The following is a 57,523-nucleotide window of genomic DNA, read 5'->3' as shown; positions in this document are numbered from 1 at the left end:
GTCATCGTGCTGGTGGAAACCCTGCAACCCACTTACTTTTCCAAGGTCAACGCCACGCCCTTCACCCTGCTGGGGCTGTCGCTGTCGATCTTCATGAGCTTTCGCAACAACGCCTGCTACGACCGCTGGTGGGAAGGCCGCAAGCAGTTGGGCCAACTGATCATCGAGGTACGCTCGCTGATCCGTGAAAGCCTGGTCATCGACGGCCACCCCGAACGCGAGGGCCTGCTGCGCGACCTGTGCGGCTTCGCCCACAGCCTGATTGCCCGCCTGCGCCATGAAGACGAAGCCCGCGCCCTGCAACCCTGGGCCCAGGCCGGCCTCGACCCGCAGCACCCGAACCTCACCGATGCGCAGTTGCAACGCATCGGCCAGCGCTGCTCGCAGTGGGCGCAGCAGGGACTGATCAGCGAATGGCGCTACACCCAGATGGAAACCCGGCTGGTCAGCCTGAGCCTGGTCCAGGCCGCCTGCGAGCGGATCCAGAACACCCCGCTGCCCTTCCCCTACACCTTGCTGCTGCACCGCACCATCTACCTGTTCTGCATCCTCCTGCCGTTCGCCATGGCCGAGCCCCTGGGCTGGCTGACGCCGATCTTCACCGCCATCGTCAGCTACACCTTCCTGGGCCTCGACGAGATCGGCAACGACCTGGAAGACCCCTTCGGCTACGACGACAACGATCTGCCCTGCAACGCTCTATTGCGCGGCCTGGAGCGCGAAGTCCTGGCAGCCCTGGGGCAGCGCGAACTGCCGCCGCCGCTGGAACCGGTGGAATACGTGCTCAGCTGATTGCGGGTTTGACTCGGGCCGACTCCTGACCGAAGCTTGCGCCTTGCAAAAGTCGCCAGCTTCCGGATTCCCCCATGTCACTGCCCCGTCGCTACCTGCTGATCAGCCTGTCGCTCGTCATTGCCCTGGCCCTGGCCTGGAACTTCCTGCGCAGCAGTCCGCCGGTGATCCCCGAGGCCATCAAGCACGGCTATGGCCCGGCCCTGGAAAAAGCCCGCAACGGCCAGCCCGGCGCGGCCCGGGTGCTGTACCAGCAATTGGCGCGCCCCGACCTCAGCGACTCGCAGCGCATCCGTCTGCTGGCGGTGCTGCCCAACTACCCCAGCCCGCAAGCCCTGAAACTGGCGGACGCCGATCTGCACCACCCCTCGCCGCCCGTGCGCAAGGCCGCGATCAACAGCGTGCTGGGCCTGGTGCCCAGTGGCCAGCGCAGCCTGTTGCTGGGGCCGCTGCTGGACGATCACGAGCAAAGCGTGCGCTTTGCCGCGGTGGACGCTCTGTTGGGCCTGTCCCCGGATGATCAGGGCCTGTACTTCGGCCCGCTGCAGCAGGTGATCGACGAATACACCCAGGTGCTCAAGACCCAGGGGGACAATGTCGAAGCCCAGTACCAGCTGGCGCGCCTGTACCTGCACAACGCCGATCTGGTCAAGGCCCAGCAGACCCTGGAACAGGCCCTGCGCCTGGCGCCGGACAACCTGCAGGCGGTGGTGCTGCAGATCGAGGTGCTGGACAAGCAGGGCCAGAGCGATGCCGCCCGCCAGTTGCTGGCCAAGCAATTGCAGGCCCAGCAGGACTCGGCCTACCTGCAACACGCCCTGGGCCTCTGGCTGCTGCACCATGGCCAGGGCGAATTCGCCCTGCTGGGCCTATCCCGGGCCGTGGAACTGGAGCCCAACAACGCCGCCTATCGCTACGACCTGGCCACCACCCTGCACGGCCAGCAGGAGCAGGAGGCGGCGCAGAAGCAGCTGGAAGAAATCGTCCAGCGCCAGCCTTACAACCGCAAGGCGCGGGTGCTGCTGATCAACTACTGGAAAGAAAGCGGCCAGTTGCAGAACGTCCAGGTGCTGCTGGCCCAGCTGGAGCAGCAGAACCCCGACGACCCGGCCCTGCAACAGGGCCTGTAGCCGCTGCCGAGCCTGCGAGGCTGCGAAAAGGCCCGCAGGGCCTTCTGGCGATCCCCAGCCGAACCTTTGCCGCCCTTGAGCCCCCTGCGTCTGCTGCGTCTGCTGCGTCTGCTGCGTCTGCTGCGTCGGAATGCCGCCCAAGCCGTTCGCAGCCTGCGGCAGCGGCTACACAACAAAAGGTTGAACCGTGCCGACGGCAGGCGGTCAAGTGATTTATCGGCGATATCAAGGCGTTCGACGCCATCGCCGATCACCTGGACCCATTGTGCGAGGGCATTGTTTGTCGACCTCATGTGCGTTGCTCAGCGAAAAAGCCGCCACCGGCATCGAAGGCCTGGATGACATCCTCAACGGCGGATTGTCACGCAGCCATGTGTTTCTCCTGGAAGGCCAACCCGGCACCGGCAAGACCACCGTGGCCTTGCATTTCCTGCGCGCCGGCGCCGCAGCCGGTGAGCGCTGCCTCTACATCACCCTCTCGGAAACCGAACGCGAATTGCGCCAGGGCGCGGCCTCCCATGGCTGGCAGCTCGACGAGCACATTCACATCTTCGAGCTGATCCCGCCGGAAAGCCTGCTCAATGCCGAGCACCAGCAAAGCCTGCTGTACGCCTCGGACCTGGAGCTGGGGGAAGCCACCCGGCAGATCTTCGAAGTGGTGGAACGGGTCAAGCCGACCCGGGTGGTGCTCGACAGCCTCTCGGAAATCCGCCTGCTGGCCCAGAGCTCGCTGCGCTACCGGCGGCAGATCCTGGCGATCAAGCACTACTTCGTCCGCTATGACGCCACCGTGCTGCTCCTGGACGACCTGACCACCGAAGCCCTGGACAAGACCGTGCACAGCGTGGCCCACGGGGTGGTCCGCCTGGAGGAACTGACCCCCAGCTACGGCGCTGAACGCCGGCGCATCCGGGTGGTGAAGTACCGCGGCCAGAAGTACCGCGGCGGCTTCCACGACTTCACCATCATGGGCGACGGCGTGCATGTGTTCCCGCGCCTGGTGGCCGCCGAGCACCGCGCCCGCTACCCGCGCCAGACCCTGTCCAGCGGCATCGACGAGATGGACGCGCTGCTGGGGGGCGGCATCGAAACCGGCTCCAGCACCCTGATCCTCGGTCCGGCCGGCACCGGCAAATCGCTGATCTCGCTGATCTTCGCCGCCGCCGCGGTGGCCCGGGGGGAAAAGGCCGCGCTGTTCATCTTCGACGAAGAGCTGGGGCTGCTGTTTGAGCGCATGCGCAACATGGGCATCGACCTGCAGGCCCTGCAGGCCGGAGGCGATCTGGTGATCGAACAGGTGGACGCCGCCGAACTGTCGCCGGGCGAGCTGTCCCACCGGGTCCGGCGCTGCGTCGATCAGCAACGGATCAAGACCGTGGTGATCGACAGCATCAACGGCTATCAGGCGGCGATGCCCGAGGAAAACGCCCTGGTGCTGCACATGCACGAGTTGCTGCTGTACCTCAACCGCCAGGGAGCGGCGACCTTCATGACCGTGGCCCAGCATGGCCTGGTGGGCGACATGCAGACCCCAGTGGACATCACCTACCTGGCCGATACCGTGGTCCTGCTGCGCTACTTCGAGGCCTTGGGCAAGGTGCGCCGGGCCATTTCCATCATCAAGAAACGCACCGGCCGCCACGAGTCGACCATCCGCGAATACCGCATCGGCGAGCGCGGCCTGACCATCGGCGCCCCTCTGGAAGCCTTCCAGGGCGTGTTGCGCGGCGTGCCCAGCTACCAGGGCGAGAGCGCACCGCTGCTGCAGGATGAGGACACATGAGCCGGCCTCCGGCATTTTCCGAGCGCGCCCTGGTGCTGACACCCTACGGCCGCGACGGCCAGCTGGCGCAGATGATGCTCAACGAAGCCGGTTTCAGCAGCCTGATCACCCCGCACCTGGCAGCCCTGTGCGACGAGCTGGATCAGGGTGCCGGGCTGGCGATCATCGCCGCCGAAGCCTTGCGCGGGGCCGATCTGCAGCCCTTGCTGCGTTATCTGGAGCAGCAACCGGCCTGGTCCGACCTGCCCATCGTGCTGCTGACCCAGCACGGTGGCCCGGAGCAGAACCCGGCCTCGCGCCTGGGCGCGCCCCTGGGCAATGTCAGCTTTCTCGAACGGCCCTTCCATCCGGCGACCCTGATCAGCCTGGTCAGCGCCGCCCTGCGCGGACGCCGTCGGCAATACGAAGCCCGGGACCGGCTGATCGACCTGAGCCAGAGCGAACTGCGCCTGCAGCGCACCCTGGAAACCCTGGAGCAGCAGGTGCAAGAACGCACCGCGCAACTGCGGCACAACGAAGAGGCCCTGCGTCAGTCGCAGAAAATGGAAGCCGTGGGCCAGCTCACCGGCGGCATCGCCCATGACTTCAACAACATGCTCACCGGCATCATCGGCAGCCTGGAGCTGCTGCGCCGGCGCCTGGCCCGGGGCCGCACCGAGGACCTGGACAGCCTGATCGACCTCGGGGTGACTTCGGCCAACCGCGCTGCCGGCCTGACCCATCGCCTGCTGGCCTTTTCCCGGCGCCAGTCGCTGGATTCCAAGCCGGTGGAAATGAACGCCCTGGTGACCTCCATGGGCGAACTGCTGCAACGCAGCCTGAGCGAAAGCATCCAGCTGGACATGCGCCTGGACCCGCAGCTGTGGGTGGCCGAAGCCGACCCCAATCAACTGGAAAGCGCCCTGCTCAACCTGGTGCTCAATGCCCGGGACGCCATGCCCAACGGCGGCCGGCTGCTGGTGGAAACCCTCAACCAGCGCCTGGAAGCGGACTTTACCCAGGCCCACGACAACCTGGCGCCCGGGGAATATGTGCTGCTGCGGGTCAGTGACAATGGCTGCGGCATGCCCGAGGCGATCATCAACCGGGTGTTCGACCCTTTCTTCACCACCAAGCCCATCGGCCAGGGCACCGGGCTCGGGCTGTCGATGATCTATGGCTTCAGCAAGCAGTCAGGCGGCCACGTCACCCTCAACAGCACCCTGGGCCGCGGCACCGAGGTCAGCCTGTACCTGCCGCGCTTTCGGGGCGGCCTGGCGCAGGACGAACCGCCACCGGCGCAACAATCGGCGAGCGCGCAACAGGGCGAGACGGTGCTCATCGTCGAGGATGATTCGGCGGTGCGCGTACTGGTCAGCGCGGTGCTTGGCGAACTGGGCTACGCCTATCTCGAAGCCGGCGATGCCCGCAGCGCCATGCCGATTCTCGATTCGGCGCAACGTATCGACCTGCTGATCAGCGACGTGGGCCTGCCGGGCATGAACGGCCGGCAACTGGCGGAGATCGGGCGGCAGATCCGCCCGCAATTGAAGGTGCTGTTCATCACCGGCTACGCCGAGCACGCCGCCGCCCGTGGCGGCTTCCTCGATCCCGGCATGCAACTGATCACCAAGCCATTCACCTTCGACCTGCTGACCGCCAAGGTGCGGGAAATGATCGGCGACTGAGGCCCGGTTCAGGCCAGCAGTTGCTGGATCTGTTCCTGCAGGCTGTTGAGGTCGAACGGCTTGGCCAGAATCGGCGCCTTGCGGGTGATGGGGCTGGCGCATTCAAGGATTTCGTTGGGGTAGCCGCTGATGAAAATCACCTTGAGGTCCGGGCGCAGCTTCACCGCCGGCTCGGCGATCATCACCCCGGTAATCCCGCCCGGCAGACGGTAATCGGTGATCATCACGTCCAGGTGCGGCTTGCTGGCGAGGATCTCGAACGCCTGCTCGCCATTCTCGGCCTGCAGAACCCGATAGCCCAGGCCCGACAGGTAGTCGGCCAGAAGCATCAGGATCACCGGTTCATCTTCGACGATCAGTACGACGTCTTGTGCATCTTCACTCATGGAAAACCTTTGCTGGGTCAATTGCTGCAAGGGGCTGTTGATGTTTGGTGACCGACTGCGTTGCCGGGCCGCGTTTCTCGGAGCGTATCTGGAACAACCAAACCGCGCTCCTCGCGCCCTGCCCTGTGCTCAGTGGGTCACCGTCGTGGCAGGTCACCAAACGTCAGCAGCCCCTTCGACCATTGGGTCACACAGAGGTTGCGTAAGCATTACGCTTTTAGTCACTGGCCGGTCGTCCGACCGTCTACAAGGGCAGGCTGACGCGAAACCGCGCGCCCTGGCCCAAGCGACTCTCGACCGTGATGGTGCCGCCGTGGGCGGTGACGATCTGTTCGGAAATAAACAGCCCAAGCCCGAGGCCCGCCGCCACATGGCTGGCGCTGACCCGCTCGAACTGCTGAAAAATGCGTTTCTGGTTGTCCTCGCTGATGCCGATGCCATGGTCCCGCACCTCGACCCGGGCCTCGCCGTCCTCGGCATAGACCCTGACTTCGATGGGGCTCTTGGCCCCGTATCGCAGGGCGTTGGTCAGCAGGTTGGAGATCACCTGCTCGATACGGAACTCGTCCCATTGGCCTTCCAGGGGCTGCTCGGCCTGCAGCGTCAGGGACGACTGCGCCGCTTCCACCTGGGGCGCGAAATTCTCCACCAGCCCGCGCACCAGTTGCGCCAGGTCGAACCGGGATGGCCGGATCGACAGCTTGCCGGTACGAATCCGTGAAATGTCCAGCATGTCCTCGATCAGGCGGATCAGGCTTTTGATCTGCCGCTCGTCGCGATCGACCATGGCGTGCATCTTGTCCAGGCTGAAGGCCGCGGCGTTCTCCCGGGCCAGGTGCATCTTGCGCAGCTGGGTTTCCAGGATCAGGCCATTGAGGGGCGTGCGCACCTCGTGGGCGACGATGGACATGAAGTCATCGCGCATGCGCACCGCCTGCTCCAGCTCGTTCTGGGTGGCCTGGAGCTTGTTGAGCAGAGCCTCCTGTTCGCGCCGGCTCTGCTCCAGGGCCTCGACCTGCTGCTTCATGGCCTTGCTCTGGCGGTACAGGTCGACGAAGACATTGACCTTGCTCTTGACCGCATGGATGTCCAGGGGCTTGTGCAGGAAGTCCACCGCCCCGCTCTCGTACCCCTTGAACGCATAGTTGAGTTCACGCCCGGCGGCGCTGACGAAAACGATGGGAATGTTCTTGGTCTTCTCGGTGCCGCGCATCAGTTCGGCCAGCTCGAAGCCGTTCATGCCGGGCATCTGCACATCGAGAATGGCCATGGCGAATTCGTGCTGGAGCAGCAATGACAAGGCTTCGTCGGCCGACAGCGCCTTGTACACCGTGCGGTCCTCGCGCTTGATCAGCGCTTCCAGGGCCAGCAGGTTCTCCGGCAGATCGTCGACGATCAGCAGCTTGGCTTGAATATTACTTAACATGCGATTCGTTCCAGCTCGGCGAGCAGATGGCTGATGCCGCGCAAAGGGAGGATGTGGTCCGGTTGCTGCAGGGCCAGGGCTGCTTCCGGCATGGTGGGGACACGGGCTTCGCCGGGGTCCTGGACGATGGTCAACCCGCCCTGGCGCTTGACCTCGACCAGGCCCTGGGCGCCGTCCTGATTGGCCCCGGTCAGCAGCACCGCCACGAGGTGCTCGCCGTAGGCGTCGGCGGCGGACTCGAACAGGTAATCGATGGCCGGCCGCGAGTGATGCAGGCGCTCCTCCTGGCTCAGGGACAGGGTGCGGTCCTGCTCCACCGACAGGTGATAACCGGGGGCGGCAAAGTACAGGGTGCCCGCAACGATCGCTTCCTTGTCGTCGGCCTCCTTCACCCTCAGCGCCAGGCGCCGGTCGAAGACGTCGGCCAATTGGCTGCGACGCTCGTCGGGCAGGTGCAGGACCACGATCACCGGCAGGCTGAAACTGGCGCTGAACTCATTGAACAGGCTCAACAAGGCCTCGACGCCCCCCGCGGAGGCGCCTACCACGACAGCCTCGATCCGAGGCCGGCGATGCGGCGCGACACTTTCCTGGCTCATGTCTTGCGGTAGATCCGTTCTTGTTTGACCAAGGGTTCGAAATGCTTGCCATAGGCGGAAAATTCCAGGGTTTCCTTGCTGCCCAGCACCAGGAAACCACGGTGGCAGAGCGACTCATGGAACAGCCCAAAGGCCCGATCCTGCAACTTTTTATTGAAGTAAATCAATACGTTACGACACGAAATTAATTGAGTTTCGGAGAAGACGCTGTCGGTCGCCAGGCTGTGATCGGCAAAGGTCACGTTCTCGCGCAGGGTCTTGTCGAAGATCGCGTAGTCGTAGGCGGCGGTGTAGTAGTCGGCAAAGGAGCGCTGGCCACCGGCCTGCTGGTAGTTGTGGGTGTAGGCCCGCACGTTCTCCAGGGAGAAGATGCCCTGCTTGGCCTTCTCCAGGGAGCTGGGGTTGATGTCGGTGGCGTAGATGATGGTGCGTTCCAGCAGCCCCTCTTCGCGCAGCAGGATGGCCATGGAGTAGACCTCCTCGCCGGTGCTGCAGCCAGCGATCCAGATCTTGATCGACGGGTAGGTCTTGAGCAGCGGCACCACCTCCTGGCGGATCGCCAGGAAGTGCGACGGATCGCGAAACATCTCGCTCACCGGAATGGTCAGGAACTGCAGCAGTTGCATGAACGCGGTCGGGTCGTGCAGCACCCGTTCCTGCAACGCGGAAATGGTCTTGCACTCGAACTGACGCAGGGCATGGTTGACCCGGCGCTTGATCGAAGCGCCGGAATAGTCGCGGAAGTCGTAGCTGTATTTCAGGTAGATAGCTTCGATCAGCAAACGCAGTTCGATCTCGGTATTACGCTCCACTAAATTCTTTCCATCTTCGGTAGCCACACGCGGATAAGGGAAAACAGCCGGTCAAGGTCGATGGGCTTGGCCAGGTAATCGTTGGAACCGGCCTGAAGGCAGCGCTCCTGGTCGTCCTTCATGGCCTTGGCGGTCACGGCGATGATCGGCAGCTTGCGCCAGCGCGGGTCCTTGCGGATCTGCACCGTGGCTTCAAAACCGTCCATCTCCGGCATCATCACGTCCATCAGCACCAGGTCGATATCCTCCACCTCGTTGAGGCGGGCAATGGCTTCATGGCCGTTGCGCCCGATCACCACCACCGCGCCCTTGTGTTCCAGGGCGCTGGTCAGGGCGAAGATGTTGCGCACGTCATCGTCCACCAGAAGAATCTTGCGCCCCTCGAACACCTTGTCGCGGCTGCGGGCGGTCTTGAGCATCTTTTGCCGCTCATGGGACAACTGGGATTCGACTTTGTGCAGAAAAAGCGTCACTTCATCCAGCAGGCGCTCCGGCGAGCGGGCGCCCTTGATGATGATCGAGCGCGAATACTTGCGCAGCTCGGCCTCTTCGTCCCGGGTCAGGTTGCGCCCGGTATAGACGATCACCGGCGGGAAGGAGCAGATGTCCTCGGTGGACATGCGCTTGAGCAGGTCGTTGCCGAGCATGTCCGGCAACTTGAGGTCGATGACCATGCAGTCGTAGACGTTCTCGCGCAGCAGGTCCAGGGCATCCTGGGCCAGGCCCACGGCGGTGATCTCGATGTCGTCGTCACCGATCAGGCGGGCAATGCTGTCGCGCTGCAGATCGTCGTCCTCCACCAGCAGCACGCGCTTGACCTTCTGGGTCAGCTTGGCTTCGAGGCGGGCGAACACGTCCTTGAGCTCCTCGCGGGTGGTGGGTTTCACCGCGTAGCCCACGGCGCCCATGTGCATGGCCGCTTCCACCCGGTCTTCCACCGAAATCACGTGCACCGGGATGTGCCGGGTCTGGGGGTGCTCCTTGAGCCGCTGCAGCACCGTGAGCCCGGAATGGTCGGGCAGGCGCATGTCCAGCAGGATCGCATCGGGGACGAACTGCTCCGCCAGGCTGAAGCCTTCGTCGGCGCCGTGGGCCACCAGGCAGTGATACCCCAGCTCGTGAGCCAGATCGAAGAGGATGTGCGCGAATTCGAGCTCGTCCTCCACCACCAGGATGCAGCGGCCGCTGAACGGTGCCTTGTCCCGATCATCGGCGAACCGCGGGATCTCGGCCGCCGGTGCCTCTACCGGCGTCGGCGCCATGCTCGCCGGCTGCACCGGTGCTGCCGGCAACAGCGCCGGCGGGGCCACGATCAACGGCTGCGCCGCCTCGTTGTAGTGCTCCGGCAGCACCAGGGTGAAGATGCTGCCACGCCCCGGCTCGCTGCTGACGCTGATGGAGCCGCCCAGCAAGGTGGCCAGATCCCGGGAGATCGACAGCCCCAGGCCGGTGCCGCCATAGCGCCGGCTGGTGGTGCCGTCGGCCTGGCGGAAGGCTTCGAAGATGCTCTCCTGCTGGTCCCGGGCAATGCCGATGCCGGAATCCTGCACGGCAAAGGCGATGCCCGTGCCGGGCTGTGCGTAAACGCTCAGGCTGACCTGGCCCTGCTCGGTGAACTTGATCGCATTGGACAGCAGGTTCTTGAGAATCTGCTCGACCCGCTGGCGGTCGGTGAACAACATCTGCGGCACCCCGGGCTGCAGTTGCACCCGGAATTCCAGGCCCTTGTCCACGGTCAACGGCTGGAACAGGTTGCGCAAACCGTCCACCAGGCGCGGCACGCTGGCGTTTTCCGGACGCACTTCCAGCTTGCCGGCCTCGACCTTGGAAATGTCGAGGATGTCGTTGATCAGGTTCAGCAGGTCATTGCCGGCGGAGTAGATCGATTCGGCGAACTTGACCTGCTCGGCACTGAGGTTCTCCTGGGGGTTTTCCGCCAGCAGCTTGGCCAGGATCAACGAGCTGTTGAGGGGCGTGCGCAACTCGTGGGACATGTTGGCGAGGAATTCGGACTTGTACCGGCTGGAACGCTGCAACTCCTCGGCGCGCTCTTCGAGCTGGGTCTGCGCCTCGTTCAACTCGTTGTTCTTGCGGTCCATGGCGTCGCGCTGCTCAGCGAGGATCTGCGCCTGTTCGGCCAGGCGTTCGTTGGTCTGCTCCAGCTCCACCTGCTGGGTTTCCAGGTGCACCTGGGATTCCTTGAGAATCCGCGACTGCTCCTCCAGCTCTTCGTTGGCGGTCTTCAACTCTTCCTGCTGCACCTGCAGCTCTTCGTTGAGCTGCTGGGTTTCGGCCAGCACTTCCTGCAGGCGCTGGCGATAGCGCGCGGCCTCGATGGAGGTGCCGATATTGCCGGCAATCAGCTCCAGCAACTCGACATCGCGTTCGCTCAAGGCCCGCAGGAAGCCCAGCTCGATCACGCCGTTGACCCGATCGTCATCCCGGGTCGGCACCACCAGCACGCTGTGCGGCGCGCCTTCGCCCAGGCCGGAACTGACCTTGAAATAATCCGCCGGCACGTTGTCCAGGCGGATCAGGCGCTTGTGCTGCGCGGCCTGCCCCACCAGGCCTTCATCGCCATACAGCGACTGCTCCTGCTGCTCCTGCTCCCGGGAGAAGCCGTAGGACGCCACGCGCTTGAGGCCGCCGTGGTCTTCGCGCACATACAGCGCCGCCACCGGCGTCCCCAGGTACTGGGCACAGAAGTGCAGGATGTTGCGCCCCAACAGGTTCAGGCTCAGTTGCCCGAGCATCTGCTCGGCCAGCTCGGTCTGGCCGTTGCGCAGCCAGGCTTGCTGCTCCAGGCGACGCGCGCTCTGGTCCTGGGCCTCGAGGTTGTCGCTGTAGCTTTTCGACAGCGCCAGCAGGTCGCGCCGGCCGATGTAGGCCAGCAGGCCACTGATGCCCACCACGAACAGCAGGTACAGGATCACGCTGAAAATGGTCGTGCGACTGACGTCTTCATTGCGCTCCAGGCGCAGTTGCTGCTCCATGGTCACCGCGTCGTCGTATTCCTTGCGGATCTCGTCGGTCAGGCGCTTGCCGCGGCCGGCCTGTACCGCGCCACGGTAGTCGCCGTTCTGCCGACGCAGCTCGATCATGCCCTGGGCGAAGTTGTTCCACTCGGTCTGCAGGGCTTCCAGGCGCTTGAGCCGATCCACCTGCTGCGGGTTGTCCTTCACCAGTTCCTGGAGGCTGCGCAGCTCGCTGACGATGCGCGGCTTGGCCACTTCATAGGGATCGAGAAAGTGCTCGTCGCCGGTGATCAGAAAACCGCGCATGCCGGTTTCCAGGTCAATGGTCAGGCGCGCCGCCTCGTTGATGTTATTGATCACCCGGTCAGTGTGCTGCACCCACTGGATCACCGAGAGCAGGTAGGTGATCAGGGACACGAAAAAAACCGCGCTGAGCACGCCCACACCCAGGGGCAGGCTGATGTTGCGGGTCAGCAGCTTGCGAAAACTCTGTTCATCAATCGAAGTCGGACGAATCATTTGATGGACCTGGACGCCGGTAAAAAAAACGAAGTTTGCCCCACATTCGGCCATTGCAGCTATTTTTTATAACCTGTGGGTTCACAACTGCAATTGAAGCTGCGCTGGGACAAAGGAAGCGGTTATTCTTGCCGACGCTTGTACAAGAGCATTTTTTTGTACAGCTTCGGGAACTTGTGGCCAGCTGCCACTTACTGATGCACAGGGCCGCCTGTCACGCCGCCCCACCGAATTCATTTCTTGAGAGTGTCCCTATGCCCGCCAGCGCTACCACCATCCTAGTCGTCGAAGACGATGCCATCGTGCGCATGTTGATTGTCGATGTTCTCGAAGAGCTCGAATTCAATGTCCTGGAAGCCGATGGCAGCGACGCCGCGCTGCACCTGCTGGAAGAGACGGGGCAAGGCATCGACCTGCTGATGACCGATGTCGGCCTGCCCGGCATGAACGGCCGCGAACTGGCCGAACGGGCCCGGCAGTTGCGCCCGCAATTGCCGGTACTGTTCGCCAGCGGTTACGCCGAATCCATCGAGGTGCCGGCCGGCATGGCGGTGATCGGCAAGCCCTTCTCTATCGATCAGTTGCGGGACAAGGTGCGCAGCATCCTCGGCTGATCCGGTGGCGGCCGGCTGTGGTTTAATGGCGACCTTTTTTTGCCCCCGCCTGCCAGGAATGCCCGCTCATGAGTCCCACCGCCGCAACCAAAGTCCTGATCATTGGTTACGTCTGGCCAGAACCCCGCTCCTCCGCCGCCGGCGGGCACATGATGCAGATCCTCCAGAGCTTTCTCGATCAGGGGTGGGAGCTGACCTTCAGCAGCCCGGCCAACGAGGGCGAGCACAAGGAGGACCTGGCGGCGCTGGGCATCCGCGAGTGCCCGATCGAACTCAACAACAGCAGTTTCGACCGCTTCGTCGCCGAACTGGCGCCGGATATCGTGCTGTTCGACCAGTTCATGATGGAAGAGCAGTTCGGCTGGCGCGTCGAGCAGCACTGCCCGAATGCCCTGCGGGTCCTGGAAACCTCGGACCTGCAATGCCTGCGCCACGCCCGCCACCAGCGACTCAAGGATCAGCTCAAGGCCGGCGCCGACGAGGATGACTTCAGCGCCCTGTTCCGCCGGGCGCCGCTGGAAGAATTTCGCCACATGGCCGACACCGACCTGGCCAAGCGCGAGATCGCCGCCATCTACCGCTGCGACCTGAGCCTGATGATCTCCGAAGTGGAGATCGACCTGCTGGTGCAGCAGTTCCGCCTGCCCCCGGCCTTGCTGCACTGGTGCCCACTGATGCTGGACCGGTTGCCGGGCCAGTTCCCGCCCTTTGAACAGCGGGCGCACTTCCTCAGCATCGGCAATTTCCGTCACGCGCCGAACTGGGACGCCGTGCTGTGGATGAAGAACCGCGTGTGGCCGCTGATCCGCCAGCAACTGCCCGGCGCGCAACTGCACCTGTATGGCGCCTACACCCCGCCCAAGGCCGCGGCTCTGCACAACCCGGCCCAGGGCTTTCACATCATGAACTGGGCCGAAGACGCGCTGCAGGTGATGAGCGCGGCGCGGATCTGCCTGGCGCCCCTGCGTTTCGGCGCTGGGATCAAGGGCAAGCTGCTGGACGCCATGCTCTGCGGCACCCCCAGCGTGACCACCCCGGTGGGCAGCGAATCCATGTCCCAGGACGACCTGCCGTGGCCCGGGGCGGTGGCCGAATCCGCCAGCGCCCTGGCCTCGGCGGCGGTGCGCCTGTATCAGGATCAGGCCCTGTGGAACCAGGCCCAGGCCGCGGGCGCGCGCCTGCTGGAGGCACGCTACCGCCGGCAGATTCACGGCCCGGCGCTGATCCAGCGCCTGCAGCAGTGCCGCCAGCACCTGGAACAGCTGCGCCGCGACAACTTCACCGGCGCCATGCTGCGCCACCATCATCACAAGAGCACCCAATACATGGCGCAGTGGATCGAGGCGAAGAACCGCCCCGCCTCCTGACCCCGGCGCCCTCGCAGGAGCTGCGGGAGGTTGCAGGGGCCGGCGAATAGGGTCGCAAAGGCGTTGAATGGGTGGGTGCCTTCGCTGGCCAGCCAGTTCCTGCTGGTGCACGGGAAGGCCGCGAGGCATTATCGGGCGGGCCAACAACAAGAACTGTCTCCCGCCATGAGCCGACCCGGCAAGATCACCGACCCTTCCTATGAATTGATGGACGACCACAACGGCCTGTCGATCATCTATCGCCAGCACGGCTTCCCCAGCCCACTGGTGCGCTGGCATTTCCACAAGGAGTACGAGCTGCACCTGATCGTCGCCAGCGCCGGCAAGGTGTTCATCGGTGACTACATCGGCAACTTCTATCCGCACACCCTGTTCCTCACCGGCCCCAACCTGCCCCACAACTGGATCAGCCAGGTGGCCGAGGACGAAGTGGTGCCCAAGCGCGACATGCTGGTGAACTTCACCGACGAACTCTTCGACAGCGGCAGCCAGATCTTCAGCGAACTGAAGAACCTCAGTCCCCTGCTGGAGCGGGCCCAGTACGGCATCGAGTTCCGCTGCCCGCAGACCATCGCCCAGGCCATGCCGCTAATGCAGCGTATCGCCGACTCCAGCGGCATCACCCGGCTCGGCCACTTCTTCATCCTCATGGAACTGCTGGCGGCCTGCGACGACTACCAGTTGCTGTCCAGCGCCACCCGCGGGCAACTGGCGGATGAACACAGCGTCGACCGCACCAACCGCGCGGTGGACTACATCTTTGCCCACTACGCCCGGGAACTGCCCCTGGAGGAAGTCGCCGAGTACCTGGGGATGAAAGCCAGCTACTTCTCCCGAGTGTTCAAGCAAGCCACCGGCCGCTGCTTCATCGAGTTCGTCAATCGCCTGCGCATCAGCAAGTCCTGCGAACTGCTGGCCGCTGGCGACAAACCGGTGACCGACGTGTGCTTCGAATCGGGCTTCAACAACATCTCCAACTTCAACCGACGCTTCCAGCAGCTCAAGGGCATGACCCCTTCCCATTACCGGCGCCTGGCGGTGCAACGCCTGACCGAACAGAACCGCGGCTGAGCCGCCTACGCCAAAACCTGCATCTCCCTCCCCCGTAGGCGCCGGCTGACCAGCGACTGCGCCAGCCCCTTCAACCTCTCTCTCGCGCCTCTCTGCGCCGGCCAGCCGGCCCATGCCGGGTGGGGGATGGGCGCCAAACCCCGCCGTAGAAGTAAACAAATCTCGTTCAGCTCAGGTTCAGCGGATGCCAATCATCTTCATTTAGCAATGAGTATCATTATGTTACAAATTAGCTCCCTACCCATTGCCCCGCCGGTGCTGAATGCTCGTTCCATTTCTGATCATGCTGCGCGAAGGGATTGAAGCCGCGCTTATCGTTGGCATCATCGCCAGTTACCTGAAACAGACCGGCCGCGGCCAGTGGATGCCCGCGGTGTGGATCGGGGTGTTTCTCGCCGCGGCCCTGGCCCTGCTGGTGGGCGGCGGCCTGGAGCTGATGAGCGCCGAGTTCCCGCAGAAACAGCAGGAACTGTTCGAAGGCATCGTCGGCCTGGTGGCCGTGGGCATCCTCAGCTCCATGGTGTTCTGGATGCGCAAGGTGGCCCGCTCCATCAAGCACTCCCTGCAGGTGTCCCTGGACCAGGCCCTGGCCGGCTCCCGGCATCAGGTCATGGCCCTGATCGCCATGGTGTTCTTCGCCGTTGCCCGGGAAGGCCTGGAAACCGTGTTCTTCCTGCTGGCGGTGTTCCAGCAGAGCGAAGGACCTGGCGCGCCCATCGGCGCCCTGCTGGGCCTGATCGGGGCAATCATCGTCGGTTGGCTGATCTACACCGGCAGCATGCGCCTGAACCTCGGGGCGTTCTTCCGCTGGACCGGGCTGTTCATCCTGGTGGTGGCCGCCGGCATCCTCGCCAACTCGGTACAGGCCCTGCACGAAGCCGGAATCTGGAACCACTGGCAGACCGTGCTCTTCGACTTCAGCGCCAGCCTGCCCATGGACAGCCCGCTGGGCTCGGTGCTGGCCGGCATGTTCGGTTACCAGGACGCGCCCACCCTCAGCACCCTCGGCGCCTATGGGCTGTACCTGGCGGTGACCCTGGTGCTGTTCTTCCTGCCCGCCGGCAGCGCGGCCAAGGCGCCCGCCCCGACCTCTTCCGTTTCCCGTCAGTAAGGCTCCCCCATGACCCAGCAAGCCTCTCCCCAGGCCTCGCCCCCTCGCGCCTTGCGCTGGGCGGTTGCCGGCTCGGTGATCGTGATGATCGCCGCCGGCGGGCTGTTCTATTACGCCGCGCAACTGGCCGCCGACAAGCGTCAGGCGCACCAGGGCGAAATCACCCTGACCATCCACCCCAAGGGCTGTGAGCCCAACGCCCTGACCGTTGCGGCCGGGCGTGCCAGCTTTCGCATCGTCAACCGCTCCGAGCGCGCCGTGGAATGGGAAATCCTCGACGGCGTGCTGGTGGTCGAGGAGCGGGAGAACATCGCTCCGGGCCTGAGCCAGGTGATCAACGCCAACCTGCAACCGGGTGACTACGCCATGACCTGCGGACTGTTGAGCAACCCGCGGGGCACCTTGCACGTGACGGCCACCGCCGAGTCCGACGCCCAGGCCAAGGCCGGCCCCTCGCTGCTGGCCTTTGTCGGGCCGCTGTCGGAGTTCCGGGTCTACCTCAGTGTTTCCGGCAGCGCCCTGGTCAAGGCGGTGAGCGCCTTGCAGCAAGCCATCGACGCCGGCGACCTGAAGCAGGCCCAGGCCCTGTACCTGCCGGCCCGGGCCGCCTATCAGCGTCTGGCGCCGGCGGCCCAGCGCCTGGCCGAGCTGGACAACGCCATCAACGCCCGCGCCGACTACTTCGAGCAGCGCGAACAGGACCCGGGCTTTCGCGGCTTCCATCGCCTGGAATACGGCCTGTTCGAGCAACGCGACCTGGCCGGCCTGGCCCCGGTGGCGCAAGGCCTGTCCAGCGATGTGGCCCGCCTCAAGGAGCAGTTGCTGGCCCAGACCCTGGCGCCGCAACAGCTGGTCGGCGTGGTGGCGCGCAACATCCGCAGCCTGGCCGAGCAGCGAGCCGGCAGCGGTGAAGAGGAGCGCTACAGCCACAGCGACCTCAACGGTTTTGCCGCCAACCTGGACACCACGCGCAAGGTCGTCGACCTGCTGCGTCCCTTGCTGAGCAAATCCGCCGCCCCCTTGCTGAACCAGGTGGACGGCGCCACCCAGGCCCTGGCGGCCCGCCTCGACAGCCTGCGCCAAGGGTTTGGCTATGTGGACTACGACCAGGTCAGCGCTGCACAACGCCAAGAGATCACCGACAAGGCCAAGGCCCTGGCCGACGCCCTCGACGCCATCGACCCCGCACTCGGCCTTTCCGGCCTGTAACCAGACGAGCCTTCCATGAACGATTCAGATCAAGCCAACCCCTCCTTCAGCGCCCAACGCCGGCGCGTACTGCTGGGCATGGGCGCCGCCGGCGTGGCCCTGGCCGGCAGCAGCCTGAGCTGTCCGGCCATGGCCGCCGCGCCGGCCCAGGTCGCCGAAGCCCCGAGCAGTGACCGGACCCTGGACCGTCACGATTTCCACGGCCGGCACCAGAGCGGCATCGTCACCCCACGTCCGGCAGCCGGCATGCTGGTGTCCTTCGATGTCCTGGCCCGCGACCGCGACGAGCTGGAGCGGCTGTTCCGCACCCTCAATGAGCGCATCGCCTTTCTCATGAGCGGCGGCCCGGTGACCCAGGTCGACCCGAAACTGCCGCCCCTGGACTCCGGCATCCTCGGCCCGGTGGTGACCCCGGACAACCTGACCATCACCGTCTCGGTGGGCGCCTCGCTGTTCGACGAGCGCTTCGGCCTGGCCGCCGCCAAGCCCAAGCGCCTGATACGCATGGCGGGATTCCCCAACGACGCCCTGGAGCCGGCCTGCTGCCACGGCGACCTGAGCCTGCAGTTCTGCGCCAACACCGCCGACACCAACATCCACGCCCTGCGCGACATCGTGAAAAACCTGCCCGACCTGCTGCTGGTGCGCTGGAAACAGGAAGGCAGCGTGCCGCCCCAGGCCCCGGCCAAACCCGGCGAACCGGCGCAGAGCGCACGCAATTTCCTGGGCTTTCGCGATGGTTCGGCCAACCCCGATTCCAATGACCCACAGGCCATGCAGCAGATCGTCTGGGTCCAGCCCGGCAGCGACGAACCGGCCTGGGCGGCCCATGGCAGCTACCAGGCGGTGCGGATCATCCGCAACTTCGTCGAGCGCTGGGACCGCACCCCGCTGCAAGAGCAGCAAAGCATCATCGGCCGGATCAAGACCACGGGCGCGCCCATGGACGGCCAGAAGGAAAGCCAGGTGCCCGACTACGACAAGGATCCCCACGGCAAGCTCACCAAGCTCGACGCCCACATCCGCCTGGCCAACCCGCGTACCGCGCAGACCCGGCAGAACCTGATCCTGCGCCGGCCGTTCAACTACTCCAACGGCGTCAACAAGAACGGTCAGCTGGACATGGGCCTGCTGTTCATCTGCTACCAGGCCGACCTGGAGAAAGGCTTCATCGCGGTACAGACCCGCCTCAACGGCGAACCCCTGGAGGAGTACCTCAAGCCCACCGGCGGCGGTTACTTCTTCACCTTGCCGGGGGTCACCGGCGCCGAGGATTTCATCGGCCGCTCGCTGCTCGATGCCACCCGAGCGACAACCACGGCCTGACACCCCAACACCACCCCCACGGAAACGTCCCATGAAAAAGTCGCCTCTCGCTGTGTTGCTGACCCTTGGCTTGCTCCACGCTCCGCTGTCGGCGTTCGCCGCCACCGCGCCCCTGGAACTGGTGGGGCCAATCTCCGACTACAAGATCTACGTCACCGCACAGCTCGACGAGCTGGCCAGCCATACCCAGCAGTTCACCGACGCGGTGAAACAGGGCGACCTGGCCACCGCCCGCAAGCTCTACGCGCCGACCCGGGTCTACTACGAATCGATCGAACCGATCGCCGAACTCTTCAGTGACCTCGACGCCGCCATCGACTCCCGGGTCGACGACCACGAGCAAGGCGTCAAGGCCGAAGACTTCACCGGCTTCCACCGCCTGGAATACTCGCTGTTCGCGGAAAACAGCACCGCCGGCCTGGGCGCGCTGGCCGAGCGCCTGAACAAGGACGTCAAGGACCTGCAGACCCGTGTCGCCGGCCTGACCTTCCCGCCGGAAAAGGTCGTGGGAGGCGCCGCCGCGCTGCTGGAAGAAGTGGCCGCGACCAAGATCTCCGGCGAGGAAGACCGCTACAGCCATACCGACCTCTACGACTTCCAGGGCAACATCGACGGCGCGAAGAAAATCGTCGATCTGTTCCGCGGCCAGATCGCCAGGCAGGACCAGGCCTTTGTCGCCAAGGTGGACAAGAACTTCGCCACGGTGAACAGCATCCTGGCCAAGTACAAAACCGCCGACGGCGGCTTCATGACCTACGACAAGGTCAAGGAAAGCGACCGCAAGGCCCTGGTGGGCCCGGTCAACACCCTGGCCGAAGACCTCTCGACCCTGCGCGGCAAACTGGGCCTGAACTGAGCTCGCCGCCCAGGCGCCAACACCGGTGGCTCATCGCAACACTCGTAGCAGTGGGCTTGCCGGCGAAAGCGACCTTGAGTCCAACCCCCGTCTCAAGGCCCTCTTCGCCAGCCGATCCCGGGCCAACCACAGCATCGCTGTGCAGATAAGGCTGGGCTGTGACGCGTTATCCCGCTAACGTTCACGGCCCAATCGCTTTCATGGAAGACCCCGCATGTCTCGCCCCTTAGCTGCCGGCGCGCCGCTGACTGCCACGCCCTTCTCGCTGCTGCCGCTGATGGCCGCCTACATGGCCTGCACCATGGCGATGATGGCGTTCGTCTCGCTGATCGGTCCAATCACCCGGGCGCTGGGCCTGGAGACCTGGCACGCCGGTGCCGCGGTGACCGTTTCCGGCGTGATCTGGATGCTCCTGGCGCGCCCCTGGGGCCAGGCCAGCGACCGCTTCGGCCGGCGCCGGGTACTGTTGCTGGGCACCGCCGGCTTCACCCTCGCCTACTGGGCCCTGTGCCTGTTCATCGATCTGTCGCTGCAAAGCGTGCCCAGCGTTGCCATGGCCTTTTTCGGCCTGATGCTCGGCCGCGGCCTGATCGGTGCCTTTTATGCGGCGATTCCGGTGGGCGGCTTCGCCCTGATCGCCGACAACGTCGAACCCGAGCATCGCGCCCGGGCCATGGCCACCCTCGGTGCAGCCAACGCCGTGGGCCTGGTGGTCGGTCCGGCGATTGCCGCGCTGCTGGCCCGCTACAGCCTGAGCCTGCCGTTCTACGCCATGGCGGTGCTGCCGTTGCTGGCGCTCCTGGTGCTGCGCTACAAGCTGCCGCGCCAGGAACTGCACCTCAGGCACACCCCCAGCCAGGTCCGCTTGAACGACCCACGGTTGGTGCGCGCGATGACGGTGGCCTTTGTCGCCATGCTGTGTGTGTCCATCGCCCAGATCACCGTCAGCTTTTATGCCCTGGATCGCCTGCAACTGGACCCGGCCGCCGCGGCTCAGACCGCCGGGGTGGCCCTGGCCATGGTCGGCGTGGCATTGATCTGCGCCCAACTGCTGGTGCGCAAGCTGGAATGGCCGCCCTTGCGGATGATCCGCTACGGCGCGCTGCTCTCGGCCCTGGGGTATGCCGGCAGCATGCTGGTGGACAGCGCCTGGGGCCTGTGGCTGGCGTTCTTTGTTTCGGCGGCGGGCATGGGCGGGGTGTTTCCGTCGTTCTCGGCCCTGGCGGCGAATGCCGTGGAAGCCTCGGAACAAGGCGCGGCCGCCGGCAGCATCGGCGCCGCCCAGGGCCTGGGCGTGGTCATCGGCCCCATGGCCGCCAGCCTGATCTACGCCATCGAACCGCGCCTGCCCTACCTGCTGGCAGCGATCCTGCTGGTACTGATCGCCATCTGGCCACAGCCCCGATCCCTGTAACCGCGGCCGCAGGCTGCGAGCGGCTTGGGCGGCATGCCAACGCAGGCAATGGCGCCCCTCTGATCGCTGCAGGTCCTGCGGGCCCTTGCGCAGCCCCGCAGGCTCGGCAGCGACGCCGAGTTACAGCATGCGGTAAAGCAGACGCTCGATACGCACGCGGCTGACCCGACGCAGGAACTTGCTCACGGCCTCGGGATAGTCCACCAGGCTTTCCAGGTACTGGAAGTGCTCAATGCGCCGGGTGTGGCGATAGATCAACGCCTGCTCGGCGCTGCGCGCTGGCAGCAACTGGCCCTTGGGGTCGTCCAGCAACAGGGCGTTTTCCAGGTCCAGGCGAAACGCTCGGGGGTTGAGGTTGTTGCCGGTGAGCAAGGTGTAGCGCTCATCGACCCACATGCCCTTGAGGTGATAGGTGTTGTCGCCGTCACGCCACAGGTGCAGGTTCAACTGGCCGCTGTCGATCACCTTCTGATGCCGCTTGGCGAAGCGCCGCAGGCTGATCTCGTACAGGTACGGCAGCGCCGCGATCACCTTGAACGGCTCGCTGGGGGGGATATAGAAGTCGTTGGCGGTCTTGTCGCCGACGATGATGTCGATCTTCACCCCACGCTCCAGGGCCCGGTTGATTTCCCGGGTCACCGGCAGCGGCAGGTTGAAATACGGGGTGCAGATGGTCAGCTGGCGCTGGGCGCCGGCGATCAGCTCGCAGATCACCCGGTTCAGCGGGTTGCCCTTGCCGACCCCGAGCAATGGACTGACCGAGAGCTCGCTCTTGTCCAGGCTGCCGGCGGTGGTGTCGTAGGTGGCGTGCTTGAGACGGCTGCGCAGATCGCCGATGTCGTTGCGCAAGCTGCGGGTGCTGGGCAGGTTCGGCAGGTCCAGGCGATGCACCGCCCGCGAGGCCACCAGGCCGTGCTGCACCAGGTGCTGCATGGAATCGGCCAGGGCCTGGTTGTGCAGCAGGTGGTAACGGTCGAAGCGGTATTTGTCGAACTTGTGCAGGTAGACGTTATTCAGGCTGGCGCCGCTGTAGAGCACGCAGTCGTCGATGACGAACCCCTTGAGGTGCAGCACCCCGAACAGCTCCCGGGTCTGCACCGGCACGCCGTAGATCGGCACTTCGCTGGCGTGGGTGCGGGTCATGTGCTGGTACCAGGCCGAATTGCCCGGCTGCTTGCCGGCACCGATCAGGCCGCGCTGGGCGCGCAACCAGTCGACCACGACCACCACGTCCAGCTCCGGGCGGGCGGCCTTGGCGGCGTGCAGGGCATCAAGGATCTCCTGGCCGGCTTCGTCCTGTTGCAGGTACAGGGCAACGATGTAGATACGCCGGGTGGCCTGGGCGATTTGCTCCAGCAGCGTGCGGCGAAATTGTGCAGCACCGGCAAGCGTGGTGAAGGCCTCGGCAGCCAGCGGAAAGCTGCGCAGCTTGGGCAGCAGGGAACGTTTGAAAAGCGACGGCATAGGGCTCGCAGTGGCTCAAATCCAAAGAGCGCAAGAGCTTACACCATGGAACAGGCTGAGTCCCCTGCCCGACCTGTACAAGACCATTCCCCGCCCTGAATGGCGAGATACTGCGCAGCCTTCACTGGCAGCCAGCGCCTGCATAGGCAACCGCAGCCCCTGATTCGGTAGGAGCCGGCTTGCCGGCGAAGAGGCCTTCGGATGCTGCGCAAGACCCGGTGACGCCTTCGCTGGCAAGCCAGCTCCTACATGGCAGGGGAACTTTGATGGCCAACGAAATAATTATTTGACCAAGGAGAACGATCGTTCTACTCTTTGCTCCATGAACGAAATCACTCCCTCTGAAACACGCGACATTATCCTCGACGTCACCGAGAAGCTGATCTACAAGAGCGGCATTGCCGCCACTGGCATGGATCTGTTGGTGAAGACCGCCGGGGTGTCGAGAAAGAGCGTCTATCGCTATTTCAGCAACAAGGACGAACTGGTGGTGGCCGCCCTGGAGCGTCGCGACCAGCGCTGGATGCACTGGTACAGGACCGAAGTGAACCGGGCCGAAGGCTCTGCGCAGCGGCTGCTGGCGCTGTTCAGCGTGCTCAAGGGCTGGTTCGAATCCGAAGGTTTTCGCGGCTGCGCCTTTATCAACACCAGCGGTGAGACTGGCGATCCACAAGACCCGGTGCGCCAGGTGGCGAAACAACATAAACAGAAACTGCTCGATTACGTGACCGAGCTTTGCCAGGAACATGGCGTGCAACATCCCGAGGGACTGGCAGCGCAACTGCTGATCCTGATCGATGGCGCCATTACCGTTGCCCTTGTCATGGGCGATCACAGTGCTGCTGATAATGCGCAATGCATGGCGCGAAAGTTATTGGACCTCTGATTGTTTTAAACAAGAGCAACTTCTTTGTTTGAACAGCAACTTTCATTGGAGACAGATCATGTCGTCTAACGCTCAAGTGCGCCCGCCCCTTCCGCCTTTCACTCGCGAGTCGGCGATTGAAAAGGTCCGTCTGGCCGAAGATGGCTGGAACTCCCGGGACCCGGAGCGGGTATCCCTGGCCTACACCCTGGATACCCAATGGCGCAACCGCGCCGAGTTCGCCCACAACCGCGAAGAGGCCAAGGCCTTCCTCACCCGCAAATGGGCCAAGGAGCTGGATTACCGTCTGATCAAGGAACTCTGGGCCTTTACCGACAACCGCATCGCCGTGCGTTACGCCTATGAATGGCACGACGATTCCGGCAACTGGTTCCGCTCCTACGGCAACGAGAACTGGGAGTTCGACGAACAAGGCCTGATGGCCCGGCGTTTCGCCTGCGTCAACGACCTGCCGATCAAGTCAACCGAGCGCAAGTTCCACTGGCCCCTGGGCCGACGCCCGGATGACCATCCAGGCCTTAGCGACCTGGGCCTGTAACCCGGCCCAAGGTTCTTTTACCTAGCGCACCCGTAGGAGCTGGCTTGCCAGCGAAAGCGTCCGCAAGCCTTGCATCAGGCTGGTGAACCGTTTCGCCGGCAAGCAAGGCACCGTTCACGCCGCCGCTTCTTGCTCCTTGAGCCGGGCCTGGGCTTCCAGCTCCCGCACCAGGGGCAATACCCGCTTCCCGAAGTATTCGACCTCTTCCTGGAAATGCAGGAAACCCGCCAGCACCAGGTCCACCCCCACCGCCTTCAGGTCGACGATGCGCTGGGCAATCTGTTGCGGGGTGCCGATCAGGTTGGTCTTGAAGCCGTCGTTGTATTGCACCAGGTCCTCGAAACTGGACTTGGCCCAGTTGCCCTCGCCTTCGGGCGAGGCCTTGCCGGCCTGCCTGGCGGCGTCACCAAAGGCGTTCACCGCCTCCGGATCGGCCTTGTCGATAATCTCCGCCAGCACCGCCCGGGCTTCTTCCTCGGTGTCCCGGGCGATCACAAAGGCATTCACCCCGACTTTCACCGAGTGCTGGTTGGCCGCCGCCTTGCTGCGGATGTCGTCCACCTGGGCCTTGATGCCTTCAACGCTGTTGCCATTGGTGAAGTACCAGTCCGACACCCTGGCCGCCATGTCCCGCGCCGCCCGCGAGCTGCCGCCCTGGAAGATCTCCGGCCGGCCCAGGGGCTTGGGCTTGAGGCTGTAGTTGTCAAAGCGATAGAAGTCGCCTTTGAAGGTGAAGTGGTCCTGGCTCCAGATGCCCCGCAGGGAACGGATGAATTCCTCGGACCGGCGATAGCGCTCGTCGTGCTCCAGCCAGTGTTCGCCGATGGCCTGGAACTCGCCCTTGAACCAGCCGCTGACGATGTTCACCGCGATCCGGCCGTTGGTCAGTTGATCGATGGTGGCCAGCTGCTTGGCCGCCAGCGCCGGTTGCCAGGGCCCGGGCAGAATCGCCGCGATCACCTTGAGCTTGCTGGTGGCGGCCAGCAGCGCGTGGCTGAAGGCCACCGACTCGTGCTGGTACTCGGCGCCGTACCCGGCAGTGAAGCGGATCTGGGTCAGGGCGTATTCGAAGCCGGCCTCCTCGGCGATCTGTGCCAGTTTGCGGTTGTAGTCGATGCCCCAGTGGGTGCGCTGCTCGATCTTGCTCACCACCAGACCACCGCTGACGTTGGGCACCCAATAGGCAAATTTGACGGCTTGCTGACTCATGGCTCGGTCCTCGGGACAGGTAAAGGTGCAAGGACCAGAGCAGCAAGCGTGCCAGTCACCGCCGGGGGCCCGGCTCGACCGGCCCACGACGCTTCGCGGCCCCCGGCCAAAGCGCCCCGGGCCGGGCTCCGGTCCCCTGGCAGGCGACGCCGGCGCCCTGGCTGCTGCGGGTCGGCCAAGCCCCTCTGTCCGCGGCGAGCGGGCCGTCGAAACACCGCGCAAACAGACGATTTGTTGATCAAGTGTTGTCCGGGCAACAGTTGACTGGCCCTCCCCTGGGCCCATCCCCAGGCAGACCGGGCTGCGGGATGTCGGCATGCTGTGTGCAAAGACCCGCCCAGACACCCATTGTTTTTTCTGCCGAACCCAGGAGCTACGCCATGACTGAACACCAGGTAATCAATCCATTGTCCTTGGGGGTCGATTACGAGCCTCTGGCCGAGCGCTTCCGACCGATCTTCCAGCGCATCGCCGCCGGAGCCGTGGAGCGCGAGCACAGTCGCACCTTGCCTTATGAACCCATCCAATGGCTCAAGGAGGCCGGCTTCGGTGCCCTGCGAGTGCCCGTGGAATATGGCGGCGGCGGTGCCTCCCTGCCCCAGCTGTTCCAGCTGCTGATCGAGCTGGCCGAAGCCGACGCCAATGTGCCCCAGGCCCTGCGCGGCCACTTCGCCTTTGCCGAGGACCGCCTCAATGCTCCGCCCGGGCCGGGTCGGGACCTGTGGTTCAAGCGCTTTGTCGAGGGCGATATCGTCGGCTGCGCCTGGACCGAAATCGGCGCGGTGGAGATTGGCCAGGTGATAACCAAGGTGACGCCGGACGGCGAAAAATGGCGCCTCAACGGCGAGAAGTTCTACAGCACCGGAAGCATTTTCTCCGACTGGATCGACGTCTATGCCCAGCGCAGCGACACCGGCGGCGATGTGATCGCGGCGGTGCGCACCCGCCAGCCGGGCATCCAGCAGAGCGATGACTGGGACGGTTTCGGCCAGCGCACCACCGGCAGTGGCACCTCGCGCTTCAACGACGCCGAAGTCGAGGCCGAGAACATCATCGACTTCGCCACCCGCTTCAAATACCAGACGGCCTTCTACCAACTGGTGCTGCTGGCGACCCTGGCCGGGATCGGCCGCGCCGCGCTGCGCGATGTGGCCCACGAAGTGCGGGTGCGCAAGCGCATCTACAGCCACGGTAACGCGCCTCAGGTCAGCGCCGACGCCCAGGTGCAGCAAGTGGTGGGCGAGATTGCCGCCCTGGTGTATGCGGCCGAGGCCGCAGCGGTCCGCGCGGCGGCACCGGCCCAGCAGGCCTACCTGGCGCGCTTTGCCGGGGATGAGGTGAAGGAACGAGCGGCCAATGTGGCGGCGGAAATCGAATCGGCCACGGCCCAGGTGGTGGTGACCGAACTGATCCAGCGCGCCACCAGCGAACTGTTCAACGCCCTCGGGGCCTCGGATATTCGCCAGGGCAAGGCCCTGGACCGGCACTGGCGCAACGCGCGGACCGTGTCTTCGCACAACCCGGTGATCTACAAGGCGCGGATTGTCGGTGACTGGCAGATCAACGGCACCGAGCCGCCCTTCGTCTGGCAGATCGGCAACGGCCCGCAACGCTGACCCTTCCCTGCACCGTCCGTTGGAGCTGGCTTGCCAGCGAAGGCACCCTCTGGTCGCGCACAAGGCTCAAGGGCCCATTCGCCGGCAAGCCGGCTCCTACGCTTTCCGGGCCCTGCGCCGTCCGTAGGAGCTGGCTTGCCAGCGAGGGCGTCCTCCGATCGTGCGCAAGGCTCAAGGGCCCATTCGCCGGCAAGCCGGCTCCTACGCTTTCCGGGCCCTGCACCGTCCGTAGGAGCTGGCTTGCCAGCGAGGGCGTCCTCCGATCGCGCACAAGGCTCAAGGGCCCATTCGCCGGCAAGCCGGCTCCTACGCTTTCCGGGCCCTGCGCCGTCCGTAGGAGCTGGCTTGCCAGCGAGGGCGTCCTCCGATCGTGCGCAAGGCTCAAGGACCCATTCGCCGGCAAGCCGGCTCCTACGATAGGGGTACCAGACCAAGGTCGAGGCGGTCGCGCAGCGGGCGGGGTTGCAGGTAAGATGGCGATCTTTCGCGCAGCCCCCTTTGCGCTTCCCGCCGAACAATAAGCCGAATCCATGCCCTTCGAACTCAGCGTAGACCTGACCACCCTCGCCATCCTTGCCCTCGTGGCCTTCATCGCCGGTTTCATCGACGCCATTGCCGGCGGTGGTGGCCTGCTGACCACGCCCGCCCTGCTGACCGCGGGCTTGCCGCCGCATCTGGTACTGGGCACCAACAAGCTCAGCTCGACCTTCGGCTCGGCCACCGCCAGTTTCACCTTCTATCGGCGCAAGCTGTTCCACCCGCGGCAGTGGATGCACGCCATCATCGGCACCCTGGTGGGGGCGCTGACCGGAGCCATCGTCGCCCATTACCTGCCGGCCGAGTGGCTGAACAAGATGCTGCCGGTGATCGTCTTCGCCTGTGGCCTGTACCTACTGTTCGGCGGCACGCCCAAGGCGCCGCTGGACAGCGATGCACCGATCAAGAAGAAGTGGCAGTCGAGCCAGGGCTTCAGCCTGGGCTTCTATGACGGCGTGGCCGGGCCCGGCACCGGGGCGTTCTGGACCGTGAGCAGCCTGCTGCTCTACCCCATCGATCTGGTCAAGGCCAGCGGTGTGGCCCGCAGCATGAACTTCGTCAGCAACATCGCGGCGCTGTCGGTGTTCGTGTTCTCCGGGCAGGTGGACTGGATCATCGGCCTGTGCATGGGCCTGTCGGTGATGGTCGGGGCCTTCTTCGGGGCACGCACCGCGATCAGCGGTGGTGCTAAGTTCATTCGCCCGGTGTTCATCACCGTGGTTCTCGGGTTGACCGTGCGCCTAGCCTGGCAGCACTGGTTCAGCGTGGCCTAGGCGACGCGCCACGTAGAGGTCGATCAGGTAGCGGGCAATCGAGCGCGAGGCCGGCAACGGCGGTAGCGCATGGACGTTGAACCACTGGGCGTCCTCGATCTCGTCTTCCTGGGGCACGATCTCGCCGCCGGCGTATTCGGCATGGAAGCCCAGCATCATCGAGTGCGGGAACGGCCAGCACTGGCTGCCCACGTACTGGATGTTCTTGACCTCGATGCTCACCTCCTCGCGCACCTCGCGAATCAGGCAGTCCTCCGCCGACTCGCCGGGCTCGGCAAAGCCGGCCAGGGTGCTGTAGACCCCGGTGACGAAACGCGGCGAACGGGCCAGCAACACTTCATCGCCGCGGGTGACCAGCACGATCATGCTCGGTGAAATGCGCGGGTAGGCCCGCAGATCGCAGGACTCGCAGTACATCGCCCGCTCCCCGGGCACCTGCACATTGGGCCGGCCGCAACTGCCGCAGAAACGATGTTCCCGGGCCCAGGTGCCGATCTGGGCGGCGTAGCCCAGGACCTTGTACAGGGTGTGATCGCCCTCCAGCATGAAGGCCCGCAGGCCTTTCCAGCCGCAGCCGGGCACCTCGGCGCGGCCACTGAGCTCCAGCAGGTACACCGGCTCGCCATCGAGGTGGCCGATGCCGTGCTCGGCCAGCAGCGGCAGGTCCTGGCCCTTGAGCCAGTGCCGGGGAAACAGCGCGCCGTTGTCGTCATAGAGAAAGCCGTCCGGGCCACGGGCCACGGCCCAGCCGCCGGAAAGTTCGGTATCCAGTACTGCGGTGGTCCAGCGTTCAATCATCGTCTATCAATCCAGAAATTCGGGTTTCTGTTTGCTCATGTGGGCGGCAATGGCCACACGCAAGTCGGTGGATTGCAACATGGCGGCGTTCCAGGTGGCGACATATTCCAGGCCGTCGTCGATCCGGTGGTCACGCATGTAGCTGAGCATTTCCTTGGTGCCGCTGACGGCGATCGGCGACTTGGCGGCAATCTCCCGGGCAATCTCCATGACCCCGTCCAGCAGGCTTGAGGCATCGCTGTAGGTGCGATTGACCAGGCCGATGCGGCGCGCCTCCTCGGCACCGAAGGTGCGCCCAGTGTAGGCCAGCTCGCGCAGCATGCCGTCGCCGATGATACGCGGCAAACGTTGCAGTGTGCCGACATCCGCCGCCATGCCGATGTCGATTTCCTTGATAGAGAACTGCGCGTCATCGGCGGCATACCGCATGTCGCAGGCGCTGATCAGGTCGATGGCGCCGCCCAGGCAGTAGCCCTGGATCGCTGCCAGCACCGGCTTGCGGCAGTTGTCCACGGCATTGAAGGAGGATTGCAGCTGGAGAATCTTGCGCCGCAGCAGGCGCGCATTGCGGCCCACGTCCTTGCCCAGTTCGTTGGCCACCCCGGCCAGCATCATCAGATCGATGCCCGAGGAAAAATGCTTGCCGGCGCCGCTGAGCACCACCACCCGCACCGCGTCGGTGTCGTCGATCCAGCGGAAGATCTCGACGATTTCGCTCCAGAACGCGGCGTTCATCGCGTTGATCTTCTCCGGGCGATTGATCTGCACATGGGCGATGTTGTCAGCGAGTTCGACGCGAAAGGCTTGGTATTCGGACATGGCAGTGATCCTTTACTGGGCGGAAAATGAGGCCCGAACTATAGCAAGCGACGGTGACGAGCCGTAAGGCAGCGCATTGGCCAAAAGCGGGACTGGCCGCAGGCTGGCGCGCGCCCTTGAAGGCACGCCGGTTTGTGTAGCCGCTGCCGCAGGCTGCGAACGGGCCCTAAGGGCACGCTGGAGCAGACGCCGCGTTGTTGCAGCTTTGCGCCGACTGCGTCGGCGATCGCAGCCGCGCAGGTTCGGCAGCGGCTACAAGGCGGTGGGCGCCGTTCAGCGAGTGGTCGGGGGCGGCAGGCTCAGGCGAAAACGCGCGCCCCCCAGGGGCGAGGCCTCGACGGTCAGGGTGCCGTCCTGGGCTTCCAGGGCGCGGCGGCTGATGGCCAGCCCCAGGCCAAAACCGCCGGTGGAGCGGTCGCGGCTGCGATCCAGGCGATAGAACGGCTCGAACACTCGTTCGCGCTCATCGTCGGGAATGCCAATGCCGTCATCGTCGACCCAGATTTCGCAGCGCTCGTCGCTCACCAGCACCCCGACCTGGATGCGTTTTTCACAGTAGCGGGTGGCGTTGCGCAGCAGGTTCTGCAGGGCCCGGGCGGTGAGCCGCGGGTCCAGGGTGAAACGCTCCAGGGTGCCGTGCAACAGCACATCGATGACCAGCTCCGACTCCAGCTCGTCATCGACGCTGCCGAGGATGCTGTCGATGAACTCGTCCAGGGACACCTCGACCTGCTCCGGCAGGCAGGCCGGGTTCTGCAGGCGGCTGTAGGACAGCAGCTCCAGCACCAGTTCATCCAGCTCGCGAATATGCGCCACCAGCCCCTGCAGGCGCTCGCGGCTGGCCGCGGGCAGATCGTCGGAGAGCACCAGGGCCAGGCCGAAATCCAGTCGGGTCAAGGGCGTGCGCAGCTCATGGGACACGGCGTTGAGCAGGTCCCGCTGCTGATTGAGCAACTGCTCGATGTCCCCGGCCATGGTGTCGAAGACATGGGCCAGGCTGCCGATGTTGGAACTGCCGGGCAGCTGCGTGCGCTCGCCCAGGTGCCCCTTGCCGAAACGCTCGGCGGTGCGTTTCAGGCGTTCCAGGTCGCGCCAGTGCGGCCTGACCCAGAGCAGCAGGCAAGCCAGCAGCACCGCGACGATCAGTACGTTGATGCTCCAGTACAGCAGGTTGACGTCCAGCGGATCCGGCGGCACCACCAGCTTGACCGCCAGTTGCTCGTCCAGCGGCGACACCGCCAGGGTGCGCCAGCCCCAGTCCCCCAGGCGGACCACCTTTTCGCCGCGGGCCAGGCGTTCACGCTCGTACAGGCTGAAGTCCGGGTCGTCGATGCGCACCAGGGCCACTTGCAGCGGATGGAATTCCTGGTCCATTTCCTTGACCAGATCCGGCCACTGCGCGGCGGGAACCGCGCGGAACTGCTTGACGATCAGGCCTTGCAGGCCTCGGGACTGTTCCAGGTTGTAATCCACGAAGCGCTCGTGGAAGACCTTGATCACCAGGTCCGGAATCAGGTAGATCGCCGCGCTGAAGGCGACGATGGTAATCAGGTACAGCCGGACCAGGATGCGCAGCATGGAATCAGCATTCCCACTCGGAACGGCTGAACAGGTAGCCCTTGCCCCACACGGTCTTGATCTTGCGCGCTTCGCCAGCGTGGTCGTCGAACTTGCGCCGCAGCTTGGAAATGGCCACGTCCACCGAACGGTCGGTGCCGTTGAACTCGATGCCCCGCAGCCGCTGGAGGATCTGGTCGCGGCTCAGCACTTCGCCGGCATGCCGGGCCAGCACCACCAGCAGGTTGTACTCGCCACTGGACAGCTCCACCAACTGCTCGCGCCAGGTCACGGTGCGCTCGCACAAGTCGATGCACAGGTTGCCCATGAGGATCTGGTCGCTGGCCGCCTGCGGCTCGCCGAGGCTGCTGCGGCGCAGCAAGGTGCGCACCCGGGCCAGAAGCACTCGCGGTTCGCAAGGTTTTGTCACATAGTCGTCGGCGCCCATTTCCAGACCCAGTACCTGATCATGGCTATCATCGCGGGCGGTCAGCATCAGGATCGGCAAGGTGGCCGAGTCGGCACGCAACAAGCGACAGACCTGCAGGCCATCCAGGCCCGGCAGCATCAGGTCGAGGATCACCAGATCCGGCGGGCTGGCCTTGGCCCGTTCGCGCACCTGATCGCCGCGACTGATCACACTGACCTGATAGCCATTGCGCTCCAGGTAGCTGGCAATCAGCTCCGAGAGCGCGGTGTCGTCTTCGACAAGAAGAATATTGGGCATGACAAGAGGTCTTTATTGAAGAAATACAGAGTAGCGGCGTTCCTTATAGAGCACCGGGCCACCGCAGCAAGGCGCCAAGGATATACAACACTCATCGCGCAAGCGCGCCCGCTTCACACTTTTTCACACAGCACCTACACAGCTTCACAGCGGGCCTTGACCCATGCCCTTAGCATGCCGAGGTCATTATTGGGGTATCAGCATGTCGAATAAACTCCTCGCGCCACTCTGCCTGCTGGTTCTGGCGACGGCGTTGAGCGCCTGCAGCAAGACCGAAGGCGAACAGGCACCACCAACCGCCACCGTGCGGATCGAGACGGTGCAGAGCCAGGCCCTGTCCATCACCAGCGAACTGAGCGGACGCATCGCTGCGCCGCGCAGCGCCGAAGTGCGCGCCCGGGTGGCCGGCGTGGTGTTGCAGCAGACCTTCCGCGAGGGCTCGGACGTCAAGCAGGGCGATGTGCTGTTCCGCATCGATCCGGCGCCCTTCCAGGCCGACCTGGACAGCGCCCGGGCCAACCTGCGCAAGGCCGAGGCCAGCGCCTTCCAGGCGCGCCTGCAGGAACAGCGCTTTGCCAAGCTGATCGCCGACCAGGCCATCAGCGGCCAGGAATACGACAACGCCCGGGCGACCCGGCGCCAGGCCGACGCCGAAGTGGCGGCCAATCAGGCCGCGGTCAAGCGCGCCAAGCTCAACCTGGACTTCGCCACCGTCACCGCACCGATTTCCGGACGGGTCGGCCGGGCCCTGGTCACCGAGGGCGCCCTGGTGGGCCAGAACGAATCCACCCCCATGGCACTGATCCAGCAGTTGAACCCGATCCACGCCGACCTGACCCAATCCACCCGCGAGCTCAACGAGCTGCGCCGGGCCTTGCGCGCCGGGCAGTTGCAGCAGGTTGGCAAGGACCAGGCCAAGGCCACCCTGATCCAGGACGACGGCAGCCTCTACCCGTTGCCGGGCAAGCTGCTGTTCGCCGATATCAGCGTCGACCCGGGCACCGGGCAGATCATCCTGCGCAGCGAGTTCCCCAATCCGGACCTCGACCTGCTGCCGGGCAGCTTCGTGCGCGTGCGCCTGGAACAGGCCGTCAACCAGCAAGGCATCAGCGTGCCGCAACGGGCTATCCAGCGTGACAGTGCCGGTATCGCCCAGGTGCTGCTGGTAGATGCCGAGAACCGCGTGGTGCAGCACCCGGTGCAACTGGGCGGGGTGCAGAAAGACCGCTGGATCGTCACCGAGGGCCTCAAGCCCGGTGACCGAGTCATTGTCGAAGGCTTGCAGCACGCCCGTCCCGGCGAGCCGGTGCAGATCGACACCACTCCCCTTGCACTCGCCCAGCCCGCTGGCCAGTAGGTAGTACGACATGCCGCAATTCTTTATTGACCGCCCGGTCTTTGCCTGGGTGGTCGCCTTTTTCATCCTCCTGGGTGGCGCCCTGGCCATTCCCCAGTTGCCGGTGGCGCAGTACCCCAACGTGGCGCCGCCGCAGATCGAGATCTACGCCGTCTATCCCGGCGCCTCGGCGCAGACCCTGGACGAATCGGTGGTCAGCCTGATCGAGCAGGAGCTCAACGGCGCCGATCACCTGCTGTACTTCTCCTCCCAGAGCAGCCTGGGCAGCGCCACCATCACCGCGACCTTCCAGCCCGGCACCAATCCGGAGCTGGCCCAGGTCGATGTGCAGAACCGCCTCAAGGCGGTGGAGCCACGTCTGCCCCAGGCCGTGACCCAGCAAGGCCTGCAGGTGGAGAAGGTGTCCGCCGGCTTCCTGCTGCTGATCACCCTGACCTCCAACGACGGGCGCCTGAGCAATGTCGGCCTCAGCGACTACCTGGCGCGCAACGTGATGAACGAGATCCGTCGCGTGGACGGCGTCGGCAAGGCCCAGCTGTACGGCGCCGAACGGGCCATGCGCATCTGGGTCGACCCGCAGAAACTGGTCGGTTTCAACCTCACCCCGGCGGACGTCAATGCCGCGGTCGCGGCGCAGAACGCCCAGGTCCCGGCCGGCAGCATCGGCGACCTGCCCAACCCGTCCAGCCAGGAAATCACCGCGACCATTCTGGTCAAGGGCCAGCTGACCACCCCCGAGGAGTTCGCCGACATCGTGCTGCGGGCCAACCCGGACGGCTCCACGGTGCGCATCGGCGATGTGGCGCGGGTGGAAGTGGGTAGCCAGGAATACCAGTTCGGCACTCGCCTGAACGGCAAGCCGTCCACCGCGGTCGGTGTGCAGCTGTCGCCCGGGGCCAACGCCCTGAGCACCGCGACCCTGATCCGCGCCAAGATGGACGAGCTGTCGCGCTACTTCCCGGCGGGAGTGGAATACAAGATCCCCTACGACACCTCGCCGTTCGTCAAGGTTTCGATCACCAAGGTGATCTACACCCTGCTCGAAGCCATGGCCCTGGTGTTCCTGGTGATGTTCCTGTTCCTGCAGAACATCCGCTACACCCTGATCCCGACCCTGGTGGTGCCGGTGGCGCTGATGGGCACCTTCGCCACCATGCTGGCCCTGGGGTTCTCCATCAACGTGCTGACCATGTTCGGCATGGTGCTGGCCATCGGCATCCTGGTGGACGACGCCATCGTGGTGGTGGAGAACGTCGAGCGGATCATGGCCACCGAGGGCCTGTCGCCCAAGGACGCCACGCGCAAGGCGATGAAGCAGATCACCGGAGCCATCATCGGCATCACCCTGGTGCTGGTGGCGGTGTTCATTCCCATGGCCTTCATGCCGGGCTCGGTGGGGGTGATCTATCAGCAGTTCTCCCTGTCCATGGCCACCTCGATCCTGTTCTCGGCGTTCCTCGCCCTGACCCTGACTCCGGCCCTGTGCGCCACCCTGCTCAAGCCCATCGCTGCCGGCGAGCACCATGAGCGCAAGGGCTTCTTCGGCTGGTTCAACCGGCGCTTCGAACGCCTGAGCAACAGCTACGAGGGCGGCGTGAGCTACGCCCTCAAGCGCACTGGCCGCTACCTGCTGATCTACGTCGCGCTGCTGGCGATCATGGCGCTGCTGTTCAGTCGCCTGCCCTCCTCCTTCCTGCCGGTGGAGGATCAGGGCTACACCATCACCGATATCCAGCTGCCGCCCGGCGCCAGCCAGAACCGCACGGTCAAGGTGGTGGAGCAGATCGAAACGCACAACGCCGGCGAGCCGGGCGTGGGCGACAGCACCGTCATCCTCGGCTTCAGCTTCTCCGGTAGCGGACAGAACGCGGCGTTGGCCTTCACCACCCTCAAGGACTGGTCGCAACGGGGCAGCGACGACTCGGCCATGGCCATCGCCGACCGGGCCAACGCGGCGCTGAGCGCAATCAAGGACGCCGTGGTCTACGCCGTGCTGCCGCCACCGATCGACGGCCTGGGCACCTCCAGCGGCTTCGAGTTCCGTCTGCAGGATCGGGGTGGCGTCGGCCATGCCGCGCTGATGCAGGCCCGGACCGAGCTGCTGGCGGCCACGGAAAAGAGCCCGATCCTGGCCAACGTCCGCGAAAGCGCCCTGGCCGAAGCGCCCCAGGTGCAACTGGAAGTGGACCGCAAGCAGGCCAATGCCCTGGGCGTGTCCTTCGCCGATATCGGCAACCTGCTGTCCACGGCCCTGGGCTCGGCCTACATCAACGACTTCCCCAACCAGGGACGGATGCAGCGGGTGGTGGTCCAGGCCGAAGGCGACCAGCGCAGCCAGGTCGAGGACCTGCTGCGGATGCAGGTGCGCAACAGCGCCGGCAAGATGGTGCCGCTGTCAGCCTTCGTCCGCGCCAGCTGGACCCTGGGCCCGGCCCAGCTGACCCGCTACAACGGCTACCCGGCCATCGCCATCTCCGGCGAGCCGGCTCCGGGCCACAGCACCGGTGAAGCCATGCAGGAAATCGAGCGGCTGGTGAGCCAGTTGCCCGCCGGCCTGGGCCTGGAGTGGACCGGCCTGTCGCTGCAGGAACGCCTCTCGGGCAGTCAGGCGCCGCTGTTGCTGGGGCTGTCGCTGCTGATCGTGTTCCTGTGCCTGGCGGCGCTGTATGAAAGCTGGTCGATTCCGACCTCGGTGCTGCTGGTGGTGCCCCTGGGGGTGCTGGGCGCGGTGCTGGCGGTGAGCGTGCGCGGGATGCCCAACGACGTGTTCTTCAAGGTCGGCCTGATCACCATCATCGGCCTGTCGGCGAAGAACGCGATCCTGATCATCGAGTTCGCCAAGAGCCTGTACGACGAAGGCCACGACCTGATCGACGCCACGGTGCAAGCCGCGCGCCTGCGCCTGCGGCCGATCGTCATGACCTCCCTGGCCTTCATCCTCGGCGTGGTGCCCCTGGCCATCGCCACCGGCGCCAGCTCCGCCAGCCAGCAAGCCATCGGCACCGGGGTGATCGGCGGCATGATCACCGCGACCCTGGCGGTGATCTTCGTCCCGGTGTTCTTCGTGGTGGTGATGAAGCTGGTCAAGCGCGGTTCGACCAAGGGCTGAAGCCCTCACGGCGGGCCCCATCACGGGGCCCGCACCTTCTACCCTGAGAGCCCCTGCTAAAAAGCGCTTCAGTCCTGCAACAGGCTGGCCAGGCGCTCGCGGGAAGTTTCCGGCTCACCTTCGACAGGCTGCGCAGAAGACAGGATGGGAGTGGAATAGAGCAACAGCAGCACCACAGCCAGACGCATTACCATGCTATCGATCCTTGCTCGGGAAAGAGTCAATAATTCAGCGTCAAATTTAAACATATGGCTATGTGATACTACCAAGCAAAATTTGCCACGCATGCGGATTGCGTCGTAAACGCACCACCCATTTGCGTCATCACTGGCGGCACATGCCTTGGGGGCCTGTTTGCCGGCAAGTGGAACACCGCCCAACAAGCCCCCTAGGGGAGAAGGCCCCGAGCGAAAGGTCGCCGACCCCGGCTCTGGCTCTGACGAACGGAGCCGCTACAGGGAAACGCCCTCCTCACCGTCCACTTGGCCATCCACCAAGGCCTGGATCTCTGCGAAGACATCTGCCCCCAGGCTCGCCGGGACGCCCCAATAATCAAAGATCCCGCCCTCCTCTCGATGCTGGCCACAGGTCACAAAAACACCGGTCCCAAACCTCTGCTTCAGGCGCATTGCCAACCAGCCAACGAACCCGCTGTTGTCGGCGCCGTCGGGAAAATGAAACCGGAAGACCGCGAACAGCTCTTGCTCGACGTCCGCACAGGGGACTAGCTGACTCCATACCTTGTCATCTCTTACGAGCGCCAGTGCATCAGGGCGTGCGGCACCAGGAAACGACGACAAAGGAAACTCCAGAAACGCGTAAGTGCCGGGGAAGAACCGGACACGCGCTTCGGTCATTACGTGCAACAGTCTGCGCTGCGTATCCTCTGCCGTTTCGTGGGAAATGTTCACCATTGCATACCCTCCATTGCGTAAAGCGCGCTGCGCTTCTTTTTATTGACCCACGAAATGCTAAGCATGAAGATCTTGAAGATAAATGTTCAATATCAAATAACATTGACAACCAAAGGTTGTAGATATGGATAAGCTGAAAAGCATGGCGGCGTTCGTTGCAGCAGCGGAGGCAGACTCCTTCTCGGCAGCGGCTGCGGTGTTAGGCGTGACGCCACAGCTGATAGCCAAGCAGGTCGGCAATCTGGAATCTCAGCTAGGAATCAAGCTGATCACCCGAACCACCCGCCGCCAAAGCTTGACCGCCGTGGGCAGGGAATATTACTCGCGCTGCAAGGCTATCCTCAGTGACGTTGAAGACGCCGATGAACTGGCGCAGTCAGCAAACTCGACTCCCCGCGGCAAAATCAGAATCAGCGCGCCCTACAATTATGGTTCCCACAGACTCATCCCGTTCCTGACCCAATACCTGACGCGTTACCCGGAAACGGAAATCGAGCTGGAGTTGACGGACAGGTTCGTGAACATCGTGGAAGAGGGATACGAAGTCGTGTTCCGGCTGGGCAAACCCCAGCTGGCCGACAGCGCGACCTTGGTTCAACGCGGCTTGAGACCTTTCAGGATGTTTGCTTGCGCATCCCCCGCTTATCTGTCGCGCAAAGGGACCCCGCTCCATCCCGAACAGCTCGTGGACCATGATTGCCTGGGCTATCTCTTCTCCGATCGAATGACGGACAAACTCTGGCGATTCACCCAAAACAGGCAGACGTTCACCATCCCCATCACGAGTCGACTGAAAGTCAATAACACCCAGGCCAAGGTGAACGCCGCACTGTCGGATTTCGGCATCACGCTCTGCGTCGAGGATGTCCTGATGCCCTACGTGCAACGGGGTGAACTGGTCGTACTCTTCGAGGAGTTCGAAGGGCCCACGTATCCCGTCAATCTGATCTACCCCTTCGACCGTCGCCCCTGCGCCAAGCTCAGGCACTTCATAGACGAAGTCGTCGAAGCCTTGGGTGCACCGCAAGCCTGACAGAGCAAGGGCCGCTTGCGGCCGGTCGTGCTGGCCGTCCGTGGTTGACCGAGGTCAGCATTGACGTAGAATCGCCCGCCCCAAAAAACAGCGTGCATAGCGAGAAGGAGCTTCGATGCAACGGGTGATGATTATTGGTCAACCTGGGTCAGGCAAAAGCACCTTGGCGCGTGAGCTGGGTCGGCGCACGGGCTTGCCGGTCGTGCACATCGACACCATCCACTGGCAGCCAGGGTGGATCGAACGCAGCCCGGACGAAAAGACGCGGCTTTGTCTCGATGTAGAGGCTCAAGATCGCTGGATTTTCGAAGGTGGCCATTCGGTCACCTGGCACAACCGCGTGGCCCGTGCAGATCTTTTGATATGGATTGATCGTTCGGCGACGCTTCGATTCTTGCGCGTACTGCGCAGAACGCTGCTGCAACGCGGTCAGTCTCGACCCGACTTGCCGGAAAACTGCCCCGAACTGCTGGCGAACCTGCCGGCGTTTTTTAGATTCATGTGGCGGACGAAAAAATCGGCGCGAGAAAAGATGCAGCAACTTGTGGCAACAGCGCCATCGGCTTGCCGCGTGGTTTGTCTGCGGTCCAATCGGGATATCGGCATTTTTCTCGCCCGTATTGGACGTTCGACTGTCCAGGCTCCGCGAGATTGATCGACGGCTGACCAACACCGGACCAACCTTTCCCCTTGCGCCTTCGCCTATGACCTGGAGCAGACCCTGTCGCTCATAAGGTCGGCCAACCAGTCAGGCTTGGGCGCAAAGGCTATGAGGAACTCAGTGGCTACGGGGCACGCTGGACCTGCCAGCCGGCTCGCCCGCATAGGCGTGAAGCGACCCGATCAGCCGTGGCTCTTGTGGTCCAGGGCGGCGTAGAAGTGGGCGCTTTGTTGCAGGTACTTCTGGGTGTAGGTGTTGGTGCCGGATTTCTTCTGGCTGATTTCCACGTTGGCGCTGGCTGGCAGGGCCACGCTGGCGGAAATGGCGGAGGCGGCGATCACGGAGAAGAGATTGAAGTTCATCGGTTTAACCCTCGGATTCAGTTGGCTGACTGGCCCTTGTGGGCCGTGGAGCAAACTTACTCCCGAGGGTTGGCGGGAAAAAATGCTTTGCAGCAGTAGCGATTATCAGCGTCATTGATAGAAGCAGTCAGGCCCCGGAACACGGGGCCTGCGGCTTATTGACGCACCAGGAACTTGATGTCGCTGGGGGCTTCGAAAGGCAGTTTCTGCACGGTCTTGCCAAGGAAACCGGTCTTGGCGTCACGTTCGATCACCACGATTTCGTTGCTCTTCTGGTTGCCGATCAGCACGTAGCGGTTGCTCGGATCGAGGCTGAACTCACGTGGGTGATCGCCTTCCACGGAGCGGCGCTGGATCTCCTTGAGCTGGCCATTGCTCTGATCGATGGCGAACACCAGCAACTGGTTGGCGGTGCCACGGTTGCTGACATAGAGGTACTGACCGTCCTTGGAAGCGTGCAAGGCCGCCGCGGACTTTTTCTCCTTGTTGCCACTGGCCGCCAGGTCGACCAGCTGACGCTGGGTCAGCTTGCCGTCCTGATAGTCGAAGACCGCCACCTGGGCGCTCATCTCCAGGGTCAGGTAGGCACGCTTGCCATCGGCACTGAACAGCAGATGGCGCGGGCCGCTGCCCGGGGGCAGCTGGACAAAGGCCGGTTCGGCGGGCGTCAGCGGATGTTCCGGGTTGGCCTTGGGGTCATAGCGGTAGACGAAGATCCTGTCCGCGCCCAGGTCGTTGGCGAACACAAACCGGCCATCCGGGGATGACACCGAGGAATGCACGTGGGCCGACTGCTGGCGTTCGGGGTCGACCCGGCTGGCCGGATGGCTGGTGAGTTGCACCACCGGCGACAGATGACCGTCGGCACTGACCGGCACCACCGCCAGGCTGCCGCCCGGGTCCACGTCCACCGAATAGTTGCTGACGAACAGGTAGTTGCCGTCAGCGCTCAGGCTGGAGTGCGTAGGCTCGTTGCCCTGGCTCTGCACCTGGTTGATCAGGCTCAGTTGATGGGTCTTGGGCGCCAGGCTGTAGCTGCTGACACGACCGATGGGGTCGGTCTGACCCGGGCTGTTTTCATTCACCGCGAAGACGAATTTCAGGTCCTTGGACAGGGTCAGCCAGGACGGGTTGGAGCTCTTCACCACTTGCAGCGGCTTGGCATCGATCTGCCCGGTGCGCTCGTTGAAATGCAGGCGATACAGGCCCTGGCTCTGGCCCTGGGTGTAGGAGCCCACGAGCAACTCCTGGCTGTCCGCGGGAGCCGCCTGGACCGCCATGGCGCCAACACTGCCGGCCATCAGCAGCGGCCAGAAATTACGCATCTTCATGTTCACCCTCCTCTTCGTCGCGGGCACTGAACGCACTCATGCACACCAGGCGGTGCTCGCCGGCATCGTCGGCCAGGGTCCAGCTCTGCAGTTCCTGGTCGAAGGTCGCGGCCTGCACCTGGGCCAGGGTGAAGCTCCAGCGCTTGGCGGCGCGACCATCCATGCACTCGATCAGCAGGCGCTGCTCGTCGAGGGTGAAGTCGAAGGCGTGCAGGCCGTCGATTTCCAGCATGTCGCAGGCTTCAAGGGCGGTGAGCAAGGTGTCGGTAGCAGCGGTCATAGCGATCAATCATCAATTGGAAAGGCGCAATCATAGCTGATCGGCGCCCTGGGATCGGGCCCGTATTGCGCGCAATCATCGCTTGCCGTCGGTGCGGCAAGCGGGCGCTGGCGCAAGGACTTGGAAATGCTGTGCGGCGCCAGCCTGTCGATGCCCTGGAGCGGGCATGAAAAAGCCGCACCCGAGGGCGCGGCTTGGTGTTCAAAACGCCTGGATCAGTGAGCGAACAGTGAGTTGCCCTTCTGCCCGGCGAGCTTTTCCGGCTTGATCAGGAACCGCGCCAGGGCCGGCAGCAGCCACAGGGCGCCGAACATGTTCCACAGCAGCATGAAGGTCAGCATCAGGCCCATGTCGGCCTGGAACTTGATGGCCGAGAAGATCCAGGTGCACACGCCGATGGCCAGGCACAGACCGGTGAACAGCACCGCCTTGCCGGTGGAGCGCAGGGTCTGGTAGTAGGCCTCCTGCAACGGCAGGCCGGCGCGCAGGAAGCTTTCCAGGCGACTGTAGATATAGATGCCGTAGTCGACACCGATGCCCACCCCCAGCGCCACCACCGGCAAGGTCGCCACCTTGACCCCGATGCCCATGAAGGCCATCAGCGCATTGCCCAGCACCGAGGTCAGCACCAGCGGCAGGACGATGCACAGGGTCGCCGCCCAGGAGCGGAAAGTGATCATGCACATACCGGCCACGCAGATGTACACCAGGATCAGGATGGTCAGCTCGGACTCCTTGATCACCTCGTTGGTGGCCGCCTCGATCCCGGCGTTGCCGGCGGCGAGGATGAACTCCAGGCCGTCCCTGTTGTGCTGCGCGGCGAACTCCTGCACGGCATGCACCGCGCGATCCAGGGTCGCGGCCTTGTGGTCGTTGAGGAACACCAGCACCGGCGCCAGGGAACAGTTGTTGTTGTACAGGCCGTCGGCCCGGGCAATGGAGTTGTTCAGCACGTCAGGGTTGCGCGACAGGGTTTCCCATTTCAGGTTGCCCTCGTTCATGCCCTTGATCATCTGCTTGGACACGGTCACCAGGGAGATCGCCGACTGCACGCCCTCGGTGTTCTGCATCTTCCACATCAGCTCGTCGATCGGCGCCATGGCCTCATAGCGCGAACAGCCTTCGGCCGCGGTCTTGACCATCACCACCAACACGTCGGAACTGGTGGAGTAGTTGCTGATGATGAAGTTGTTGTCCTTGTTGTAGCGCGAGTCGGGACGCAGTTCCGGAGCGCCCTGGTCGAGGTCGCCGATCTTCAGGTTCTGGCTGTACCAGAGGCCGCCGCCAAAGGCCACCAGGGCCAGGGCCACGGAGATCGGCGCAACCTTGGGGCTGGCGAAGTTCGACAGCAGGCGCCAGAACGGATGCTCGCGAGAAGCGTCCTTCTTGCTGCGCTCGATGGCGCGCTTGCTGATGCCGACGTAGGAAATCGCCACTGGCAGCAGGATCAGGTTGGTGAACACGATCACCGCCACACCGATGGAGGCACCGATGGCCAGCTCGCGGATCACCCCGATGTCGATGATCAGCAGGGTGATGAAGCCCACGGCGTCGGCGAGGATCGCGATCATCCCCGGCAGGAACAGTTGGCGGAAAGTCCGCCGGGCCGCGGTCAGGGCGTTGTCGGCATCACTGGACTGCAGGGCGATGCCGTTGATCTTCTGCACCCCGTGGGAAATGCCGATGGCGAAGATCAGGAACGGCACCAGCATCGAGTAAGGGTCCAGACCGAAGCCGAAGGCGTGCATCAACCCCAGTTGCCAGACCACCGCCACCAGGGTGGTGATCAACACCGCGATGGTGCTGCGGATGCACCAGGTGAACCAGTACAGCAGCACCAGGGTGATGATGAAGGCCACGCCGAAGAACATCACCACCATGATCAGGCCATCGATCAGGTCGCCGACCTTCTTGGCGAAGCCGACAATGTGGATCTTCACATTGGGGTTCTGCGCCTCGAACTTGTCGCGGATCTTTTCTTCCAGCTGGTGGGAGAACTTCTGATAGTCCAGGGCCAGCAGCTTGCCCTGGTCCTGTGGGTCCGGGTAGGACTCCAGCAACGGGATGTCGACGATGCTGGATTTGAAATCGTTGGCCACCAAACGCCCGACCTGGCCGGACTTGAGGACGTTGTTGCGCAATTTGTCGAGGCTCTCGGCCGAGCCGTTGTAGCTCTGGGGGATCACCTCGCCGCCGGCAAAGCCCTCTTCGGTCACCTCGGTCCAGCGCACGCTGGGGCTCCACAGCGACTTGAGCCCGGAGCGGTCGACGCCGGAGATGTAGAACACCTCGTCGTTGATCTGCCTCAGCGTCTCCATGTAGTCCTTGGTGAAGATGTCGCCGTCGCGGGCTTCCACCGAGATGCGCACGGTGTTGCCCAGGTTGGCCAGGTCGTTGCGGTGCTCCATCATCCGTTCGATGAACGGGTGCTTGAGCGGGATCATCTTTTCGAAACTGGTGGACGGGCGGATCAGGGTCGCCTGCCAGAACAGGAAAGCGCTGACCAAGAGGCAGATAAAGATCACTGCCGGGCGGTTGTTGAAAATCAGGCGTTCGAGAAAGTTCGCCTTGTCCTGGTGATGACTGCTCATGGAATTCCCCACCTTCTTATTATGTGCCCGGCCTACTTGCCGAGTTCAGCGCCGCTTGCCGCAGAAACCCGCACCCCGCCCTGCCCGGCCAGGATCAGGTTGCCATTGCCCGCGGCGGTCACCGCCGACAACGAGAGGCGGTCCTGGCGGTTGAACACGCTGAACGTCTGGCCGTGATCGGTGCTGCGGATCACGCTGCCGCCGTTGCCGACGATCACCAGCGAGCCGTCGTCCAGCAAGGTGGCGCCCGAGAGACCGAACTCCAGGGCGCCACGGGCCGCCTTCAGCTCCACCTGCTCCCAGGTGCCGCCGAAATCCGTGGAGCGATAGAGATTGCCGCGCAGGCCATAGACCAGCAGCGTCGCCGGCTGGCCGGTGCCGATCACGCCGAACAGCGAGCCTTCATAGGGGCCTTCGAGGCGTTCCCAGGTCTGCCCGCCATCGGCCGAGCGGAACATGCTGCCCTGCTCGCCGACGATGAACAGGCCGGCGTCCTTGACCTCGGCGATGGCGTTGAGGTGGTACTGATCTTCGTTGTCCAGGCGATCGCTGGCGTCCTCCCAGTGCTGGCCGCCGTCGGTGGTTTCCAGCAAGGCGCCGTAGGCCCCCACGGCAAAGCCGTTGCGGGTGTCCTTGAACCAGACATCGAGCAACGGCGCTTCACGCTTGAGGTCCTGGAACTGCTGGGTCCAGGTGACACCGCCGTCGGTGCTGGCCAGGACCTGGGCATCGTGGCCCACCGCCCAACCATGCTGGTCGTCGACGAAGTACACCGCCGTCAGCAGCTGCCGGGTTGGCACCTTGGCCTGGACCCAGGACGCCCCCTGATCGTCGGAATAGAGAATGTGCCCGCGATCCCCCACGGCCACCAGGCGCTTGCCGGCGTGGACCACATCGAGCATCAGGCTTTTCGCCGCTTTGGGCGATTCGATGGAAAAGACCGTATCCGCTGCGGAGGCAGCGGCCAGGACCTGTGTCGACAGCGTCACGACACCCAACAGCGAGAGCGCTGTAGCCAGCAGTGCGAACGTGCGCAGCGCCGGCGGGCGGCCAACAACCACGCCCATGACAGGCTCACTCATAGACCATTCCCCCATTTATTATTGTCAGGTCACTTGACCTCTCAGGGCGCCTTCCGGGGTTTGCCTGGCCTGGATCGACCCTGACGATCGTCCTGAAACCTGCAATCTAGAGCCCCTTTGGCTGCGAGCTATCCTATCGGGCTTTGGAAAGGTCTGACAATCAACGCCACGTTATCTTTTGTTAATCAACGCGCCTGGTCAGGCCCCTGAATACTCGGGCATTCGCTGGGCTGATCGATGCCGCTGGGTGCCACGGATCGAGGCCACGGACCGCGACGAAGCTTTCGCTGCTGCGACTGACGGCTTGGCCCGGGCCTGCCGTCACTCGACCAAAGACTGATCCAGCGCATGCATCCCCCGCACCCGCCGTTGACTATGATGAGCGGCATGGGGCGCCAGCCGGACGAGCTTGAGGAGTGCAGCATGATTGCCATACGCGAGGCGTGGAAAGCCGGGCTGCTGGGCCGCGCCCACTGGGCCCGCAACCTGGTGTCCGGGGTGATTGTCGGCGTGGTGGCCCTGCCCCTGGCCATGGCCTTCGCCATCGCCTCCGGGGTCAAGCCCGAACAGGGGATCTACACCGCCATCGTCGGCGGCCTGCTGGTGTCGCTGTTCGGTGGCAGCCGCTTGCAGATCGCCGGTCCCACCGGGGCCTTTATCGTGATTCTCGCCGGGGTCACCGCCCAGTACGGGGTCGACGGCCTGCAACTGGCAACCATGATGGCCGGCATCATCCTGTTCCTGCTGGGCATCAGCCGCCTCGGCGCCCTGATCAAATTCATCCCCGACCCGGTGATTCTCGGTTTCACCGCCGGCATCGGGGTGATCATCTGGGTCAGCCAGTGGAAGGACTTCTTCGGCTTGCCCGCGGCCCAGGGCGAGCATTTTCACCAAAAGCTCTGGCACCTGTTGCAGTCCCTGCCCGGGCTGCACCCGGCCACCACCCTGCTGGCCCTGCTCAGCCTCGGACTGTTGCTGTGGGTACCGAAGATCCCCGGGCTCAAGCGCCTGCCCGCGCCGCTTGTGGCCATGACCCTGGCCACCGCCCTGCAGTCGCTGTTCCAGTTCGACGGCGTGGCCACCATCGGCAGCGCCTTTGGCGGCATTCCCCAGGGTTTGCCGAGCCTGCAACTGCCACAGATCAGCCTGCCGCGGGTGCTGGACCTGATTGGCCCGGCCTTCGCCATCGCCATGCTCGGGGCCATCGAGTCGCTGCTGTCGGCGGTGGTGGCCGACGGCATGGCCGGCACCCGGCACGATTCCAACCAGGAACTGATCGGCCAGGGCATTGCCAACCTGGCCACGCCGCTGTTTGGCGGTTTTGCTGCCACCGGTGCCATCGCCCGCACCGCCACCAACATCCGCAACGGCGCCACCAGCCCCCTGGCCGGCATCGTCCATGCCGGGGTGCTGACGCTGATCATCCTGTTTCTCGCCCCGCTGGCGGCCAATATCCCGCTGTGCGCCCTGGCCGCGATCCTGTTCGTGGTGGCCTACAACATGAGCGAACTGCACCACTTCAAGCGCATGCTGCAGCGCGCGCCGCGAGCGGACGTGGCGATCCTGCTGTGCACCTTTGTGCTCACGGTGTTCAGCGACCTGGTGATCGCGGTGAATATCGGGGTGATCCTGGCGATGCTGCATTTCCTGCGGCGCATGGCCTCCTCGGTGGAGGTGCAGCAGGTCGTGGGAGAGGATCTGGAGAACGAATTGCGCGGCAAAGGACGCGGGCACCTGCCTGCCGGGGTGCTGATCTATACCATCGAAGGCCCCCTGTTCTTTGGCGCTGCCGAAACCTTTGAACGGGCCCTGGCCCAGACCCACAGCGATCCCAGGCTGCTGATCATCCGCCTCAAGCATGTGCCGTTCATGGATATCACCGGGCTGCAGACCCTGGAGGAAGTGATAGGTCAGCTGCACAAGCGCGGGATCGTGGTGAAACTGTGCGAAGCCAACCTGAAGGTGCATGCCAAGCTTGAGCGAGTGGGCATCCTGCACGCCATTGGCGCGCAGAACTATCACCGCGACTTGAGTAGCGCGCTGCCCCCCCTGTAGCCGCTGCCGCAGGTTGCGAACGGTCTGGACGGCTCTGCGTCGCAGGGACGCATCGATCTCAAGACCGACAGAGGTGTGACAGCGATCGCCAAGCAAGGTCCTGCGGACCTTTGCGCAGCTTCGCAGGCTCAGCAGCGGCTACAGGTGTAGCCGCTGCCGCCGTCAGGCGAGGCTTTTGCTGACCACTTCGAACACGTCGCTGGACAGCTCGCCGGAGGCGCGGATGCGCTCCAGTTCGCCTTTCATCAGCGCCTGGCGGGCGCTGTCGTACTTGCGCCAGCGGGTCAGCGGCGCCAGTTGCCGCGAGGCGATCTGCGGGTTGAAGCCGTTGAGCTGGATCACCAGATCCGCGAGGAAGCGATAGCCGGAACCGTCGGCCGCGTGGAAGTTGATCAGGTTCTGCCCGGCAAAGGCCCCCACCAACGCCCGCACCTTGTTCGGGTTCTTGAGATTGAACGCCGGGTGCTGCATCAGCGCCTTGACCCGCTCCAGGCCGCCCGGCAACGGGCTGCCGGCCTGCACGCTGAACCACTGGTCCATGACCAGGGCGTTGTCCTTGAAGTGCTCGGCAAACACTGCCAGGGCCTTGGCCTTCTCGGCCTCGAATGGCGAGTTGACCAGCACCGCCAGGGCGGTCAGGCGCTCGGTCATGTTGTCGGCGCTGTCGAACTGTTCGATGGCCGCCGCCAGCACTTCGGGCTTGTGGGTGAGCATCAGGTACGACAGGGCAATGTTCTGCAGCGCGCGACGGGCGAAATGCTCGGACTCGGCCACGTAGGCCGTGGCCTTGGACACTGCCCGGTTGGCCTGATAACGCTTCCACAGCGCATCGAACAGGCTGTCAGCCAGTTGCTGGCGAGCAAACTCGCGCGCCGCATGGATCGCCTCGACATCCGCCACTTCGCTGATTTCGGTGAGGTAGGCCTCGCCCGGCAGGGACAGCATTTCCGCGACCATGGCCTGGTCCAGGCTGCCATCCGCCAGCACGGTGCCCAGGGCGGTCACCAGACGTTCGTCCATCACCAGCGCCTGACCCTGCTGATGCTGGGCAATCAGTTCTTGCAGCACTTGCACGGCCAACTGCTGGCCGGCGTCCCAACGGTTGAAGCCGTCGCTGTCGTGCTGCATGAGGAACATCAACTGGTCGCGGCTGTAGGGGAAGCTCAGCTTCACTGGCGCCGAGAAGCCGCGCAGCAGCGAAGGCAGCGGCTGTTCGGTGATGTCGACGAAGGTGAAGGTCTGCTCGGCCTCGGTCACCGAAATCACCCGGGACGTGCCCTGGGCCGCGCTTTCGCCGGACAGGCGCAAGGCCATGCCCGCCCCTTTGGAATCCAGCAGGCCCAGCTCCACCGGGATCACGAACGGCAGCTTTTCTACCTTGTCCGGGGTCTGCGGGCAGCTCTGGCGGAAGGTCAGGCTGTAGGTTTTCGCCGCCGCGTCGTAGGCCTCGCTGACCGCCAGCCGTGGCGTACCGGCCTGGCTGTACCAGCGCTTGAACTGGCTCAGGTCGACGCCGTTGGCGTCTTCCATGGCCTTGACGAAGTCGTCGCAGGTCACCGCCTGGCCATCATGACGCTCGAAGTACAGGTCGCTGCCCTTACGGAAGCCTTCGGCGCCGAGCAAAGTGTGGATCATGCCCACTACTTCCGAACCCTTTTCGTACACGGTCAGGGTGTAGAAGTTGGAAATCTCGATAAAGCTTTCCGGGCGCACGGCATGGGCCATGGGGCCGGCGTCTTCGGCGAACTGGTGGGTACGCAGGTAGGCCACGTCCTGGATGCGCTTGACGGTGCGCGAGTTCATGTCGGCGGAGAAACCGGCATCGCGGAACACGGTGAAGCCTTCCTTGAGCGACAGCTGGAACCAGTCGCGGCAGGTCACGCGGTTGCCCGACCAGTTGTGGAAGTATTCGTGGGCAACGATCGCCTCGACCCGCTGGTGCGCGGCATCGGTGGCGGTTTCGGCGCGGGCCAGCACGGCGCTGGAGTTGAAGATGTTCAGGCCCTTGTTTTCCATGGCACCCATGTTGAAGTCGTTGACCGCAACGATCATGAAGATGTCCAGGTCGTATTCGCGACCGTAGGTTTCTTCGTCCCAGCGCATGGACTTCTTCAGGCTGTTCATCGCGTGCTGGCACTTGTCGATGTTTTCCGGCTCGACATAGATGCGCAGCGCCACGTCGCGCCCGCTCTGGGTGCGGAAGCTGTCTTCCACGCACCACAGGTCGCCGGCCACCAGGGCGAACAGGTAGGCCGGCTTCATGAACGGGTCTTCCCAGGTCGCCCAGTGCCGGCCGTCTTCACCAGGACCGCTGGCGATCGGGTTGCCGTTGGAGAGCAATACCGGGTAGCGGTGCTGCTCGGCCACCACGGTGGTGGTGAACTTGCTCATCACATCCGGGCGATCGAGGTAATAGGTGATCTTGCGAAAGCCCTCGGCCTCGCACTGGGTGCAGAACATGCCGCTGGACTTGTACAGGCCTTCCAGGGCGGTGTTGCTTTCCGGGTGGATCTTCACGCTGGTGTCCAGGGTGAAGCTGGCGCTGGTCGGGTGCAGGGTCAGGTGGCTGTCATCGAGCTGGTAGTCGCTGGCGCTCAGCAACTGGTCGGACAGGCTCACCGACAGCAGCTCCAGCTGCTGGCCGTCCAGCACCAGCGGTGGCAGGCCAGCGCCGCGTGCGGGGTTGCGACGCATCACCAGCTGCGCATGGACCAGGCTGTGGTCCTCGAACAACTCGAAGGTCAGGTGGGTCTCGTCGATCAGGTACTCGGGGGCCTGATAGTCCTTCAGGTAAATCATCTTCGGTTGTTCGGTGCGCATGGCGAATTCCTTCTACTGATGCACGGCGAGCTGATAGGCCGTGTATTTGCGAATGTTGATCACGCCGGTATCAAAGATCAGGTACTGGCCCTTGATGCCCAGCAGCGTGCCTTCGGCGATCGGATTCTTGTCCAGGTTGAAACTGACGATCTTGCTCGGGTACTGCTCGACCGGGTAACGGATTTCCAGGGGTTCGATGTCACTCACCGGCTGGATCGCCTGCAGGCCGAAACGCTGTTGCAGCGCCAGCAGGCCCTCGGCGCAGGATGCGAACAGCTGGTCGCGTACCGCCACCAGGTCCACGGCCTGGGCATCGCCCTTGAGCAGCGCGCGCCAGTTGGTCTTGTCGGCCACCTGGGAACGGAACAGGTCCTCGACGAAGCCCGATTGCTGGCGGGTCGCCACGCGCATGATCGGCAGCGCCTGGCTGGCGCCCTGGTCGAGCCAGCGGGTCGGCAACTGGGTGGCGCGGGTGATGCCGACCTTGATCCCCGAGGAGTTGGCCAGGTAGACCACGTGATCGGTCATGCAGAACTGCTCGCCCCAGGACGGCTCGCGGCAGGTGCCGGCGTCGTAGTGGCAGCGTTCGGGGCTCATGATGCACACATCGCACTGGGCCAGCTTGGTCATGCAGGGGTAGCAATAGCCCTGGCTGAAGCTGGTCTTGGTCTTGCGTCCGCAATGGGTGCAATGGATCGCCCCCAGGTACTCCAGGCGCACCTGAGTGCCGATCAGGGGGTTGACCGGCACCTCGCTGTCACCCAGGCGAAAGGCGTACTGAACATTCGACCCGTCCAGGCGTGCCGACATTTTGCTGATGGAACCGCGGCCAATCTCGATCAATGGATGGCATCCGACTTGAACAGGATGTTCGGCACCGGTGCCGACTTCGAGGCGCATTCCTGCGGACCCATGTAGCCGGTGCGCTGTTCCTCGGGCAGGTTCTGCATCTCCCAGGCGATCATGGCCTGCAGGGACAGTTCACGCTGCTCGGCGGTGAGCTTGCGGCCATCGGCCCATTTGCCGATCTCTACCGCCAGCTTCAGGCTCTGGTAGATCTCGGGGGTGATGTTTTCGATCATTTCGACAAAGGACGACATACACGACTCCAGCGTTTAAAGGGCCAGTTTATGGCGGCTGTAGAGGCCACCCAACAAGCCGGTGAGGCAACCGATGAGCAGCCCGCCGACATGGGCGGCGTTGGCGATTTCGCCGAAGCCGATCATCGACACCAGCCCGGACAGGCACAGCAGCAGCCACACCAGCATCATCACCAGCACGCCCCGGGGCAGGCGGTAGATGGGGTTGGGGGACAGTAATTGATAGATCCAGCAATGCCCGAGCAGGCCGTAGAGCACCCCGGACAGGCCACCGAACAGGGTTGGGCCGCTGAAATAGTATTGCGCGAAGTTGGAAACCAGGCTGAACAGCAGGGTCAGCCCCAGCAGGTTGATGCTGCCCTGGCGCAGTTCGATGCGCCGCCCCAGTTCCCAGTACCACATGCCGTTCATGGCGATGTGCAGGATGCCGAAGTGAATCAGCATCGGCGTCACCAGGCGCCACCACTGCCCCGCCGCCAGGCTGTCGGCCAGGGAGCTGAACTGGATGTAGTCGCCCACCACGCGAAACTCGAGGAAGGTGAACCAGCCGAGGGTCTGCAGGTTGTCACCGAGCAAGGTGATGCCGCACACCGCCAGGCTCAGCAGCAGGATCAGCGCGGTGACCGGGCTGCGGCGCAACTGCTGCACCAGGCCAACCCGCGCCGGCGAGGCCGCCTGCGGGATGTCCAGTTGCTGCTCGGGATCGCCCTGGGGAAAGCGCTGGTACAGGCCCCGCACATCCTCACTGATGGATTCGGGCACCCAGAGCACTTGCTCGCCGGCCTCTTCACTGACCCGGTGGGGCACCTGCATGCGCTGCAGCAGCTTGACGAAGCCACTCAGGTCGGTGGCCAGTGGCAGACGCAAAACCGCTACTGCGCTCATCGCAACACCTCGGGCCGCTCGACGTCGACCCAGACAAATTTATTCGGATCCAGGCGGGTTTCCTGGTCCAGGCGATAGGCGGCAAGCTTGCCGTAGAGCACGGCGCTGTAGTCCAGGCACGCCAGGTTGGGACGGATCGGCGCCGGCTTGCCGCTGCGCCAGTAGTGGCCGACAAACAGCATCGGTTCGTCAGGGCCGTAGCGCAGCAGGCTGTTTTTCTCGGCCGGGGACAACGGCGTGCGCGCCACCGGATCGGGCAAGGCATCGGGCTGAAAGACGATGTCGCCGTAGGTCTGCGGGTCGTCTTCCCAGAATTTGGTGCGGAAGAACGCCCGGGTCAGGCCGTCGCCGCTGGTCATGGTCAGGCCGTGGGGCAGGCGCATGTCGGTGCCGCGCAGCAGGCGATCGAAGGCGGTGCTGGCAAAACTGTCGGGCAGCGCCGAGGCCTGGAGGAACTCGCGGTCGATGCAGCCGTTGGGGTACTGCTGGCGCAGCGGGGCGATCAGGCCCGCATCCCAGCAGGCGTGCACCACGCGAAAGCGCCCGGCGTCGACGAACAGCGGCAGTTCATAGAACCACTCGAGGAAGTCGTGCCAGTCGCCCGGGTGGTGCTCGAACTGGGTCAGGGTCTCGTGGATCAGCCGGGCATGGCGCGGCGTGTGTTCACGCACGAACTGCTTGCCACTGCCGGCCGCCGCCGGAGTGCTCCAGCCCAGGGCGTTGAACTCATGGTTGCCCATGATGCACAGCGCCTGACCGGCTTCGACCATGTCGTGGACGATATGCAGGGATTCACGGATTCGCGGGCCGCGGTCGATGATGTCACCGAGGAACACCGCCATGCGCGACGGATGCCGCCAGACGCCGCCCTGCTTGTGGTACCCGAGCCGATCCAGCAAGTGCTCCAGGGTCAGGGCGCAACCGTGCACGTCACCGATCAGGTCGTAGCTACGCGCGGGATCGAGCATCAGTCGCCTCCACCGCCCAGTCGGCTGCCCCAGCCAAGCTTGGTCCGGCAGACCTCGTAGTAGTTGTGGTCCAGCGGGTGAATCAGGCGCAGTTTCTGCGCCTTCTTGCTGACCGTGATGGTGTCGCCCGGTGCGCAGGTGAAATGGTTCTGCCCGTCACAGGAGACTTGCGGATAGATCTGCATATCTTTGGACACGACGATTTTCAGCTCACTGTTGCCGTCGACCACAATCGGCCTTCCGGACAAGGTATGGGGGTACATCGGCACAATCACAATGGCATCCAGCTTGGGATGCATGATCGGGCCGCCGGCGGACAGCGCATAGGCCGTGGAGCCGGTGGGCGTGGCGACGATCAGGCCGTCAGCCTTCTGACTGCAGACGAACTGGCCGTCGATGTAGATTTCGAACTCGATCATCCGCGTCGACTTGCCCGGGTGCAGCACCACGTCGTTCAGCGCATCGCCCTGGCCAATGGCCTCGGCGTGACGGCGGACTTCGGCCTGCAGCAGGAAGCGGTTTTCCACCAGGTAATGGCCGTCCAGCACTTCGGCGACCTTGACCTCCAGCTCATCGGGGCGGATGTCGGTGAGAAACCCCAGGCTGCCACGGTTGATCCCCAGCACCGGGATATTGTGCCGCGCCAGGGCCCGGGCGGCGCCCAGCAGGCTGCCGTCGCCGCCGACCACGATGACCATGTCGCAGACCTCGCCCAACAGCTTGCGCGAGGAGGTCTGCAGGCCGTGGCCCGGCAGCACTTCGGCGATGGTGTCTTCGAGGATCACGTGCAGGTGGCGTGCCAGCAGAAACTTCTTCAGTCGGCGAACTGTGTCCAGCACCTGGGAGCTGCCCAGGCGACCGATAATGCCGATATTGCGAAATTGCTCCATGGGGCTCCTGCGGGGTTCGGGTACGGGCGAAACGGAGGATTATGGGCGAAACCCGGCGTTAGACAAAATCCTTTCAGCCACGCGGGCTTAGGAACCGCGGCGAGAGCACCGAGCGACACGCATTTATCGCGAAGCGCAAGGGTTTGCGTCTATGCTCGCAGCATGCTCCTGTTCCCGGATCTGCTCAGCCTTCCACGCCAGTTGCGTCAACCTGAAGTCCGCGACCTCGCCTGGGTCATCCTCGCGCCGCCGATGCTCAGCCACACGCCCTGGCCGCAGCGCCATCCCCTGTCCGGCAGCGACTGGGTGCAGGCGCCGCAATTGCTGGCGCACTGGCTGCAGCGCCTGGACCTGGACCCCAGCGCGCTGCGCCACTGGCTCGACCGCAGCCAGACACGGCGCCTGGGCCTGTACTACGAACGCCTCTGGCAGTTTGCCGTGCAGCACGCCCCCGGCGTCGAACTGCTGGCGGCCAACCTGCCGATCCGCCGTGGCGGCCAGACCCTGGGCGAGTTGGACATGCTGCTGCGCGACCGCGAAGGCGTGCATCACCTGGAACTGGCGATCAAGCTCTACCTGGGCCCGCAACGGGGCAACGGCAGCGACAGCGCGCAATGGCTGGGGCCGGGCTGCCACGATCGCCTGGACCGCAAGCTGGCGCACCTGGACGAACACCAACTGCCGATTTCCGCCCGCGATGAAAGCCGGGAGGCCCTGGCGGCGCTGGATATCCAGCAGTTTCGCGCCCACTTGTGGCTGGGGGGCTACCTGCTCTATCCCTGGCCGGGCCACGCCGAACCGCCCGAGGGCGCCCATCCGCAGCACCTGCGGGGGCGCTGGCTGCATCAACGGGACTGGCCGGCCTACCTGGCCCTGGGCGCCCCGGGGCGCTGGCAGCCCCTGCCCCGCCACGCCTGGCTGGCCCCGGCTCACTATCCGGCGGAACAGGCCTGGACCGCCGTTGAACTGGGGCAATGGCTGAGCGCCCTCTCCCCCCACGCCCCGGCGCAATTGCTGGTGCGACTGGAGGAAACGGCCGAAGGGGGCTGGGAAGAAGCCGAGCGCCTGTTCCTGGTGGCCGACCTGTGGCCCAACCTCCCCGTAACCCAGCCCTTCCCGCCCAGAGACCAACCTGCGTAGCCGCTGGCTGGCCAGCGAAAGCCTCTCCACGAATGGCGCAAGGCTTGCGGGCCTTTTGGCCGACAAGCCGGCTCCAGCCGTGGGGTTTCGCTATGCCAGGGAAAGCCGCAACGCCAGGGCCGCCAGGGTCACCAGCAGCACCGGCACGGTGAGCACGACGCCGACCCGGAAGTAATAACCCCAGCCGACATGAATGCCCTTGCGCTCCAGCACATGCAGCCAGAGCAAGGTGGCCAGGCTGCCGATGGGGGTGATCTTCGGCCCCAGGTCGCTGCCGATGACGTTGGCGTAGATCATCGCCTCCTTGACCACCCCGGTGGCTTGGCTGGCATCGATGGACAAGGCACCGATCAGCACCGTCGGCAGGTTGTTCATCACCGACGACAACCCGGCGGTCAACAAGCCGGTGCCCAGGGCCGCCCCCCAGATTCCGCCGCCGGCAAAGGCGTCGAGCCAGGCGGCCAGGTGCCCGGTCAGCCCGGCATTGCGCAAGCCGTACACCACCAGGTACATGCCCAGGGAAAAAATCACGATCTGCCAGGGTGCTTCCTTGAGCACCTTGCGGGTGGAGATCTTGTGTCCACGCGCAGCGATCACCAGCAGCAAGGTGGCGCAGACCGCGGAAATGGCGCTGATGGGAATCCCCAGCGGCTCCAGGGCAAAGCAGCCCAGCAGCAGGATCAGCAGCACCCACCAGCCGGCCATGAAGGTCGCCCGGTCATGGATGGCACTGGCCGGCTCGGCCAGTTGCCGCGGATCGTACTGCTCAGGGATGTCCCGGCGAAAAAACCACAGCAGCACCGCCAGGGTCGCGGCAACGCTGACCAGGTTGACCGGCAGCATCACGGCCGCATAGCGGTTGAAGCCGATCTTGAAAAAGTCCGCAGAGACGATGTTCACCAGGTTCGACACCACCAGCGGCAGACTCGCGGTGTCGGCGATGAAGCCGGCCCCCATGACGAATGCCAGGGTGGTGGCGGCAGAAAAGCGCAAGGCCAGCAGCATGGAAATGACGATGGGGGTCAGGATCAGCGCCGCACCGTCGTTGGCGAACAGCGCCGACACCAGGGCGCCGAGCAACACCATGAAGGCGAACAGGCGTCGCCCCCTGCCCCGTCCCCAGCGCGCCACGTGCAGGGCGGCCCAGGCGAAGAATCCGGCCTCGTCCAGCAGCAGGCTGATGATGATCAGCGCGACGAAGGTGCCGGTGGCGTTCCAGATGATCTGCCACACCACCGGGATGTCGGCCAGTTGCACCACGCCGCAGAACAGCGCCAGGAGCGCGCCGAACACCGCGCTCCAGCCCACGCCCAGGCCTTTGGGCTGCCAGATCACCAGGGTGATGGTCAGCAGGAAGATCAATACTGCAATCAACATGATTTAAGGAATCTTGAATAAAGAGCTGACCGGCAAAGGAACCGGCTTGCCAGCGAAGCTGCCCCCGAGGCCTCCATGAGCCTCAGGAACCCGCTCGCCGGCAAGCCGGCTCCTGCAACAGCAGGGAAATGTGGAGGGAGGAAGGCGTTCAGGCTTTCTTCTGTTGCTCGACCCATTGGCCGTAGGCGTTGATGAAGCCCTGCAGGAACGGCCGGGTGGCCTCCGACAGCTTGCCCGAATCATCGAACGCCGCACCGGCGCCGCCCAGGTAGGCTTCCGGCTGCTGCATGCACGGCACATTGAGAAACACCAGGGACTGGCGCAGGTGGTGGTTGGCCCCGAAGCCGCCAATGGCCCCCGGGGACACGCTGATCACCGCACCCGGCTTGCCGCTCCAGGCACTCTTGCCATAAGGACGCGAACCGACGTCGATGGCGTTCTTCAACGGTGCAGGCACCGAGCGGTTGTATTCAGGGGTCACGAACAGCACGGCATCGGCGGCCGCGATCTGTTCGCGAAAGCGGGTGTAGGTCGCCGGCGGCGTCACATCGATGTCTTCGTTGTAGAGCGGCAGATCGCCGATCTCGACGATGCCCAACTGCAGGTTCGCCGGGGCCAGCTCGGCCAGCGCCAGGGCGACCTTACGGTTCAGGGACTGCGCTCTCAGACTGCCGACCAGCACTGCAACCTTGTAGACATTGCTCATTGGAGTTTCCAACCCTTGGCGTGAAGAAGGTGTTAGTTATAGATGAGCCCGGGGGGTGCCTGCTACCCCGCGAGCGCCATTTGCTCAGATAAATCCTGTCGCACCCCCCGGCCGGCGGCGGCCGTGGATTATTTTTTCCAGGCGGCAAAACTTACCCGGCACCCACCGGGTCTACAGCAGCGAAATTTGCGTGTTTTATCTCCAGAGGCTCTAAAGATGGCTGCAGTACTTGTCGGACAATTCCATGCAAGAGATGCCGAAGGACGGGTGTATTCAGTGCACGAGTTCCAGGAATCCATGCCCGCGCAGGACGGTACGACCGGCTCGGAACCCGTCACCACCTATCGCCTGGCGATTGGCGACCGAGTGCGCAAGCTCGACGACAATCAGTTCCTGCTGGTGCAATCGGATGTGACCATCGTCCGCGAGCCCGAGACCTACGTCACCGAATAGGCGCACCCGGCCCCGGCGGTCCGGTCCGGCCAAGGGTGGCGACTACAGATTCCGGACCTGCAGTTGGGGTAGGATTCGATGCTTGACCGCCCAACGGCTGGAGATGGACTTCAAGCATGCGTCTACGTCATATCGAAGTGATTCAGGCCCTCCTGCAAACCGCCCACCTGGGCACCGCCGCCGAGCTGCTGCAGCTCTCGGTGGCCGAGGTCGAGGCCTTGCTGCGCGATGCCGAAAGCCACTTGGGGTTCATGCTGTTCGCCAGCGTGCGCGGACGCTTGCAGGCCACCCGCGAAGCCCGGGAACTGCAACCGGCGATCACCCGGGTCTACGACGCCTTCGAGCCGCTGCAACGCCTGGCCGACAGTTTGCGCTTTCACCAGGCACCGCCGTTGCGCATCATCGGCACCCCGCCGCTGGTCCAGCAA

At 64.4% G+C, this 57,523-nt stretch carries 50 protein-coding genes (2 of these 50 only partly in view); 24 read left to right on the top strand and 26 right to left on the bottom strand.

Translation table 11 applies throughout. From position 1 onward, the window contains the following. From POS17_RS13990 to POS17_RS13975, 4 genes are all read left to right on the top strand, one after another. Positions 1-792, top strand: partial view of a bestrophin family protein gene (locus tag POS17_RS13990; RefSeq protein WP_060839109.1) — the 3' portion only. Its footprint begins 108 nt before the window's first position; only the last 792 of its 900 coding nucleotides appear in the window; its start codon lies off the left edge, out of view; its stop codon occupies positions 790-792. Positions 793-866: 74 nt separating this feature from the next. Further along, a complete protein-coding gene (locus tag POS17_RS13985; protein WP_060839108.1) occupies positions 867-1,922 on the top strand; it encodes a HEAT repeat domain-containing protein in 1,056 nt (351 codons plus the stop codon). A gap of 280 nt (positions 1,923-2,202) precedes the next feature. Beyond that, complete coding sequence (locus POS17_RS13980) at positions 2,203-3,705, top strand: ATPase domain-containing protein (protein WP_060839107.1); 1,503 nt, start codon at positions 2,203-2,205, stop codon at positions 3,703-3,705. Next, a complete protein-coding gene (locus POS17_RS13975; protein ID WP_060839106.1) occupies positions 3,702-5,372 on the top strand; it encodes an ATP-binding protein in 1,671 nt (556 codons plus the stop codon). Before POS17_RS13980 ends, POS17_RS13975 begins: the two co-directional genes overlap by 4 nt. A gap of 8 nt (positions 5,373-5,380) precedes the next feature. On the opposite strand, the gene POS17_RS13970 is transcribed toward POS17_RS13975, so the two are convergent. From POS17_RS13970 to POS17_RS13950, 5 genes are all read right to left on the bottom strand, one after another. Further along, positions 5,381-5,758, bottom strand: coding sequence for a response regulator (locus POS17_RS13970; RefSeq protein WP_060839105.1), 378 nt, complete (start codon positions 5,756-5,758; stop codon positions 5,381-5,383). A 244-nt stretch (positions 5,759-6,002) separates the two neighbouring features. After that, complete coding sequence (locus POS17_RS13965; RefSeq protein WP_060839104.1) at positions 6,003-7,184, bottom strand: hybrid sensor histidine kinase/response regulator; 1,182 nt, start codon at positions 7,182-7,184, stop codon at positions 6,003-6,005. Beyond that, positions 7,178-7,783 (bottom strand): chemotaxis protein CheB, encoded by a 606-nt coding sequence (locus POS17_RS13960; protein ID WP_060839103.1) that lies wholly within the window; start codon positions 7,781-7,783, stop codon positions 7,178-7,180. The genes POS17_RS13965 and POS17_RS13960 overlap by 7 nt, the downstream gene beginning before the upstream one ends. Beyond that, positions 7,780-8,595, bottom strand: a complete 816-nt coding sequence (locus POS17_RS13955) for a CheR family methyltransferase (protein ID WP_016964143.1) — start codon at positions 8,593-8,595, stop codon at positions 7,780-7,782. Before POS17_RS13955 ends, POS17_RS13960 begins: the two co-directional genes overlap by 4 nt. Beyond that, entirely contained in the window at positions 8,595-12,089 is a 3,495-nt protein-coding gene (locus POS17_RS13950) for a response regulator (RefSeq protein ID WP_060839102.1), read from the bottom strand. The genes POS17_RS13955 and POS17_RS13950 overlap by 1 nt, the downstream gene beginning before the upstream one ends. A gap of 254 nt (positions 12,090-12,343) precedes the next feature. Here POS17_RS13950 and POS17_RS13945 point away from each other — a divergent pair, with 254 nt between their 5' ends. The 8 genes from POS17_RS13945 (at position 12,344) to POS17_RS13910 (ending at position 21,057) form a co-directional block, all read left to right on the top strand. After that, a complete protein-coding gene (locus POS17_RS13945) occupies positions 12,344-12,703 on the top strand; it encodes a response regulator (RefSeq protein ID WP_060839101.1) in 360 nt (119 codons plus the stop codon). Positions 12,704-12,771: 68 nt separating this feature from the next. Further along, the gene (locus tag POS17_RS13940; RefSeq protein ID WP_060839100.1) at positions 12,772-14,070 is read left to right on the top strand and encodes a glycosyltransferase; all 1,299 of its coding nucleotides are present in this window, start codon (positions 12,772-12,774) and stop codon (positions 14,068-14,070) included. Between the two features lie 165 nt (positions 14,071-14,235). Next, positions 14,236-15,141 carry an AraC family transcriptional regulator gene (locus tag POS17_RS13935; RefSeq protein ID WP_060841937.1) on the top strand — a complete coding sequence of 302 codons (906 nt, stop codon included), beginning with the start codon at positions 14,236-14,238 and terminating at the stop codon, positions 15,139-15,141. Between the two features lie 262 nt (positions 15,142-15,403). Then, positions 15,404-16,252, top strand: a complete 849-nt coding sequence (gene efeU, locus POS17_RS13930) for an iron uptake transporter permease EfeU (RefSeq protein ID WP_060839099.1) — start codon at positions 15,404-15,406, stop codon at positions 16,250-16,252. A 9-nt stretch (positions 16,253-16,261) separates the two neighbouring features. Continuing rightward, on the top strand, positions 16,262-17,461 hold the full coding sequence (gene efeO, locus POS17_RS13925; RefSeq protein WP_060839098.1) for an iron uptake system protein EfeO: 1,200 nt from the start codon (positions 16,262-16,264) through the stop codon (positions 17,459-17,461). A gap of 15 nt (positions 17,462-17,476) precedes the next feature. Beyond that, on the top strand, positions 17,477-18,787 hold the full coding sequence (efeB, locus tag POS17_RS13920) for an iron uptake transporter deferrochelatase/peroxidase subunit (protein WP_060839097.1): 1,311 nt from the start codon (positions 17,477-17,479) through the stop codon (positions 18,785-18,787). A gap of 31 nt (positions 18,788-18,818) precedes the next feature. Next, positions 18,819-19,643: an iron uptake system protein EfeO gene (efeO, locus tag POS17_RS13915; RefSeq protein ID WP_060839096.1), complete on the top strand. Its 825-nt coding sequence runs from the start codon at positions 18,819-18,821 to the stop codon at positions 19,641-19,643. A 214-nt stretch (positions 19,644-19,857) separates the two neighbouring features. After that, complete coding sequence (locus POS17_RS13910; RefSeq protein WP_060839095.1) at positions 19,858-21,057, top strand: MFS transporter; 1,200 nt, start codon at positions 19,858-19,860, stop codon at positions 21,055-21,057. A 120-nt stretch (positions 21,058-21,177) separates the two neighbouring features. On the opposite strand, the gene pssA is transcribed toward POS17_RS13910, so the two are convergent. Continuing rightward, positions 21,178-22,521: a CDP-diacylglycerol--serine O-phosphatidyltransferase gene (gene pssA / locus POS17_RS13905; protein WP_060839094.1), complete on the bottom strand. Its 1,344-nt coding sequence runs from the start codon at positions 22,519-22,521 to the stop codon at positions 21,178-21,180. 322 nt (positions 22,522-22,843) lie between these two features. On the opposite strand from pssA, the gene POS17_RS13900 reads away from it, so the two are divergent. Continuing rightward, entirely contained in the window at positions 22,844-23,407 is a 564-nt protein-coding gene (locus tag POS17_RS13900; protein WP_060839093.1) for a TetR/AcrR family transcriptional regulator, read from the top strand. 58 nt (positions 23,408-23,465) lie between these two features. Then, positions 23,466-23,945 (top strand): nuclear transport factor 2 family protein, encoded by a 480-nt coding sequence (locus POS17_RS13895; RefSeq protein ID WP_060839092.1) that lies wholly within the window; start codon positions 23,466-23,468, stop codon positions 23,943-23,945. Between the two features lie 114 nt (positions 23,946-24,059). Here POS17_RS13895 and sfnG read toward each other — a convergent pair whose 3' ends face one another. Then, positions 24,060-25,154 carry a dimethylsulfone monooxygenase SfnG gene (gene sfnG / locus POS17_RS13890; protein ID WP_060839091.1) on the bottom strand — a complete coding sequence of 365 codons (1,095 nt, stop codon included), beginning with the start codon at positions 25,152-25,154 and terminating at the stop codon, positions 24,060-24,062. Positions 25,155-25,534: 380 nt separating this feature from the next. Here sfnG and POS17_RS13885 point away from each other — a divergent pair, with 380 nt between their 5' ends. Both POS17_RS13885 and POS17_RS13880 read left to right on the top strand, forming a co-directional pair. After that, positions 25,535-26,770, top strand: a complete 1,236-nt coding sequence (locus tag POS17_RS13885) for an acyl-CoA dehydrogenase family protein (protein ID WP_060839090.1) — start codon at positions 25,535-25,537, stop codon at positions 26,768-26,770. Between the two features lie 530 nt (positions 26,771-27,300). Continuing rightward, on the top strand, positions 27,301-28,080 hold the full coding sequence (locus tag POS17_RS13880) for a TSUP family transporter (protein WP_060839089.1): 780 nt from the start codon (positions 27,301-27,303) through the stop codon (positions 28,078-28,080). Here the strand turns inward: POS17_RS13880 and nudC are convergent. The 4 genes from nudC to POS17_RS13860 all read right to left on the bottom strand — a co-directional run bounded on the left by nudC (position 28,048) and on the right by POS17_RS13860 (position 31,981). Beyond that, a complete protein-coding gene (gene nudC / locus POS17_RS13875) occupies positions 28,048-28,878 on the bottom strand; it encodes an NAD(+) diphosphatase (protein ID WP_060839088.1) in 831 nt (276 codons plus the stop codon). The two genes, POS17_RS13880 and nudC, sit on opposite strands and share 33 nt — an antisense overlap. A 6-nt stretch (positions 28,879-28,884) precedes the next feature. After that, positions 28,885-29,697: a crotonase/enoyl-CoA hydratase family protein gene (locus POS17_RS13870; protein ID WP_060839087.1), complete on the bottom strand. Its 813-nt coding sequence runs from the start codon at positions 29,695-29,697 to the stop codon at positions 28,885-28,887. Positions 29,698-29,970: 273 nt separating this feature from the next. Further along, positions 29,971-31,275, bottom strand: a complete 1,305-nt coding sequence (locus POS17_RS13865) for an ATP-binding protein (RefSeq protein ID WP_060839086.1) — start codon at positions 31,273-31,275, stop codon at positions 29,971-29,973. Positions 31,276-31,279: 4 nt separating this feature from the next. Then, complete coding sequence (locus tag POS17_RS13860; RefSeq protein WP_060839085.1) at positions 31,280-31,981, bottom strand: response regulator transcription factor; 702 nt, start codon at positions 31,979-31,981, stop codon at positions 31,280-31,282. Positions 31,982-32,183: 202 nt separating this feature from the next. On the opposite strand from POS17_RS13860, the gene POS17_RS13855 reads away from it, so the two are divergent. Next, on the top strand, positions 32,184-33,338 hold the full coding sequence (locus tag POS17_RS13855) for an efflux RND transporter periplasmic adaptor subunit (protein ID WP_060839084.1): 1,155 nt from the start codon (positions 32,184-32,186) through the stop codon (positions 33,336-33,338). A gap of 10 nt (positions 33,339-33,348) precedes the next feature. Continuing rightward, positions 33,349-36,447, top strand: a complete 3,099-nt coding sequence (locus POS17_RS13850; RefSeq protein WP_060839083.1) for an efflux RND transporter permease subunit — start codon at positions 33,349-33,351, stop codon at positions 36,445-36,447. A 68-nt stretch (positions 36,448-36,515) separates the two neighbouring features. On the opposite strand, the gene POS17_RS32440 is transcribed toward POS17_RS13850, so the two are convergent. Together POS17_RS32440 and POS17_RS13845 are read right to left on the bottom strand one after the other, a co-directional pair. Further along, entirely contained in the window at positions 36,516-36,641 is a 126-nt protein-coding gene (locus POS17_RS32440) for a hypothetical protein (RefSeq protein WP_258230278.1), read from the bottom strand. Between the two features lie 258 nt (positions 36,642-36,899). Further along, complete coding sequence (locus tag POS17_RS13845; protein ID WP_060839082.1) at positions 36,900-37,361, bottom strand: DUF6196 family protein; 462 nt, start codon at positions 37,359-37,361, stop codon at positions 36,900-36,902. 124 nt (positions 37,362-37,485) lie between these two features. Between POS17_RS13845 and POS17_RS13840 the strand changes: the two genes are divergently transcribed. Then, positions 37,486-38,394, top strand: coding sequence for a LysR family transcriptional regulator (locus tag POS17_RS13840; RefSeq protein WP_060839081.1), 909 nt, complete (start codon positions 37,486-37,488; stop codon positions 38,392-38,394). 115 nt (positions 38,395-38,509) lie between these two features. Next, positions 38,510-39,049, top strand: a complete 540-nt coding sequence (locus tag POS17_RS13835; protein ID WP_060839080.1) for an AAA family ATPase — start codon at positions 38,510-38,512, stop codon at positions 39,047-39,049. A 188-nt stretch (positions 39,050-39,237) separates the two neighbouring features. On the opposite strand, the gene POS17_RS13830 is transcribed toward POS17_RS13835, so the two are convergent. The 5 genes from POS17_RS13830 to POS17_RS13810 form a co-directional block, all read right to left on the bottom strand. After that, a complete protein-coding gene (locus tag POS17_RS13830) occupies positions 39,238-39,417 on the bottom strand; it encodes a hypothetical protein (protein ID WP_060839079.1) in 180 nt (59 codons plus the stop codon). Positions 39,418-39,572: 155 nt separating this feature from the next. Then, on the bottom strand, positions 39,573-40,748 hold the full coding sequence (locus POS17_RS13825) for a lactonase family protein (RefSeq protein WP_060839078.1): 1,176 nt from the start codon (positions 40,746-40,748) through the stop codon (positions 39,573-39,575). Next, a complete protein-coding gene (locus POS17_RS13820) occupies positions 40,735-41,028 on the bottom strand; it encodes a DUF5629 family protein (protein WP_060839077.1) in 294 nt (97 codons plus the stop codon). Before POS17_RS13820 ends, POS17_RS13825 begins: the two co-directional genes overlap by 14 nt. A gap of 215 nt (positions 41,029-41,243) precedes the next feature. Further along, positions 41,244-43,619, bottom strand: coding sequence for an efflux RND transporter permease subunit (locus POS17_RS13815; RefSeq protein WP_060839076.1), 2,376 nt, complete (start codon positions 43,617-43,619; stop codon positions 41,244-41,246). Positions 43,620-43,651: 32 nt separating this feature from the next. After that, a complete protein-coding gene (locus tag POS17_RS13810; protein WP_060839075.1) occupies positions 43,652-44,701 on the bottom strand; it encodes a WD40/YVTN/BNR-like repeat-containing protein in 1,050 nt (349 codons plus the stop codon). Between the two features lie 423 nt (positions 44,702-45,124). On the opposite strand from POS17_RS13810, the gene POS17_RS13805 reads away from it, so the two are divergent. Next, positions 45,125-46,756 carry a SulP family inorganic anion transporter gene (locus tag POS17_RS13805; protein ID WP_060839074.1) on the top strand — a complete coding sequence of 544 codons (1,632 nt, stop codon included), beginning with the start codon at positions 45,125-45,127 and terminating at the stop codon, positions 46,754-46,756. Between the two features lie 162 nt (positions 46,757-46,918). Here POS17_RS13805 and pepN read toward each other — a convergent pair whose 3' ends face one another. From pepN to POS17_RS13775, 6 genes are read right to left on the bottom strand one after another with little or no spacing between them, the layout of a single operon-like run. Then, positions 46,919-49,576: an aminopeptidase N gene (gene pepN / locus POS17_RS13800; RefSeq protein WP_060839073.1), complete on the bottom strand. Its 2,658-nt coding sequence runs from the start codon at positions 49,574-49,576 to the stop codon at positions 46,919-46,921. A gap of 12 nt (positions 49,577-49,588) precedes the next feature. After that, entirely contained in the window at positions 49,589-50,419 is an 831-nt protein-coding gene (locus POS17_RS13795) for a DUF2797 domain-containing protein (RefSeq protein ID WP_060839072.1), read from the bottom strand. Further along, the gene (locus tag POS17_RS13790; protein WP_060839071.1) at positions 50,416-50,676 is read right to left on the bottom strand and encodes a YeaC family protein; all 261 of its coding nucleotides are present in this window, start codon (positions 50,674-50,676) and stop codon (positions 50,416-50,418) included. The genes POS17_RS13795 and POS17_RS13790 overlap by 4 nt, the downstream gene beginning before the upstream one ends. A gap of 15 nt (positions 50,677-50,691) precedes the next feature. Then, positions 50,692-51,561: a rhomboid family intramembrane serine protease gene (locus POS17_RS13785; RefSeq protein WP_060839070.1), complete on the bottom strand. Its 870-nt coding sequence runs from the start codon at positions 51,559-51,561 to the stop codon at positions 50,692-50,694. Beyond that, a complete protein-coding gene (locus POS17_RS13780) occupies positions 51,558-52,532 on the bottom strand; it encodes a metallophosphoesterase (RefSeq protein ID WP_173655942.1) in 975 nt (324 codons plus the stop codon). Before POS17_RS13780 ends, POS17_RS13785 begins: the two co-directional genes overlap by 4 nt. Next, positions 52,529-53,419 carry an NAD(+) kinase gene (locus POS17_RS13775; RefSeq protein WP_007920913.1) on the bottom strand — a complete coding sequence of 297 codons (891 nt, stop codon included), beginning with the start codon at positions 53,417-53,419 and terminating at the stop codon, positions 52,529-52,531. Before POS17_RS13775 ends, POS17_RS13780 begins: the two co-directional genes overlap by 4 nt. Before the next feature lie 162 nt (positions 53,420-53,581). Between POS17_RS13775 and POS17_RS13770 the strand changes: the two genes are divergently transcribed. Beyond that, positions 53,582-54,559, top strand: a complete 978-nt coding sequence (locus POS17_RS13770; protein WP_173655896.1) for a DUF1853 family protein — start codon at positions 53,582-53,584, stop codon at positions 54,557-54,559. A 90-nt stretch (positions 54,560-54,649) separates the two neighbouring features. On the opposite strand, the gene POS17_RS13765 is transcribed toward POS17_RS13770, so the two are convergent. Both POS17_RS13765 and POS17_RS13760 read right to left on the bottom strand, forming a co-directional pair. Next, complete coding sequence (locus POS17_RS13765) at positions 54,650-55,936, bottom strand: arsenic transporter (RefSeq protein ID WP_060839068.1); 1,287 nt, start codon at positions 55,934-55,936, stop codon at positions 54,650-54,652. 148 nt (positions 55,937-56,084) lie between these two features. Further along, positions 56,085-56,642, bottom strand: coding sequence for an NADPH-dependent FMN reductase (locus tag POS17_RS13760; RefSeq protein WP_060839067.1), 558 nt, complete (start codon positions 56,640-56,642; stop codon positions 56,085-56,087). A gap of 216 nt (positions 56,643-56,858) precedes the next feature. Between POS17_RS13760 and POS17_RS13755 the strand changes: the two genes are divergently transcribed. Beyond that, positions 56,859-57,095 (top strand): hypothetical protein, encoded by a 237-nt coding sequence (locus tag POS17_RS13755; RefSeq protein ID WP_060839066.1) that lies wholly within the window; start codon positions 56,859-56,861, stop codon positions 57,093-57,095. Positions 57,096-57,211: 116 nt separating this feature from the next. Then, on the top strand, positions 57,212-57,523 hold the 5' portion of the coding sequence (locus tag POS17_RS13750; protein WP_060839065.1) for a LysR substrate-binding domain-containing protein. 582 nt of this gene lie beyond the right edge of the window; the window shows 312 of its 894 coding nt (coding positions 1-312); the start codon lies at positions 57,212-57,214; the stop codon falls past the right edge of the window.

This window comes from Pseudomonas sp. Os17 (assembly GCF_001547895.1).
Classification (GTDB): domain Bacteria; phylum Pseudomonadota; class Gammaproteobacteria; order Pseudomonadales; family Pseudomonadaceae; genus Aquipseudomonas.
The sequence above is the reverse complement of the archived record's forward strand: the minus strand, read 5'-3'. Positions and strand labels throughout refer to the sequence as shown.

Coding starts and splice junctions, on each gene's coding strand:
- POS17_RS13985 (WP_060839108.1), top strand. CDS start 867: ATGTCACTGCCCCGTCGCTACCTGCTGATCAGCCTGTCGCTCGTCATT.
- POS17_RS13975 (WP_060839106.1), top strand. CDS start 3,702: ATGAGCCGGCCTCCGGCATTTTCCGAGCGCGCCCTGGTGCTGACACCC.
- POS17_RS13970 (WP_060839105.1), bottom strand. CDS start 5,758: ATGAGTGAAGATGCACAAGACGTCGTACTGATCGTCGAAGATGAACCG.
- POS17_RS13965 (WP_060839104.1), bottom strand. CDS start 7,184: ATGTTAAGTAATATTCAAGCCAAGCTGCTGATCGTCGACGATCTGCCG.
- POS17_RS13960 (WP_060839103.1), bottom strand. CDS start 7,783: ATGAGCCAGGAAAGTGTCGCGCCGCATCGCCGGCCTCGGATCGAGGCT.
- POS17_RS13950 (WP_060839102.1), bottom strand. CDS start 12,089: ATGATTCGTCCGACTTCGATTGATGAACAGAGTTTTCGCAAGCTGCTG.
- POS17_RS13945 (WP_060839101.1), top strand. CDS start 12,344: ATGCCCGCCAGCGCTACCACCATCCTAGTCGTCGAAGACGATGCCATC.
- POS17_RS13940 (WP_060839100.1), top strand. CDS start 12,772: ATGAGTCCCACCGCCGCAACCAAAGTCCTGATCATTGGTTACGTCTGG.
- POS17_RS13935 (WP_060841937.1), top strand. CDS start 14,236: ATGAGCCGACCCGGCAAGATCACCGACCCTTCCTATGAATTGATGGAC.
- efeU (WP_060839099.1), top strand. CDS start 15,404: ATGCTCGTTCCATTTCTGATCATGCTGCGCGAAGGGATTGAAGCCGCG.
- efeO (WP_060839098.1), top strand. CDS start 16,262: ATGACCCAGCAAGCCTCTCCCCAGGCCTCGCCCCCTCGCGCCTTGCGC.
- efeB (WP_060839097.1), top strand. CDS start 17,477: ATGAACGATTCAGATCAAGCCAACCCCTCCTTCAGCGCCCAACGCCGG.
- efeO (WP_060839096.1), top strand. CDS start 18,819: ATGAAAAAGTCGCCTCTCGCTGTGTTGCTGACCCTTGGCTTGCTCCAC.
- POS17_RS13910 (WP_060839095.1), top strand. CDS start 19,858: ATGTCTCGCCCCTTAGCTGCCGGCGCGCCGCTGACTGCCACGCCCTTC.
- pssA (WP_060839094.1), bottom strand. CDS start 22,521: ATGCCGTCGCTTTTCAAACGTTCCCTGCTGCCCAAGCTGCGCAGCTTT.
- POS17_RS13900 (WP_060839093.1), top strand. CDS start 22,844: ATGAACGAAATCACTCCCTCTGAAACACGCGACATTATCCTCGACGTC.
- POS17_RS13895 (WP_060839092.1), top strand. CDS start 23,466: ATGTCGTCTAACGCTCAAGTGCGCCCGCCCCTTCCGCCTTTCACTCGC.
- sfnG (WP_060839091.1), bottom strand. CDS start 25,154: ATGAGTCAGCAAGCCGTCAAATTTGCCTATTGGGTGCCCAACGTCAGC.
- POS17_RS13885 (WP_060839090.1), top strand. CDS start 25,535: ATGACTGAACACCAGGTAATCAATCCATTGTCCTTGGGGGTCGATTAC.
- POS17_RS13880 (WP_060839089.1), top strand. CDS start 27,301: ATGCCCTTCGAACTCAGCGTAGACCTGACCACCCTCGCCATCCTTGCC.
- nudC (WP_060839088.1), bottom strand. CDS start 28,878: ATGATTGAACGCTGGACCACCGCAGTACTGGATACCGAACTTTCCGGC.
- POS17_RS13870 (WP_060839087.1), bottom strand. CDS start 29,697: ATGTCCGAATACCAAGCCTTTCGCGTCGAACTCGCTGACAACATCGCC.
- POS17_RS13865 (WP_060839086.1), bottom strand. CDS start 31,275: ATGCTGCGCATCCTGGTCCGGCTGTACCTGATTACCATCGTCGCCTTC.
- POS17_RS13860 (WP_060839085.1), bottom strand. CDS start 31,981: ATGCCCAATATTCTTCTTGTCGAAGACGACACCGCGCTCTCGGAGCTG.
- POS17_RS13855 (WP_060839084.1), top strand. CDS start 32,184: ATGTCGAATAAACTCCTCGCGCCACTCTGCCTGCTGGTTCTGGCGACG.
- POS17_RS13850 (WP_060839083.1), top strand. CDS start 33,349: ATGCCGCAATTCTTTATTGACCGCCCGGTCTTTGCCTGGGTGGTCGCC.
- POS17_RS32440 (WP_258230278.1), bottom strand. CDS start 36,641: ATGGTAATGCGTCTGGCTGTGGTGCTGCTGTTGCTCTATTCCACTCCC.
- POS17_RS13845 (WP_060839082.1), bottom strand. CDS start 37,361: ATGGTGAACATTTCCCACGAAACGGCAGAGGATACGCAGCGCAGACTG.
- POS17_RS13840 (WP_060839081.1), top strand. CDS start 37,486: ATGGATAAGCTGAAAAGCATGGCGGCGTTCGTTGCAGCAGCGGAGGCA.
- POS17_RS13835 (WP_060839080.1), top strand. CDS start 38,510: ATGCAACGGGTGATGATTATTGGTCAACCTGGGTCAGGCAAAAGCACC.
- POS17_RS13830 (WP_060839079.1), bottom strand. CDS start 39,417: ATGAACTTCAATCTCTTCTCCGTGATCGCCGCCTCCGCCATTTCCGCC.
- POS17_RS13825 (WP_060839078.1), bottom strand. CDS start 40,748: ATGAAGATGCGTAATTTCTGGCCGCTGCTGATGGCCGGCAGTGTTGGC.
- POS17_RS13820 (WP_060839077.1), bottom strand. CDS start 41,028: ATGACCGCTGCTACCGACACCTTGCTCACCGCCCTTGAAGCCTGCGAC.
- POS17_RS13815 (WP_060839076.1), bottom strand. CDS start 43,619: ATGAGCAGTCATCACCAGGACAAGGCGAACTTTCTCGAACGCCTGATT.
- POS17_RS13810 (WP_060839075.1), bottom strand. CDS start 44,701: ATGAGTGAGCCTGTCATGGGCGTGGTTGTTGGCCGCCCGCCGGCGCTG.
- POS17_RS13805 (WP_060839074.1), top strand. CDS start 45,125: ATGATTGCCATACGCGAGGCGTGGAAAGCCGGGCTGCTGGGCCGCGCC.
- pepN (WP_060839073.1), bottom strand. CDS start 49,576: ATGCGCACCGAACAACCGAAGATGATTTACCTGAAGGACTATCAGGCC.
- POS17_RS13790 (WP_060839071.1), bottom strand. CDS start 50,676: ATGTCGTCCTTTGTCGAAATGATCGAAAACATCACCCCCGAGATCTAC.
- POS17_RS13785 (WP_060839070.1), bottom strand. CDS start 51,561: ATGAGCGCAGTAGCGGTTTTGCGTCTGCCACTGGCCACCGACCTGAGT.
- POS17_RS13775 (WP_007920913.1), bottom strand. CDS start 53,419: ATGGAGCAATTTCGCAATATCGGCATTATCGGTCGCCTGGGCAGCTCC.
- POS17_RS13770 (WP_173655896.1), top strand. CDS start 53,582: ATGCTCCTGTTCCCGGATCTGCTCAGCCTTCCACGCCAGTTGCGTCAA.
- POS17_RS13765 (WP_060839068.1), bottom strand. CDS start 55,936: ATGTTGATTGCAGTATTGATCTTCCTGCTGACCATCACCCTGGTGATC.
- POS17_RS13760 (WP_060839067.1), bottom strand. CDS start 56,642: ATGAGCAATGTCTACAAGGTTGCAGTGCTGGTCGGCAGTCTGAGAGCG.
- POS17_RS13755 (WP_060839066.1), top strand. CDS start 56,859: ATGGCTGCAGTACTTGTCGGACAATTCCATGCAAGAGATGCCGAAGGA.